Below are 57,671 nucleotides of genomic sequence, written 5' to 3' on the forward strand. Positions count from 1 at the left end.
CGGTGCGCACCCGGATCGACACCTCCCGGCTCGGCGTGATGGGCCACTCCATGGGCGGTGGCGGCACCCTGGAGGCCGCGAAGAGCCGCACCTCGCTGAAGGCGGCGATCCCGCTGACCGGCTGGAACCTCGACACCACCTGGCCCGAAGTCCGTACACCCACCCTGATCTTCGGCGCGGACGGTGACACGATCGCCCCGGTCGCCACCCACTCCGAGCCGTTCTACCAGTCGCTGCCCAGCACGCTGGACAAGGCGTACGTGGAGCTGCGCGGGGCCACGCACTTCACCCCGAACTCGTCCAACACCACGATCGCGAAGTACAGCATTTCGTGGCTGAAGCGCTTCATCGACAACGACACCCGCTACGAGCAGTTCCTCTGCCCGCTGCCGGCGGCGAGTCTGACGATCGCCGAGTCCCGGGGCAACTGCCCCCACACCTCGTAGTTCCTGACATCTGGTGAGGGCCGGACCGCGAACAGCGGTCCGGCCCTTGCTCATGGGCGGTGCGTCAGTCGTCCTCGGTGAGGAACCCGGCGACACAGGCGGCGAATCCCGGATCGCGGACGACGGTGAGATGGTCCCCGGGCAGCACTTTCAGGCGTGCCCCCGTGAGGGCGTCGGCCAGCACCTCGGGCCGCACGGCGAGAGGATCGTCCGCCCCGGCGAGCACCAGCGTGGGTATCCGGATCCGGTCCAGCGGCAGCGCGCCCCGGTGCACCGCGCGGATCTGTGCGGCCAGGGCCAGCCGGTCGGAGCCCGTGGTGTCGGCCAGGATCCGGAAGCCCCGGGTGCGTTCGGGGGCGTCGGCCGCGTCCTCGGCCGTCAGCGCGGCCGCCACCAGCTCCGGAGGCATGGCCCGGGTGTCCAGCCCGCCCACCTCCACCGCGCCCGCGCCGATCCCGCCGACCACCAGCCGGGTGATCCGCTCGTCGTCGGCGGCCGCGAGCAGCGCCACGACCGCCCCCATCGAGTAGCCCGCCAGATGCACTTCGCCGGCACCGGTGCGGTCGATCAGCTGCCGCACGTCCCGGGCCATCACCGGCTCGCCGTAGAGGGAGTCGTCGTGCGGCTTGTCCGACGAACCGTGCCCCCGCGCATCGAGCGCGAGGACGTGGCGGCCCCGCGCCACCAGGGCCTCGACCACGCCGGGGCCTTCCCAGTTCAGCCGGGCGTCGGCGGCGAAACCGTGCAGCAGAAGCACCGGCGGAAGTCCGGCCCGTGGGCCGCGGGACCAGGACCGGTAGCGCAGCGTCAGACCGTCGTCCGTACGGAATTCATCAGTCATGGCCCGACATTACGGGCGGCACGCGCGAGACCGGGTCCGCGCTGTGCGCGTGCACAGCCAACTCCGGCTCGCCTTGGGAGGGTGCCCCGCAACCGGCCGGGCGGGAACCGGGGCCGGACGCACATCTTCCGACACTGTTTACGCGGAAGTAACGTGCCGGTTGTGACTCCATCGACGACCGTGCACAGTCCGCTCCGGCTGTACGGCCGCAGCGGTGAACTCGCCATCCTCGAAACCCTGTTGGTACGCCTGCACAACGGCGACGGCGGCGCGCTGGTGCTGACCGCACTGCCCGGCATCGGCCGCACCGCGCTCCTGGACAAGGCCGTGGCCGCACACCAGGAACGGCGCACCGGCCCCGTCCTGACCGCCACCGCGACCCCCGCCGAGCAGCGGCTGCCCTACAGCGGGCTGCACGCCCTGCTCTGTTCCGCACCCGGCCCGCTTCCGCTGCCGCCCGACGCGGTGCTGCGCGACGGCATCACCCCCACGGCGCTGCTCGTCCTGCTGCGGCAACTCGGGGCCGAACAACCCCTGTTGGTGTGCGTGGACGACGCGCACGCCTGGGACCCCGATTCGCGCGCCGCCCTCGCCTTCGCGGCCCGCCGGCTCGGCGCGGGCAGCCGGGTCGCGGTGGTGATCGGTGCCGGTGACGAGACGAGCTTCGCGGGGCTGCCCGCGCTCCGGCTCGGCCCCCTCGGCGACGACGCGGCGGCGGCCCTCCTGGACCGGATCACCGACGCCGCGGACCAGGTCGACCCGGTGGTCCGCGGCGAACTCCTCCGGGAGGCGGCCGGGAACCCCCGGCTGCTCGCCGGACTGGCCGGCCGGCTCACCCCCGACCAGCTCGCCGGCCGTACCCCGCCGCCCTATCCGCTGCCCGGCGCCGAGGATGTCCTGGACGCGCACGCCGCCCGCCTCGACGGGCTGCCCCCGGACACCCGCACGCTGCTGCTCCTCGCGGCCGCGGCGCAGGAGCACGAGCCGGAGGGCGCCGGAGCGGACGTGACCCTCCTGCTCCGCGCGGCCGCCTCCACCGGCCTCGGTCCCGCGGCGCTCGACCTGGCCCTGCTCACCCCGGCCGGGACCGCCGGAGCCCTCCAACGAGCAGGCAACCGCCTCCACTTCAGCCACCCGCTGCTGCGCCGGGCGGTCCTGCACCGCACCTCCCCGCAGCGCCGCCGCGCGGTGCACGGCCTGCTCGCCACCTTGCTGGCGACGGTCCCGGCCGACGCCCGCGGACGCGCCCGCCGACCGGTGCGACGGGCCGCGGGGGCGGGGGCAATGGGGGCGATGGAGGCGGTGGGGAGAGCGGGCGGTGACACCTGCGCCGTGCCGGCCCTTCCCCCTCGACAGGGAGCTCCCCGTCCAGGGGCGGGGTACCTGGCCGCCGGGCCGTCCGCGCTTCCCGCGCTCGTCCAGCGCGCCTGTGCCGCCGGCGGGCCCGATGACGGACTGGCCGATGCGCTGGAGGCGGTGGCCGTGGCACCTCGGCCGTACGCCGAGCGGGCAGCCGCGCTCGCCCGTGCCGCGGCGCTCTCCACCGATGAGGCGGTGCGGGACGCCCGGTTCGCCGCCGCCGCCGAGCACACCCGGCTCGCGGGAGACGCCGGCCGGGCCCGCGCACTGCTGGCCCGGATCGGCGCACGACCCGCGCACGACGGAGCGCACCTGGTACGCGGACTGCTCGCCCTGCGCGACGGGCCGGCCGCCGACGCCCACGAGGCCCTCCTCACCGCTGAGGCGCTCCTCGCGCCGCACGACCCGCGCCGCGCCGTCGACGCCCGGCTCGGTGCCGCCGAGGCCGCCTGGGCGATGGGGGACGCGCTCGCGTATCTCGATGCCATGACCCGTATCCCGGTCTCCGTATCCGATCCGGCCCTCGCCCAGTACTGCGACGGCATGAGCGCGGTGCTCCGCGGACGCATCGCCGAGGGGCAGGCGCTGCTGCGCCGCTGCCTCGACTCGGCCGGCCGGGCGCACGACCCCGCCCCGCTGCTGCGCGGCGGGGCCTCGGCCCTGGTGCTGGGCGACATCGACGCCGCCTGCCGGTTCGGGACCCGCGCCCTGGCCGCCGTACGGTCGGTCGGCCCCGAGGCCCTGCTGCCGCAGGCCCTGGAGCACCTTGCGTACGCCGAGCTCAGGGCCGGCCGCCATGCCCCCGCCCGCGCCCACGCGCTGGAGGGGCTGCACGCCGCCCGGCGTACCGGGCAGCCCAACACCGCCTCCCACCTGCATGCCGTGCTCGCACTCGCCGCCTCCGTGGAGGGCGGCACGGAGTCCTGTGCCACCCATGCCGACGCGGCCCTCGCGGGGGCCGGACCGCACGGACTCGCCCAGGCCGCGACCCTCGCCACCTGGGCGCTCGCCCGCGCGGACCTGGCGGCGGGGCGCTCCGGCGAGGCCGCGGCCCGGCTCGACCCGCTCGTGAGGCCCGGACCCCGGCGCGGTCACTTCGCCACCCGGATGCTCGCCGTACCGTGCTACGTCGAGGCGTCCGTCCTGGCCGGGCGGGCGGACCGGGGCAGGGGAGCGGACCCGGTCGCCGACGCCGTGGCGGAGTTCGCCGTCTGGGTCACGCGCACCACCGACCCCCAGGCCCCCGCCCAACTGGCCCGCTGCCGTGCCCTGCTGGCGGCACCCGCCGATGCGGCAGGACGGTACGAGGAGGCGCTCGCCCACCACGACCGGGCGGGCGGTGACTTCGAACGCGCCCGCACCCAGCTGCTGTACGGGGCATGGCTGCGCCGGCGCCGCCGCACCCGGGAGGCCAGGGGCCCGCTACGGGACGCCCTGGTCGCCTTCGAGCGGTGCGGTGCGCGGGCCTGGACCGACCGGGCGAGCGGTGAACTGCGGGCTGCCGGCGAAGCCGTGGAGGGCCCGGCGACGACCGGGGGCAAGGATCCGCTGGCCGCGCTGACCCCGCAGCAGCAGCGCATCGCCCGGTGTGTCGCCGAGGGGGCCACCAACCGTGAGGTGGCGCTGCGGCTCTCGGTGAGCACCCGGACCGTCGACCACCATCTGCGCAATGTGTTCGCGGCGCTCGGCGTCCGGTCCAGGACCGAGCTGGCCAGGCTGCTGGATCGGTAGGGACTGTCCGCGGGGTCCCTGGGCGGGCCCCGCGGGTCCTGTCCCGGGGTGGCGGGCGGACGGGAGGTTGCAGGACCGTGATGAGAAGAATGCCGCAGACCCCTAGGTACCGACCGGGCGGTATGCCATTCTGCGGGCGTCAGGATGATTCGGTGTGCTCATGCCCAATGCCGGGCTGGGTGAACCGGAGCCGGCCGTATTCCGGAGCCGGCCGAATCCCGGTGGAGGCCGCCATGCCGCAGGTCGTACGTTCACGGGTCAGGGCATTGCACGGGCCGCCCCCCGTCGCGCCGATGCCACGCCGCTTCCGTTCGCTGGCCGATCGCGAGGCCGTCGCCGTACTGCACCGGGCTGCCCGGTCGCTGGTAGAGAAGCTGCCGGAGCTGACGGACCGGCTGGTCGAGGCGCTGCGCGAGCAGGAACCCGCCTACCGCTCGGCCATCGAGGCCGACGCGGCGGAGATCTGGCAGGAGGTGCACCACTCGCTGCGGCACAACGTCGGATCGCTGATCCAGCCCCGGGAGTTCCGGGACGCCGCCCACCGCACCTCGCGCCGGATCGGCGAGGTCCGGGCCGAGCAGGGGCTGCCGCTCGACGCGGTCCTGCACGCCTTCCGGATGGGCGGTGCGATGGTCTGGCAGGACCTGGTGGACGACACCGCCCGCCGCCACCCCGAGGACATCCGGCTGCTGGTCCATGTCGCGGCGGACGTCTGGAACTTCGTGGACGAGCACTGCGGTGTCGTCGCGGACGCCTACCGGCAGACCGAGCGCCGGCTGGCCTGGCGGCGGGAGAACCGTCAGCGCCTGATGACGGCGGCGCTGCTGGACGGCACCGCGCAGATCGCCGAACTGCCGGACGCCGCCGCGATGCTGGGACTGCCGGAGCACGGCAGATACGCGGTGCTCGCCGTCTCCACCGCCCGCCGCGCCCCGCACGGCACCGCGCAGCCGCCGCTGACGCTGCCCGCGGGGACGGACGCGCTCTGGCACCCGGGCCCGGACGCGGAGTTCGCGATCCTTCCGCTGACCTGGGGCGAGAGGGCGGCGGAACGCGTCACCCCGCTCACCGACCCGGCCGGACCGGCGGCCCCCGAAGGGGACGACGCACCCGCCGGGGACATGGAACTTGCCGCGCTGGCCGCCGGGTTGTGCGCCCCGCCCGGCGCCCGGGTGGGCATCAGCTCCGTCGTCGTCGGGCTGGCGGCGCTCGGGGACGCCCGGCGGCTCGCCGAGACCGCCCTGCGGGCCTGCCCGGCCGGGGGCGGGGTCGTCCTGCTCGACGAACAGCTGCCCGCCGCCCTCGTCGTCTCGTCCCCGGGACTCGGATCGGCGCTGGCCGCCCGGGTGCTGGGGCCACTGGACCGGCTGGACCCGGCCGACCGCGACGTGATCATCGAGACACTCACGGCATGGCTCGACTCGGACGGTTCCGCGCAGCGGGCGGGGGCCCGGCTCTACTGCCACCGCAACACGGTCCTGAACCGGCTCCGCCGCTTCGAGCAGCTGACCGGCCGCTGTCTCACCCGCCCGTCCGACGCGGTCGAGGTCTCCCTCGCCCTGACGGCACGCCGCCTGCTGGCCGGCTGACGGTCCGGCGAGCACATCGCGCCCGCGCCCACCGGGCGGCAGGCGCGATGTGCTCGCGCACAGACCTCCCCCGCACCCGCTGTACCCGCGCAGCGCCCCCGCCCCGCCCGCTGTACGCGGACCCGGCCGCCTGATGCCGTAACCGGCATGTCCTCAGCGCCCCCGACACCCCGCACGCCGCGCGCCCCCGCGAGCGCCTGCGCACCTGCCGTCACACCTGCCCCGGCTCCGGGACCGCGCCGGTGAGCGGCGGCATCGACGCCCGGTCGCTGGCCGTGGTCGTCTTCCTCGGATTCGTCGCCGTATCGCTGCTGCTGTGCGGGCTGGCCGCGGCGGACCAGGACGACCCGGAGCACTTCTACGCGGGCGGCGGCTCCGCCCTCGGTCCGGCCGGGAGCGGACTGGCGATCGCCGGTGACTACATCTCGGCCGCCACCCTGCTCTCCACCACCGGCTCCGTCGCCCTCGCCGGCTTCGACGGGATCCTCTTCGCCGTCGCCACGGTCGCCTCCCTGGTCCTGGTGATGCGGATCCTGGCCGAACCGATGCGCCGCAAGGGTGTGTTCACCCTCGGCGACTTCCTGGCGGACCGGCTCGGCGACCCGACCGTACGCCGCGCCCTGGGGATCACCACCCTGGTCGTCCTGGCCCCCCTGCTGCTGGTCCAGCTCGCCACCGCGGGCCGGGTCATGGCCTCCGTGTTCGGGCTGCCCGACGGAGCACTCACCAGCTGCACCGTCGCCAGCGGCGCCCTGATGGTCTGCTACTCCGCCGTCGGCGGCATGCGCGGCACCGGTTACATCCAGATCGTCAAGGTCGCGGTGGTGCTGGCCGCGGTGACCCTGCTCGCCGGCCTGGTGCTCGCCCGCTACGGCTGGAACCCCTTCGCCCTCTTCGACGCCGCCCGGCACGGCAGCGGTGCGGGCAGTTCCTACGCGCGCCCCGGACTGCAGTTCGGCCACACCTTCGCCGGCACCCTGGATCTCCTCGGCTTCCAGCTGACCCTGGTCCTCGGGGCCGCCTGCATGCCGCACATCATGATGCGGCTGCACCCCATGCGCGACAGCTGGACCGTGCGCCGCGCCACCGTCTGGGCGGCGGCGCCGGTGGCCTTCCTGTGCACCGGCATCGTGGTGGTCGGCCTCGGCGCGTCCGCCCTGCTCGGCCACAAGGTCATTCAGGCCGCGGACCCGGCGGGCGGCACCGCGCTGCTGCTGGTGACCGGCGCACTCGACCCGGGCGCCGACGGGCCGCGCGAGAGCCTGCTGTTCGCGTTCGTGGCCTGCGCGGTGTTCGCCACCACACTGGCCGCGGTGGCCGGCATCACGCTGGCCGCCGCCTCCTCCGTCGCCCGCGACTTCACGGCGAAGGCCCGGTCCCGTACGGCCGCCCGGTCCGACCGGTCCGCCGGGCGGGAGATCCTCCGCGCCCGTCTGGCCGTCGTCCTGACCGGCGCGCTCTCCGTCTACGTGTCGACGTACACCCACGACCGCAATCCGCAGGTGCTGCTCTCGCTGTCGTTCGCCGCCGCGGCCTCCGTACTGCCGCCGGTCCTGCTGTACGCACTGTTCCGGCCGGGCTTCAACGCGCGCGGGGTGCGCTGGACGGTCTACGGCACGCTGCCGCTGATCGCGGTCCTGATGGTGTTCTCGCCCGCGTTCTCCGGCACCCACATCGCGCTGTTCCCGTCCCGCGACTTCCACTGGTTCCCGCTCCAGACGCCGGGGCTGGTCACGATCCCGGCCGGATTCCTGCTGGGGTACCTGGGGTCCCGTGCCGGGCGCGGGGAGCACCCGGCGGCAGAAGGACCGACCCGTCGCGCAACTTTTATTGCGCAATAGATATTGCGCAAGTTTTCTTTCCTATCTACCGTGGAGGGCATGGCAAGCAACGAATCACGCCGGGTGTCCGACCTCGGCACGCTCAAGGCGTTCGGGCACCCCCTGCGGATGAAGCTCTACCGGGCGCTCTACATCGCCCGGCAGGCCACCGCCTCCCAGCTCGCCGAGCAGGTCGACGAGCAGGTCTCGCTCGTCAGCTACCACCTGCGCAAGCTCGCCGACCACGGCCTGATCGAGGAGGCCGACCGGGAGGGCAAGGACGGCCGCGAGCGCTGGTGGCAGCCCGCGTCGAAGGGGCTGCGCTTCCACGACGAGGACTTCAGCGACGCGCCCGAGAAGGCCGCCACCCACACCGCCGTCAGCCGGCTCTCGTTCGACCAGCACATCGAGATGTACCGCCGCTTCCTCGACGCGTACCGGAGCTGGTCGCCCCCGTGGCGCAAGGCGTCCTTCACCTCGGAGTACCTGGCCCGGCTGAACCCCGAGGAGCTCTCCGCGCTCGAACGCGAGCTGGACGGAGTCATCAGCCGGTACGAGGAACAGGGCCGCGCCCGCGACGAGGCCGGCGACACGGAGAACCGCGAGAACGTCGCACTTCATCTGTACGGCTTCCCGTTCCGGACCTGATCCGGCGAACCGAGAGGACGACCCCGTGACCGTCACCCTCAGCGCCACGGAAACCACCGGACGCCCCGCCCACCGTGACGGCAACGTCCTGCGCTGGCTCGGCGCCTACACGGCGTCCATGATCGGCGACAGCGTCTACTACATGGCCCTCGCCTGGGCCGCCGCCCGCACCGGGAGCGCCGCGCAGACCGGACTGGTGCTCGCCGTCGGCTCCATACCCCGGGCCGTGCTGCTGCTCGGCGGGGGAGTGCTCGCCGACCGGCTCGGACCGCGCCGCGTCGTGGTCGCCGGTGACACCGTCCGCTGTCTCGTCATCCTGGGCCTGGCCGGCACCCTGCTCCTCACCTCGCCCACCGTGTGGATGCTGGTCGTCGTCGCACTCGTCTTCGGTGCGGCCGACGCCCTCTTCCTGCCCGCCGTCGGAGCCCTCCCGCCCCGGATCACCGCCGCCTCCCAGCTCGCCCGCGTCCAGGGCATGCGCGGGCTCGCCACCCGTACCGCCACGGTCGTCGGCGCCCCGCTCGGCGGCGTCGCCGTGGCCCTCGGCGGCCCGGTCCTCGCCTTCGCCGCGGCGGGCGTGCTCTTCGCCGTCTCGCTGCCGCTGCTCCTTGCCGTACGGATGAGCCCGCTGCCCGTGACCGGCACGGCCGAGGCGAAACCCGCGGGCACCGCCTGGCGCGAACTGGCCGACGGGCTGCGCCACATCCGCCGCCATCCGCTGCTCGGACCGCTGATGCTCGTCGTCGCCGTCAGCGAACTCGGCTTCGTCGGACCGCTCAACCTCGGCCTGATCCTGCTCAGCGACGAACGCGGCTGGGGCGCCTCCGGCATGGGCTGGGTCGTCGCCGCCGTCGGCGTCGGCGCGGGCGCATCGGCCCTGCTGCTCACCGTGCGCGGACGCGTCCCCCGGGCCGGTCTCGTCATGTGCCTCACCGTGCTGACCGGCGCCGCGGCCATCGGAGCCCTGGCGTACGCCCCCTCCGTGCCGCTGGCCGCGTGCGTCGCGGTCTTCATCGGGCTCTTCGTCGGCCTCGGCGGCGCGCTGTGCGGCGCCCTCCTGCAGACCGCCGCCGACCCCGCCTACCTGGGCCGGGTCACCTCGGTCTCGACGCTCTTCACCCACGCCCTGTCGCCGCTCAGCTACCCCGTCACCGGCGCGGCCGTCGCGCTCTGGGGCACCGGCCCGGTCTTCGTCGCCAGCGCCGCCCTGTGCGCGGCGGGCGCGGCGACAGGCCTGTTCCTCGCCCCGCTGCGCCGCGCGGAACTCCCGCACTGAGCGTGCGGCGCGCCGCGCTACATACCGAGCTTCGCCGTCGTCATCCGGCCGATCGCCTCCGGCTCGCCCTCCAGCTCCACCCGCGCCGCCTCCTGCCGCCCGAACGCGAACATCAGCAGCTCACCCGGCTCACCCGTCGCCGTCACCACCGGGGTGCCCTTGTGCGCGACCACCGTCTGGCCGTCCGGGCGGCGCAGCACCAGCCCCACCGGAGCCTTCCGCCCCAGGACCCGCGCAGCCTTCTCCGTACGCGACCACAGGACATCGGCGAAGACCGGGTCCAGCTCCCGCGCCGACCAGTCCGGCTGCGCCCGGCGGACGTCCTCCGTGTGCACGTAGAACTCGACCGTGTTGGCCGCCTCGTCCAGTTGCTTCAGCCCGAACGGGGACATCCTCGGCGGACCCGTACGGATGAGCTGGATCAGCTCCTCGTACGGCTTCTCGGCGAATTCGCCCAGGACCCGGTCACGCCGGTTCTTCAGCGGGCCGATCACCGTCCCGGCCGCCGCGTCCGGGCGGCGCTCCCGCATCACCACATGGGCCGCCAGCTCCCGGGCCGTCCAGCCGTGGCACAGGGTCGGCGCCTCGGGGCCCACCGCCTCCAACAGGTCGGCAAGCAGAAGTCGTTCGCGCTTCGCATGGGTCGACATGTCCGCCAGCGTACGACCGGTGTCCAGCGTCCGCCCAGTGGACGCACGCCCGAAAGCCCTCCCGGCCCACGGCACAATGGGCACATGACCAGCACGCCCACGCCCGGCACCCCCCGGCCCGCCAGCGACCTCGACCCCGCCATCGCCGCCCGCCTCAAGCGCGGCGCCGACGGACTGGTCCCGGCCATCGCCCAGCAGTACGACACCGGCGAGGTGCTGATGCTCGGCTGGATGGACGACGAGGCACTGCACCGCACCCTGACCACCGGCCGCTGCACCTACTGGTCGCGCAGCCGCCAGGAGTACTGGGTCAAGGGCGACACCTCCGGCCACATCCAGCAGGTCAGGTCCGTCGCCCTGGACTGCGACGCCGACACCGTCCTCGTCAAGGTCGACCAGACGGGCGCCGCCTGCCACACGGGCGACCGCACCTGTTTCGACGCCGACGTCCTCACGCTCGGACAGTAGGGTCAGCCGCCATGGATCTCGACACGTTCCGCAAGCTGGCCGTCGACCGGCGCGTCATCCCCGTCACCCGCCGGCTCCTCGCGGACGGCGACACCCCGGTCGGCCTCTACCGCAAGCTCGCGGCCGAGCGCACCGGCACCTTCCTCCTGGAGTCCGCGGAGAACGGCCGCACCTGGTCGCGCTACTCCTTCATCGGCGTACGCAGCGCCGCCACGCTCACCACCCGCGACGGCGAGGCCCACTGGCTCGGCACCCCACCGGTCGGCGTCCCCGTCGACGGCGACCCGCTCCAGGCCCTGCGCGCCACCATCGAGACCCTGCACACCCCGCACGACCCGGAATCGGGACTCCCGCCCTTCACCGGTGGCATGGTCGGCTACCTCGGATACGACATCGTGCGCCGGCTGGAGAAGATCGGCGAGAGCGGCGGCGACGACCTGAAGCTCCCCGAGCTGACGATGCTGCTCACCTCCGACCTCGCCGTCCTCGACCACTGGGACGGCAGCGTCCTGCTGATCGCCAACGCGATCAACCACAACGACCTGGCCACCGGCGTCGACGAGGCGTACACCGACGCCGTCGCCCGGCTCGACGCCATGGAACAGGACCTGCGCCGCCCCGTAGAGAACGCCCCGGCCGCCCTGCCGCCCTCCGAACTCCCGCCGTACACCGCCCTGTGGGGCGGCAAGGCGTACCAGGACGCCGTCGAGGACGTGAAGGAGCGCATCCGGGCCGGCGAAGCCTTCCAGGTCGTCCCCTCCCAGCGCTTCGAAACCCCGTGCACGGCCAGCGCGTTGGACGTGTACCGGGTGCTGCGCGCCACCAACCCCTCGCCGTACATGTACCTCTTCCGCTTCGACGGCTTCGACGTCGCCGGCTCCAGCCCCGAGGCCCTCGTCAAGGTCGAGGACGGCCGTGCGATGGTGCACCCGATCGCCGGCACCCGGCACCGCGGCGCCACCCCGCAGGAGGACCAGGCGCTCGCCGACGAACTCCTCGCCGACCCGAAGGAACGCGCCGAGCACCTGATGCTCGTCGACCTCGGCCGCAACGACCTGGGGCGGGTCTGCGAGCCCGGCAGCGTCGAGGTCGTCGACTTCATGTCGATCGAGCGGTACTCGCACGTGATGCACATCGTGTCCACCGTCACCGGCCGCGTCGCCGAGGGCCGCACCGCCTTCGACGTCCTCACCGCGTGCTTCCCGGCGGGCACCCTCTCCGGCGCCCCGAAGCCGCGAGCCATGCAGATCATCGAGGAGCTCGAACCCACCCGCCGCGGACTGTACGGCGGCTGCGTCGGCTACCTCGACTTCGCAGGGGATTCCGACACCGCCATCGCGATCCGTACCGCGCTGCTGCGGGACGGCACGGCGTACGTCCAGGCCGGGGCCGGTGTCGTCGCCGACTCCGACCCCGTCGCCGAGGACACCGAATGCCGCAACAAGGCCGCGGCGGTGCTGCGCGCCGTCCACACCGCGAACCGGCTCCGCGGCAACTGAGACGGCCGGCACACGGGGGGCGGTCGGCCACCGCGGGGACGTAAGGGATAGTGGAGTACGTGAGCGCCGTCCCCGTACCCCAGCCCCGTGCCGAAGCCGCCGTCGCGCCCGACAGCGCGGGCAGCCGCCGAAGTCTGGCAGCCGGCCTGCTCCTCGGGGCGGCCGGAGCCACCGTCGTCCTGCTCGCCTCCGGGCAGAACTGGGCCGGCGGCAAGGCCGCGGTCGGCGGCGGCACCCTGGCGCTGAACGCCGACGGACAGGACGTCACCGGCCTTCCCGCGGCCCTCGCCATCGTCGGCCTGGCCGCCCTCGTCGCCGTCTTCGCCGTCCGCGGCGCCGGCCGGCTGGCCGTCGCGGGACTGCTGGCCCTCAGCGGCCTCGGCGCCGCACTGAGCGCCTACCTCGGCGCATCCGACAGCGCCGCACTCGACGAGAAGGCCGCGCAGACCACCGGCGACACCTCCGCCTCCATCGAGGCCCTCAGCCACACCGCCTGGCCCTACGTCACCGCGGCGGGCGGCCTGCTGATCCTGCTCGCCGGGCTCCTCGCCCTGCGCTTCGGCAGCCGCTGGCCCACGATGTCCGGACGGTACGAGCGCGACGGCACCCCGCGCCCCCGCAAGGCCCCCCGCGCCACTCCGGACCCCGACCGGCCCGAGGACCTGTGGAAGGCCCTGGACCGCGGCGAGGACCCGACGCGCGAGGCATGACCCCCAGCTCACGTCGCACCCGCGCGTACGGGACAATGACCATGAGCCCGCAGCACAGCGGCACGGTTGCGGCGACCCCCAGCGATACCAACAGCGCAACACCAACGAGGAGCAACTCATGGCGGGCAGCAGCCACGGACACACCCCGGCCGCCTGGACCGGTGTCATCATCGCCTTCATCGGCTTCTGCATCGCGGGCGTCTTCATGGTCGCGGCCAACCCCCTCGGCTTCTGGGCCGGAATCGTCGTCGTCTTCGTCGGCGGGATCGTCGGCCTCGCGATGAAGGCCGCCGGCCTCGGCATGCCCAAGGAATCGGCGGAGCTGGCAGCGGCCAGGGCCCGCGCCGGGCAGGCCCAGACCTCCTGAACCCCTTTCGAGGACGCACGCGCGCAAGGCGCAGCCCGGCCCGGGCTGCGCCTTTCCGTATCAGCGGCGACAATCACCGAGTGGACGCATCGCCTACTCCCGCCGCTCCGCCGGTGGCCGGCCCCCAGCCGGTGCCCGGCCCGCCACCGACGCCCGGCCACCCAGGGCCCCCGCCGGCCTTCCGGCCCGCTCCCGTCCCCGCCTCACGGCTGCGGCGGATCGCCACCCCGGCCGCCGTCCTGGCCGTAGTCGTCGGGGCCTTCGCCTACGTCGGCACCGTCGACCCGAACGAACCGGGGCACTACCCGGTCTGTCCGCTGCTCCGGTTCACCGGCATCTACTGCCCCGGCTGCGGCGGGCTGCGCAGCGCCCACGCCTTCGCGCACGGCGACATCGCGGCGGCGCTCGGCTCCAACGCCGCCGCCGTCATCGGCTACGCCGCCTTCGCCGTGCTCTGGGTCCTCTGGATGGTTCGCGCGGCCGCCGGGCGGCCGCTGCGGATCGACCTGAAACCGGTCCACTGGTGGGGGATCGGAGCCGTACTGCTGATCTTCTCCGTGGTCCGGAACCTGCCGTTCGGATCGGCGCTGGCGCCGTGAATGCCCAGGTAGTGGGACATCCACCGGCCGGATGCGGGCCCATCGGCCTCCTGCGGATACCATCGGCATGGCCAATCCTGTTCCCTTGTCAACGTCCCGGAAGGGGGCCTCTCGCGTGAGTGTGCTCGACGAGATCATCGACGGCGTTCGCGCCGACCTCGCGGAGCGGCAGGCGCGCGTCAGCCTCGACGAGCTCAAGGAACGCGCGGCCCGCGCTCCCCAGGCCAAGGACGGAGTCGCCGCCCTGCGCGGCGAGGGCGTGACCGTCATCTGCGAGGTCAAGCGCTCCAGCCCCTCCAAGGGCGCCCTGGCCGCCATCGCCGACCCTGCCGCGCTCGCCGCGGACTACGAGGCCGGCGGCGCGTCCGTCATTTCCGTCCTCACCGAGGAGCGCCGCTTCGGCGGATCGCTGGCCGACCTGGAGGCCGTCCGCGCCAAGGTCGACATCCCGATCCTGCGCAAGGACTTCATCGTCACCTCGTACCAGCTGTGGGAGGCACGCGCCTACGGCGCCGACCTCGCCCTGCTGATCGTCGCCGCCCTCGACCAGGAGGCCCTCGTCTCCCTGATCGAGCGCGCCGAGTCCATCGGCCTGACGCCGCTGGTCGAGGCGCACGACGAGGAGGAGGCGGAGCGCGCGGTGGACGCCGGCGCGAAGATCATCGGCGTCAACGCCCGCAACCTGAAGGACCTCAAGGTCGACCGCTCCACCTTCGAGCGCGTCGCACCCGAGATCCCCGACCACATCGTCAAGATCGCCGAGTCCGGCGTCCGCGGCCCGCACGACCTCATCGCCTACGCCAACGCCGGCGCCGACGGCGTGCTGGTCGGCGAGTCGCTGGTCACCGGCCGCGACCCGCGGGCGGCCGTCGCCGACCTGGTCGCCGCCGGCGCCCACCCGGCGCTCCGGCACGGACGGAGCTGACCCCACCCGTGTCCGCCGACCGTTCCGCGCTCCGACCCCGGGCAGGCCTCCGCCCCGCCCGGTCGACGGGACGCGACCCGCACGCGCCGCTGGCGCGCGGCTGCCGCCCCCGCGGCTGCCGCGCCCCCGCACGCCGCGTGCACGGCCGGCGGGTGCGGTACGTGATCGGCGACGAGCCCGGTCAGGTCAACGGCATGCGATGGCGCACGGGGCCCGCGCAGTAGAGCGAGCCCCGGCCGTCGCACCCGCCCCACCCGGCGGAACCGCACGACCGCACCGCCCGGCCACCGACGGCCGCGGCGGCGCTCCGCTCACGGCGCATACGGTGAACCCACCCACTGCCATGCCGAGGAGCACGTCGAGATGTCGTCCGACTTCTTCATTCCGGACCCGGAAGGTCTGATCCCCAGCGCCGAAGGCTACTTCGGTGCGTACGGCGGAAAGTTCATCCCGGAGGCGCTCGTCGCCGCCGTGGACGAGGTCGCCGTCGAGTACGACAAGGCCAAGGCGGACCCGGCCTTCGCCGCCGAGCTCAACGAGCTCATGGTGAACTACACGGGCCGGCCCAGCGCCCTGACCGAGGTCGCGCGCTTCGCCGAGCACGCCGGCGGTGCCCGGATCTTCCTCAAGCGCGAGGACCTCAACCACACCGGCTCACACAAGATCAACAACGTGCTGGGCCAGGCGCTCCTCACCAAGCGCATGGGCAAGACCCGCGTCATCGCCGAGACCGGAGCCGGTCAGCACGGCGTCGCCACCGCGACCGCCTGCGCGCTCTTCGGCCTCGAATGCACCATCTACATGGGCGAGATCGACACCGAACGGCAGGCGCTGAACGTGGCGCGCATGCGGATGCTCGGCGCCGAGGTCATCGCCGTGAAGTCCGGCTCCCGCACGCTCAAGGACGCCATCAACGAGGCGTTCCGCGACTGGGTCGCCAACGTGGACCGCACCCACTACCTCTTCGGTACGGTCGCGGGCCCGCACCCCTTCCCGGCGATGGTCCGCGACTTCCACCGCGTGATCGGCGTCGAGGCCCGGCGCCAGATCCTGGAACGGGCCGGCCGGCTGCCGGACGCCGCCATCGCCTGCGTCGGCGGCGGCTCCAACGCCATCGGCCTCTTCCACGCCCTCATCCCCGACGCGGGCGTCCGCCTCATCGGCTGCGAGCCCGCCGGGCACGGCGTGGAGACCGGCGAGCACGCGGCGACCCTGACCGCGGGCGAGCCCGGCATCCTGCACGGCTCGCGCAGTTACGTCCTCCAGGACGACGAGGGCCAGATCACCGAGCCGTACTCCATCTCGGCCGGTCTGGACTACCCGGGCATCGGCCCTGAGCACGCGTACCTGAAGGACATCGGCCGGGGCGAGTACCGCGCCGTCACCGACGACGCCGCCATGCAGGCGCTGCGCCTGCTCTCCCGCACCGAGGGGATCATCCCGGCGATCGAGAGCGCACACGCGCTGGCCGGTGCCCTGGAGGTCGGCAAGGAGCTCGGCAAGGACGGCCTGATCCTGGTCAACCTGTCCGGACGCGGCGACAAGGACATGGACACGGCAGCGCGCTACTTCGGCCTGTACGAAGCGGACGCGGCCGTCGAGGCCGACGCGGACAGCGAAGGCGCCGAGATCGAGGGGGACGTCAAGTGAGCGGCAACATCGAGCTGCTGAACACCACGCTCGCCACCGCGCGGGCCGAGGACCGGGCCGCGCTGATCGCGTACCTGCCCGCCGGCTTCCCGACCGTGGACGGCGCCATCGAGGCCATCAAGGCCGTGGCCGCAGGCGGCGCCGACGTCGTCGAGGTGGGGCTGCCGCACAGCGACCCCGTGCTCGACGGCCCCGTCATCCAGACCGCGGACGACATCGCGCTGCGCGGCGGCGTGCGGATCGCCGACGTGATGCGTACGGTCCGCGAGGCGCACGAGGCGACGGGCATCCCGATCCTCGTCATGACGTACTGGAACCCGATCGACCGGTACGGCGTCGAGCGCTTCACCGCCGAGCTCGCCGAGGCCGGCGGCGCCGGGTGCATCCTGCCCGACCTTCCGGTCCAGGAGTCCGCACTGTGGCGCGAGCACGCGGACAAGCACGGTCTCGCGACCGTGTTCGTCGTCGCGCCCAGCAGCAAGGACGAGCGCCTCGCGACCATCACGGCGGCCGGCTCCGGCTTCGTCTACGCGGCGTCGCTGATGGGGGTCACCGGCACCCGGGTCTCCGTCGGCGAGCAGGCCCAGGACCTGGTGGGGCGCACCCGTGCCACCACCGACCTCCCGGTCTGCGTCGGCCTCGGCGTGTCCAACGCCGACCAGGCCGCAGAGGTCGCGGGCTTCGCCGACGGCGTCATCGTCGGCTCCGCCTTCGTCAAGCGGATGCTGGACGCTCCCGACGAGGCGGCAGGCCTGGCCGCCGTCCGCTCACTGGCGGCCGATCTGGCCGAAGGTGTTCGAAAGCGCTGACACCCTTCCTCACCCGAATGGGTGGACCTGGGACCGGGGAGGCACGCGAGTGCCTCCCCGGTTCGTTGCTGCGGGTGTGAGCGAGAAGAACCAAGAGGGAAAAAGGGCCGCGCGAGACCGGCTGATCCAGCAGCGCGAGCAGGCGAAGGCGCACGACCGCCGACGCCGCACGCTGATCGTCTCCGCGGCCGTGGTGGGGGTGCTGGGACTGGCCGCCGTCGTCGGCGTGATCGCGGCGAACACCGGCGGCAAGGGCGACAAGGACAAGGCGTCCGGCCCCGCCGTCGCGCCGTCCGGCGCGACCGGCAAGGACAGCCTGACCATTCCGGTGGGAGCGGACGACGCCCCGTCCACGCTCACGGTCTGGGAGGACTTCCGCTGCCCGGTCTGCGCCCAGTTCGAGAACGCCTTCCGCGACACGATCCACCAGATGGAGCAGAGCGGGCAGCTCAAGGTCGAATACCACTTCGCCACCCTGATCGACGGCAATCTCGGCGGCAGCGGCTCGCTCAAGGCGGCCAACGCGGCGGCCTGCGCCCAGGACGCCGGCAAGTTCCCCGCGTACCACGACGTCCTGTACCGCAACCAGCCGCAGGAGTCCGACGACGCCTTCGGCGACAACAGCAAACTGATCGACCTGTCCAAGAAGGTCGAGGGGCTCGACACGCCCACGTTCCGCAGCTGCGTGGAGGACGGCGCGCACGACGCCTGGGTGGAGAAGTCCAACACCGCGTTCGAGAAGGGCGGATTCCAGGGCACACCGACGGCGCTGCTCAACGGAGAGTCGATCTTCCCGAAGAAGGGGGACGAGCCGATCACCGTGGCCAACCTGAAGAAGTGGGTCGCCGAGGCCAACAAGGGCAAGAAGCCGGGCACCGTCACACCGGCCCCCTCCGGCTCCTGAGAGCCGCGCAACCGGGGGAATCGATGACCGGCTCGTTACCCAGACGTTGTCGGGCGGGTTGCCGTACGTCCCGCCCGGCAGGGTAGCGTCGACGATGCCATGAATCTTGCCTACATTCCCAGCCCGTCGACCGGCGTGATCGATCTTGGACCGATCCCGCTCCGCGGCTACGCGTTCTGCATCATCATCGGTGTCTTCGTCGCCGTCTGGTTCGGCAACAAGCGCTGGGTCGCCCGAGGCGGCAGAGCCGGCACTGTTGCCGACATTGCCGTCTGGGCCGTGCCCTTCGGCCTGGTCGGAGGCAGGCTCTACCACGTCATCACCGACTATCAGCTGTACTTCAGTGACGGTGAGAACTGGGTCGACGCCTTCAAGATCTGGCAGGGCGGCCTCGGTATCTGGGGTGCCATCGCGCTCGGCGCGGTCGGTGCCTGGATCGGCTGCCGCCGCCGCGGGATCCCGCTGCCCGCCTGGGCCGACGCGCTCGCACCCGGCATCGCCCTGGCCCAGGCCTGCGGCCGCTGGGGCAACTGGTTCAACCAGGAGCTGTACGGCCGCGAGACCGACGTCCCGTGGGCGCTGAAGATCAGCGAGGGCCCGAACCGGGTCGCCGGCACCTACCACCCGACCTTCCTGTACGAGTCGCTGTGGTGCATCGGCGTGGCGCTCCTGGTGATCTGGGCGGACCGCCGCTTCAAGCTCGGACACGGGCGGGCGTTCGCGCTGTACGTCGCCTCGTACTGCGCGGGCCGCGCCTGGATCGAGTACATGCGTGTCGACGAGGCCCACCACATCCTGGGCCTGCGTCTGAACGTGTGGACCGCGCTGATCGTGTTCGTGCTGGCGGTGGTCTACATCGTGATCTCGGCGAAGGTACGGCCGGGGCGCGAGGAGATCGTCGAGCCGGGGGAGCCGGAGGCGGTTGACGCCAAGGGCGCCGAGGACGCGGAGTCCGGCGAGGCCGAGGGCGGCGACACGGAGTCCGCCGACTCGAAGCCGGTCGAGGCCGAGACCGCGGCCGACGCCGACGAGGACGCGCCGAAGACGAACGGTGAGGCGGAGACGGCCAAGGGCTGACGCCGACGCCGCGCACACGAGGCCGAGGGGCCGCCGAACGATTCGGCGGCCCCTCGTCATGTCCGTGCCTGCGGCACGGTGTCCTCAATCGCCGGACGGCTTGGTTCTGATGGGCCGGGCTGCCATCAAGCCCGTCCGGCGATTGAGGACAAGGCGGACCGTCGGGCGCCGCCCGCTCAGCGTTGCCCGGCACCGCTCACCGCCCCCGTCCCGCCAGGGCAAGCGTGCGGTGGGCCTGGGCCACCACCGCCGCGTCGACGAAGCGGCCGTCCGGCAGGGCCAGCGCGCCCGCCTGGACCCGGGCCGCCTCGACGATCTGCTGCGCGGCCTCGACCTCCTGCGGCGTCGGCCGGAACGCCCGCTCGATCACCGGAATCTGCCGGGGATGGATCGCCGCCCGGCCGAGGAATCCGAGCGCCCGTCCATGGGCGCAGGACGCCCACAGCCCGTCCAGGTCCCGGACGTCCGGGAACACCGACTGGATGGGCGGGGCAAGACCGGCCGCCCGGGCGGCGACCACCACCCGGCTGCGCGACCAGTCGAGCCCGGCATCGTCCCGTACCCCCAGATCCGCCCGGAGATCCGCCTCGCCGAGGGCGATGGAACGCACCTGCGGATGGGCGGAGGCCACCGTGTACGCGTGCTCGATGCCGAGGGCCGACTCCAGCAGCGGACAGAGTGCGACCCCCGGGGCCAGCGCCGCGATGTGATGGACGGACGCCGCGTGTGTGATCTTCGGCAGCCGCAGCCCGGCGAGGCCCGGCAGCCCGGCCAGGGCCAGCACGTCCGTCTCGTCGTTGACCCGGACATGGACCGGCGGCGCGGTGGGGGAGGAGGCCGGTTCGGAGAGCAGCTCGACCGTGGCCGACCGTGCGTACTCCTTGCGGTCGGGGGCGACCGCGTCCTCCAGGTCGACGATCACCACGTCCGCCCCCGCATCACGGGCCTTGCGCACCACATCGGGCCGGTCACCGGGGACGTACAGCCAGGTCAGCGGGGTCTCGGCGGTCATAGGACACGCTCCGACCGCAGTGCCGCGATCTCCTCGCCGCTCAGCCCGAGCCCGGTGAGGATCTCGTCGGTGTCCGCCCCGTGCGGCCGCCCCGCCCAGCGGATCCCCCCGGGGGTGCCGGAGAGCCGGAAGAGGACGTTCTGCATCCGCAGCGGGCCCAGCTCCGGGTCGTCGACCTCCGTGATGGAGTCCAGAGCCCGGTACTGCGGGTCCTCCATCACGTCACGGATGTCGTGGATCGGCGCGATGGCAGCCTCCGCCTTCTCGAACGCGGAGACCGCCTCGTCCCGGGTGCGCCGCGCGATCCAGTGGCCGACCGCCTCGTCGAGTTCGTCGCTGTGCTCGGCCCGGGTGGTGCCCGAGGCGAACCACGGCTCGTCGATCAGCTCCGCCCGGCCCACCAGGCGCATCACGCGTTCCGCGACGGACTGCGCCGAGGTGGAGACGGCCACCCACTGCCCGTCCGAGGTGCGGTAGGTGTTGCGCGGGGCGTTGTTGCGGGAACGGTTGCCGGTGCGCGGCTGGACGTATCCCAGCTGGTCGTACCAGAGCGGTTGCGGGCCGAGCACGGTGAGGATCGGTTCGATGATCGCCATGTCGACGACCTGGCCCACGCCCGTACGGTCCCGGCCGGCCAGCGCCGCCATCACGGCGAACGACGTGGCGAGCGCCGCGATCGAGTCGGCGAGACCGAACGGCGGCAGCGTCGGAGGACCGTCCGGCTCCCCGGTGATCGCCGCGAACCCGCTCATCGCCTCCGCGAGCGTGCCGAAGCCGGGCCGGTGGGCGTACGGGCCGAACTGGCCGAAGCCCGTGACCCGGACCAGCACCAGCCGTGGGTTGACGGCGTGCAGTTCCGCCGGTCCGAGCCCCCACCGCTCCAGGGTGCCCGGCCGGAAGTTCTCGATGATCACGTCGGTGTCCGCGGCGAGCCGCAGCAGGAGATCACGGCCGTCCGGGCAGGACAGGTCGAGGGTCAGATTCCGCTTGTTGCGGCCGAGCAGCTTCCACCACAGGCCGATCCCGTCCTTCGTCGGCCCGTGCCCCCGGGACGGATCGGGCCGGACCGGATGCTCGACCTTGATCACATCGGCGCCGAAGTCGCCCAGCATGGTGGCGCACAGGGGACCCGCGAACAGCGTGGCGAGATCGATGACCCGCAGCCCGGTCAGGGGCGGCGCTCCCGGCGCGCTCATGCGGCGTCGATTTCGCTGCGGTACGGCATGGAGACGGACGCGCCGGGCTTCTGCACGCAGAGCGCGGCGGCCGACGAGGCCCAGGCGATGGCCTGTGGCACCGGCCGCCCCTCGCCGAGCGCCACCGCGAGTGTGCCGACGAAGGTGTCCCCGGCCCCGGTGGTGTCGACTGCGGTCACCTCGGGGGCGGGGAAGTGGACGGTCTGGCTGCCCCGTGCCGCGTACAGGCAGCCCTTCGAGCCGAGCGTGATGACGAGGGCGGGCACCTGGCTGAGCAGGACCTCGGCCGCCGCGTGCGGTTCGGCGTGCCCCGACAGTTCGGCCGCCTCGTGCTCATTGGCGATCAGCAGGTCGACGCAGTCGAGGAGTTCGGCGGGCAGCTGCTGTACGGGGGACGGGGTGAGGACCGTCCGTACCCCCTGGGCGTGACCGGCCCGCGCCCCCTCGATCACGGCGGACAGCGGCAGTTCCAGCTGGAGCAGCAGCAGATCGGCCTCGGCGATCGTGGCGATCTCGCCCGGTCCGAGCGCGGTGACGGTGCCGTTGGCGCCGGGGATGACGACGATGGCGTTGGAGCCCTTGCCGTCGACCACGATGTGCGCGGTGCCGCTGGGTCCTTCGGCGGTGTGCAGCAGATCGGTGTCGACGCCCGATTGCTCCAGGTTCTCCCTCATCCGGAGGCCGTACTCGTCGTCGCCCACCGCGCCGATCATCATCACGTCGCCGCCCGCGCGGGCGGCGGCGACGGCCTGGTTGGCGCCCTTGCCGCCGGGAATGGTGCGGAACTCCCGCCCGGTGACGGTCTCCCCGCGCTCCGGGGCCCGGTCGACGTAGGCCACAAGATCCATATTGGTGCTGCCGAGCACCGCGACTTTGGTCATGGGCGGAGTGCCTCCTCGTGGGTGAGCCGGGTGATCCGGGTGAGCCGGTGGGTCAGGTCGGCGAGGGTGTCGAAGCCGACCGAGTCGAATCCGGTGACGGACGTGGCGAGCCGGTTCTTCAGCGGGGTGGTCCACCGGTCGGGCAGCGCGTCCGGCCGCCCGGCCAGCAGCCCGGCGAGCGAACCGGCGGTCGCCCCGTTGGAGTCGGTGTCCCAGCCGCCGGACACCGCACGGCAGATCGAGCCGGTGAAGTCGCCGTCGGCATGGGTGAGGGCGGCGGCGAGCAGAGCCGCGTTGGGCAGCACATGCACCCAGTGATACCTGCCGTACGCCTCGTGCAACCGGTCGACGACCGTATCGAAACGCTTCTCCTCGCGGGCCGTGGCGATGCCGTCCCGTACGGCGTGGGCGAACCGGGAGCGCGGGGGCACCACGCGCAGCCCGGCGGCGAGACACCCGTGCACATCGGCCTCGCCCCCGGCCGCCTCGGCGAGCGCCGCCGCGGTGAACATCGCGCCGTACACCCCGTTCCCGGTGTGGGTGAGGACCGCGTCGCGGTGGGCCTGTTCCGCCGCCGCGGCCGGGTCGCCGGGATGGGTCCAGCCGTGCACATCGGCGCGGATCTGCGCCCCGATCCACTCCCGGAACGGATTGTGGTGGCGGGCGGTGTCCGGCGGTTCGAGGCCGTCGAGCAGATTGCGGTACGCGATCCGTTCGGCGGTGAACGTCCGGCCCGCCGGAAGCTCCTCCAGCCAGAGCCTGGCCAGGTCGGCGGTGGTGAAGGCGCTGCCGTACCGCTGGAGCAACAGCACCGTGAGCAACGGGTGGTTGAGGTCGTCGTCCTCGGGCATCCCGTCGATGTTCTCGGCCAGCGAGGTGGGTGCGGAGCGCCGGTTCCAGGGATACGTGGCCGCGAGCGCAGGGGGCAGCCCCCTGGCGGTGAACCAGGTGCTCAGCGGCCAGTTGCCGGTGGCGCGGGCCAGGGCGCGGATGCCCTCCAGCGGCAGCTTCTCGACCGGTTTGCCCAGCAGGCAGCCGGCGGCGCGGCCCAGCCAGGCCGCGTGCAGCCGCTCGCGTTCCACGGTGCCCGGCTCCGTGCGTGGGCGCGGCCAGTGCGGGCAGGCATCCCGGACCGCGTCGAGAGCGGTGGGTTCGTCATCCGCCAACGGCGATTCCAGCAGGGCGAGTTCGTCCAGCAGATGCCCGGCGACCGCGCGCAGCCCAGGAGGCACCGGGGGTGCCGAGGCGCCCGCACGGTCCGGCGCGGGCGAGCCGCCGGCCTCGTACCACCGGCGCTCGATGTCCCGGACGTCCCGCCCGTCCTCGGCCGCCTGCCGCAGCTCGTGCCCGACCAGATCCTCGGGCTGGACCCAGGTGACCCGCACCGTCGCGGTCATGGCCGGTCCGCCAGCGTGGCGAAGGCGGCCTCGTGGGCGCGGCGGCGGGCCGTGTCGTGCGCGAACACCTCGCGGGCGACCTCGGCCAGGGCGCGGGCCGGGGCGTGCAGATCGAGCCGGCTGGCCTCGCCGACCGTCGCCGCCCAGTCTGCCGGGATCGCCCGCTCGCCGTGCAGTGCGCCCGCGATCGCTCCGCTCATCGTGGCGATCGAGTCGCAGTCCCGCCCGTAGTTGACCGAACCGAGGACCGCCTGCCGGTAGTCCCCGTCCGCGACCAGCAGCATCCCGAGCGCGACGGGAAGTTCCTCGATGGCGTGCAGCCGGGACGGGCGGCGGGCGCCGAGCGAGGGGGCACGGTAGTCGGGGCCGACCGTGTCGAAGGGGGCGACGGCCTCCCGCAGCGGGGCGATCGCCGACTCGAAGTCCCGGTACCGGCCGGCCGTTGCGCAGACCGCCTCGATCGCGGCCCGGGTCCCGTCCTTGGCCAGCGACAGACAGGTCTCGACGACGCTCGCGGGCGTCGCGCCCGGGGCGCAGGCTGCGGCGACGGCAGCCGCGAAGACTCCGGCCGCCTCCCTCCCGTACGACGACTGATGGGCGCCCGCGACATCCAGAGCCTCGGCGTACGCGGCCTGCGGATGGGCCGCGTTCACCAGGCCCACCGGCGCCATGTACATCGCAGCCCCGCAGTTGACGATGTTCCCCGAGCCCGCCTCGCGCGGGTCGACGTGGCCGTAGTGCAGCCGGGCGACGATCCACTTCTCGGCGAGGAAGATCCGCTGGAGCGGCAGCGCCTCGGCCTCCAGCTCCGGAATCCAGCGGGGATTCGAGATGAGTTCCGGTACGAGGTGGTCGGCGACGGAGTACGCGTCGAGATGCCCGCGGACCTTTCCGTACACCCGGATCAGCGCATGGGTCATCAAGGTGTCGTCGGTGACGTGACCGTCGCCCTTGTGGTACGGGGCGACGGGGCGGGCGGTGCGCCAGTCGTCGCCGGCCCAGGGACCGACGACGCCGGCGACCCGCCCGCCGTGGCGCGCCACGATCTGCTCAGGGGAGTAGCCCTCGACCGGACCGCCGAGCGCGTCGCCGACGGCTGCGCCGACGAGCGCGCCGGCGATCCGTTCATCCAGGGTGGGCGCCGCGGGCGTCGTGGGGGGTGCGGACCTCGTGGGCGCCGGGGGCGCGGTGGATGTCATGTCCGAATTGTCCACCCAGGGGTACCGGTTCCGTGTCTGCCAGCAGCCCGGCGAGTTCGATCAGATCCGTGCCCGCGAAACGGGGCAGCGCGCACCCCGCCAGGGTGCGGCACGCCTCGCGCCAGCCGGCGGGCACGGTGGTGATCGATCCCAGCGCCCCGGTGAGCGCGCCGGCCAGTGCGGGCGCCGAGTCGGCGACCCGGGACAGGCAGGCCGCCGACGGCACCGCCTGTGCGATGTCTCCGCGGGCCGCGGTGGCCAGGGCGAGGGCGACGGGGACCGTTTCGGCCGCGGCGATCCCGTAGCTGTAGACGTGGTCGACGATCTGATGCTCCAGCACCGGTACGAGGGCGAACGCACCGGCCCGCTCACCGGCGAAGTCGCGGGCGATGCGGACCGCGTGGGCGGCGTTGCGGGCGATCTCGGTGCCCTCGGGGAGCTGGGCGAGCGCGGCGTTCACCGTGGTGTCCACGTCCGCACCGCCGAGCGCCTCGGCGATCGCCGCGGCCATCGCCCGCGCCCCGTGCACCCCGTCGCCGTCCTGGGTGTAGCGCGCGTCGAACTCCGCGAGGTCGGCCGCCGCCTCGGGGTCACCGGGGTGCACGACGGCCAGCACGGCGGCGCGCACACACGCCGCGTCGTCGAAGTAGTGCGGGTTGTCGTGGCCGGTGGCGGGCGGGCGGAGACCGGCGGCGAGGTTGCCGAGCCCGGCCCGGACCGAGATCCGCGCCCGCAGCGGCAGCACCGCCGACTCGACCTCGGGCGCCCGGGCGGCGGCCGCGGCGACCTCGGCGGCCAGCGCGTTCCACGCGGCGTCCACGGCGGCCCGCATCCGGCGTCCGGGGCTCAGCCCCTGCAGCGCACCCGCCGCCGAGGTGAGCACGGTCCCGGCGGCGAACGCCGCCCATTCGGCGTCGTCGGACGGGCCGAGCCGCAGGGGCTCGGGCGGCTGGTTGAGCGCGATGGGGACGGGCAGTGTGGTCGTCGCGTTCTGCTCGGCGAAGGTGTCGAGCTCGCGGGTCAGGCGCCGGGTCCACTCCGGCATCCGGGCCGCCCGGTGTCGCGCGGCCGGCCACCCGGCCGCGTCCCCGGCGGCCAGCCCGAGCAGCAGTCCCTCGATCCGGGCCCGGCGCGCTGTGACTGCGGCCGGGCGGGCGGGGGAGACCTCGCCGCGGTGTGCGCTCCCGTCGTCCGGATACGTGGCGACGCCGGAGTGCGCGGTACAGGAGGCGTCCCTGGCCGTGGTCATCGCCCCACCACCGTTGCGGGGACGTCGTCCCGGCGGGCCCCGGCGGCGGGAGGACCGTCCCCGCCCCGCTCCTCCGGCTCGTCCGGGGTGAGCAGTTCCGCGATGTCCAGGACGTGGTAGCCGCGCATCGACGGGAGGCAGCTGCCGCGGACCGGGCCGATCGCGTCCGCCCAGTTGCGCGGGATGGCGGACGCCCCGTGCAGCGCACCGGCCAGGGCGCCCGCCACCGCGGCGGTCGTGTCGGCGTCGCGGCCCATGTTGACCGCCATCAGCACCGCCGTACGGAAGTCCCCGCGCGCCGCCGCGAACGCGCCGAAGGCCAGGCCCACCGCCTCCGGCGCCAGGTCCGTCCACGGGTATCCGCCGATGACGACGGCCGAGCGCACCGCCCGTTCCCTCGTGAGGCGGTCGGGATACGGGTGCTGCGCGGCCGTGACCGCCCGGCGCAGCGAGCGTGCCGTCCAGGAGTCCATGGGGACGACGGAGAGCGCGGCGGCGATCACGGAGGTGACCCCGGACCCCGTCATCGCGGCCGCGACCCCGGCCGCCACCGCCTGGCCGCCGTAGATGCCCTCGCCCTCGTGGCTGACCCGGCCGTCCACCGCGACCAGCCGTGCCGCCTCTGCGGGCCGGCCGGCCGCGAAGACGCCGAAGGGGGCCGCCCGCATCGCCAGGCCGTCGCTCCAGGCGTGCCGGTGCTGGGCGGAGATCGGGGCGGCCAGGCCGCGGCGCAGGTTCTCCAGCGTGCCCCGCTCGCTGAAACCGGCGCCGCGGAACGGACCCTCGTCCAGATCGGCGATCCACAGGTGCCAGGCCCGCTCGACATGGGTGACGGTCAGCGCGGAGCCGTGCCGGGCCAGCAGCAGCCCGGAGAAGATCGCGTACTCCGTGTCGTCCGTGCCCGCCGGATCGTCGCTCACGAAGCCCTCGATCCGGCCCCAGCGGCGGCGGATCTCCGAGGGCCGCATGTTCTCCGCGGGAGCGCCCAGCGCGTCGCCGACCGCGAGGCCCAGCAGCGCGCCCCTGGCCCGGTCGCCGAGGCTGCCCCGGGCCTGACCGGCCGGGTCCGGAGCCCCGCGCACCGCCTCCCGTGCGCCGCTCGTCCGCGGCCCTGCCGGATTTCCTGCGGTCAGCTCCATCGCGTCGACCCTTCGCTCGCAGCGAGCCAGTACTCGTCCCTGTGGGATCTGTGCCACGCGAAGCCACGACAAAGGCCGGTTATCACTACAAAAGGGCCACTCGGATGACGGCCTTCGGACAGCAAGGCAAGGCGTACCTATGCGATTACGGAGGGTGGTAAGTACGGCCTGCCTTGCTGGCGGGAGCCATTTTTCGTGCGTACTTTCGATGATGTCGAGCGGGGCGGAGCGCACCAGGTCCGCTGCCGGAGAAGGGGAGAGCTGTGTCCATCATCGAGACCGACGCCGTACTGCACGAGGCGCACCGGGACAACCACACCCACCGTGATGTCAACGGTGGCTGGCTGCGTCCGGCGGTGTTCGGTGCCATGGACGGGCTCGTCTCGAACCTCGCCCTGATGACCGGTGTCGCGGGCGGTGCGGTCTCGCACCGCACCATCGTGATCACCGGACTGGCCGGGCTGGCCGCGGGCGCCTTCTCGATGGCGGCAGGCGAGTACACCTCCGTCGCCTCGCAGCGCGAGCTCGTCGAGGCCGAACTCGATGTCGAGCGGCGGGAGCTGCGCAAGCACCCCAAGGACGAGGAGCGGGAGCTCGCCGAGCTCTACGAGTCCCGCGGAGTCGAGCGGCACCTGGCCCGCGAGGTCGCCCGTCAGCTGTCGCGCGACCCCGAACAGGCCCTGGAGATCCACGCCCGCGAGGAGCTCGGCATCGACCCGGGCGACCTGCCGTCACCCCTCGTCGCCGCCGTGTCCTCGTTCGGCGCCTTCGCCCTGGGCGCGCTCCTGCCCGTACTGCCGTTCCTGCTCGGCGCGGACGCGATGTGGCCCGCCGTGCTGCTCGCCCTGGTCGGACTCTTCGGCTGCGGCGCGGTCGTGGCCCGGGTGACGGCCCGCAGCTGGTGGTTCAGCGGGCTGCGCCAGCTGCTGCTCGGCGGCGCGGCGGCCGCGATCACCTATGGCCTGGGCGCACTGTTCGGGGTCGCCGTCGGAGGCTGAGCCTTCGCCCGGCACCATCCACGGCCACGTACACCGCCCGGTGCACGTGGCCGTAACGTATGCGCCATCCGTGTGACGTACGTCCTGATCACCGCCACTGGGCGGATCGGCCGTACGCGACGTAAAATGAGACTCTATGCAGGGCTACACATAAGTAGTCGTTACCTGGCGGTTTCGTTTCCTTTGCCGCCGGGCATGAGCCGTAGACACCGCAGGCAACGACGCCTGCTCTCTGCGGTCTCCCCGGGCGCCGATCCTCCGACTGCGACCCCCTTCACCGTCACGACGGTGTCCGTATGTTGGAACGATCTATCCGCTTTTTGAGAAGCGTCCCATCATGTAATCTGCACGAAATTTCGCAGAGGGCCAACGTCGTCCCTCGGCACTGAAAATGCCACGACGACGACGGGAGAGCCGATGCGCACCGACGCCTGGTCGCCCATGGACGGTCGCCCCGCCCAGCAGGGGATGTACGACCCCCGCAACGAGCACGACGCCTGCGGTGTCGGGTTCGTAGCCACTCTGACCGGTGTGGCCGGCCACGAGCTGGTCGAGCAGGCGCTGACCGTACTGCGCAACCTCGAACACCGAGGCGCCACCGGATCCGAGCCCGACTCCGGTGACGGTGCCGGAATCCTGCTCCAGGTCCCGGACACCTTCCTCCGCGAAGAGGTCCCCTTCGACCTCCCCGAGGCCGGCGCGTACGCCGTCGGCATCGCGTTCCTGCCCGCGGACGACTCCACCGAGGCCGTCCGCAACCTCGAGAAGATCGCCGCCGAAGAAGGCCTCAAGGTCCTCGGCTGGCGCGAGGTCCCGGTCACCCCCGACATCCTCGGCAACGGCGCCCGCGCCACCATGCCCGAGTTCCGCCAGCTCTTCGTCGCGGACGGCGAGAGCACCGGCATCGTCCTGGACCGCAAGGCCTTCGTGCTGCGCAAGCGCGCCGAGCGTGAGACCGGGGTCTACTTCCCGTCGCTCTCCGCCCGCACGATCGTCTACAAGGGGATGCTCACCACCGGGCAGCTGGAGCCGTTCTTCCCGGACCTCTCCGACCGCCGCTTCGCCACCACGGTCGCGCTGGTCCACTCCCGCTTCTCCACCAACACCTTCCCCAGCTGGCCGCTCGCCCACCCGTACCGCTTCGTCGCGCACAACGGCGAGATCAACACGGTCAAGGGCAACCGCAACTGGATGAAGGCCCGCGAGTCCCAGCTCGCCTCCAGCCTCTTCGGCGAGGCGCAGCTCGACCGGATCTTCCCCGTCTGCACCCCGGACGCCTCCGACTCGGCCTCCTTCGACGAGGTCCTGGAGCTGCTCCACCTCGGCGGCCGTTCGCTGCCGCACTCGGTCCTGATGATGGTCCCCGAGGCGTGGGAGAACCACGACTCCATGGACCCGGCCCGGCGCGCCTTCTACCAGTACCACTCCACGATGATGGAGCCCTGGGACGGCCCGGCCTGCGTCACCTTCACCGACGGCGTCCAGGTCGGCGCGGTCCTCGACCGCAACGGTCTGCGCCCCGGCCGCTACTGGGTCACCGACGACGGCCTCGTCGTGCTCTCCTCCGAGGTCGGCGTCCTGGACATCGACCCCGCCAAGGTCGTCCGCAAGGGCCGCCTCCAGCCCGGCAAGATGTTCCTCGTCGACACCGCCGAGCACCGCATCATCGAGGACGACGAGATCAAGGCGTCCCTCGCCGCCGAGAAGCCGTACCAGGATTGGCTGGAGACCGGCGAGATCGAGCTGGAGGACCTCCCCGAGCGGGAGCACATCGTCCACACCCACGCCTCGGTCACCCGCCGCCAGCAGACCTTCGGCTACACCGAGGAAGAGCTCCGCGTCCTCCTCGCCCCGATGGCCCGCACCGCCGGTGAACCGCTGGGCTCCATGGGCACGGACTCGCCGATCGCCGCGCTCTCCGAGCGCCCCCGGCTGCTCTTCGACTACTTCACCCAGCTGTTCGCCCAGGTCACCAACCCGCCGCTGGACGCCATCCGCGAGGAGCTCGTCACCTCGCTGCGCTCCACGCTGGGCCCCGCGGGCAACCTCCTGGAGCCGACCGCCGCGGCATGTCGCAGCGTCACGCTGCCCTTCCCGGTGATCGACAACGACGAGCTGGCCAAGCTCATACACATCAACGCCGACGGCGACATGCCGGGCATGAAGGCCGCCACGCTCTCCGGCCTCTACCGGGTCGGCGGCGGCGGCGAGGCACTGGCCGCGCGGATCGAGGAGATCTGCACCGAGGTCGACGCCGCCATAGAGGACGGCGCCCGCCTGATCGTCCTGTCCGACCGGCACTCCGACGCCGAGCACGCGCCGATCCCGTCGCTGCTGCTCACCTCGGCCGTCCACCACCACCTCATCCGCACCAAGCAGCGCACCCAGGTGGGCCTGCTGGTCGAGGCCGGTGACGTCCGCGAGGTCCACCACGTCGCGCTGCTGATCGGCTACGGCGCCGCCGCGGTCAACCCGTACCTGGCCATGGAGTCCGTCGAGGACCTCGTCCGGGCCGGCACCTTCATCGAGGGCATCGAGGCCGAACAGGCCATCCGCAACCTCATCTACGCCCTGGGCAAGGGCGTCCTGAAGGTCATGTCCAAGATGGGCATCTCCACCGTCGCCTCCTACCGCGGCGCCCAGGTCTTCGAGGCCGTCGGCCTCGACCAGTCCTTCGTCGACCGGTACTTCAACGGCACCGCCACCAAGATCGGCGGCGCCGGACTCGACGTCGTCGCCAAGGAGGTCGCCGCCCGGCACGCCAAGGGCTACCCCGCCACCGGCATCTCCGCCTCGCACCGCGCGCTGGAGATCGGCGGCGAGTACCAGTGGCGCCGCGAGGGCGAGCCGCACCTGTTCGACCCGGAGACGGTCTTCCGCCTCCAGCACGCCACCCGCAACCGCCGGTACGACATCTTCAAGAAGTACACGGACCGGGTGAACGAGCAGTCCGAGCGCCTCATGACGCTCCGCGGCCTCTTCGGCTTCGCGTCGGACCGCGAGGCGATCGACATCGACGAGGTCGAGTCCGTCTCCGACATCGTTAAGCGCTTCTCCACCGGCGCCATGTCGTACGGCTCGATCTCCCGCGAGGCGCACGAGACCCTCGCCATCGCCATGAACCAGCTGGGCGGCAAGTCCAACACCGGCGAGGGCGGCGAGGACGCCGACCGGCTCTACGACCCGGCACGCCGCTCCTCCATCAAGCAGGTCGCCTCCGGCCGCTTCGGTGTGACCAGCGAGTACCTCGTCAACGCGGACGACATCCAGATCAAGATGGCGCAGGGTGCCAAGCCCGGCGAGGGCGGCCAGCTGCCCGGCCACAAGGTCTACCCGTGGGTCGCCAAGACCCGGCACTCCACCCCGGGTGTCGGTCTGATCTCCCCGCCGCCGCACCACGACATCTACTCCATCGAGGACCTGGCTCAGCTGATCCACGACCTCAAGAACGCCAACCCGGCGGCCCGCATCCACGTGAAGCTGGTCTCCGAGGTCGGTGTGGGCACGGTCGCCGCCGGTGTCTCCAAGGCGCACGCGGACGTCGTCCTCATCTCCGGCCACGACGGCGGAACGGGCGCATCCCCGCTCACCTCCCTGAAGCACGCGGGCGGCCCCTGGGAGCTCGGCCTCGCCGAGACCCAGCAGACCCTGCTGCTCAACGGGCTGCGCGACCGCATCGTCGTGCAGACCGACGGCCAGCTCAAGACCGGCCGCGACGTCGTCATCGCCGCACTGCTGGGCGCCGAGGAGTTCGGTTTCGCGACCGCTCCGCTCGTCGTCTCCGGCTGCGTCATGATGCGCGTCTGCCACCTCGACACCTGCCCGGTCGGCATCGCCACCCAGAACCCGGTCCTGCGCGACCGCTTCTCCGGCAAGGCCGAGTACATCGTCAACTTCTTCGAGTTCATCGCACAGGAAGTCCGCGAGATCCTCGCCGAGCTCGGCTTCCGTACGATCGAAGAGGCCGTCGGGCACGCCGAGTTCCTGGACACCGACCGTGCCATCACGCACTGGAAGGCACAGGGCCTCGACCTCAAGCCCCTGTTCTACGTCCCCGAGCTGGCCGAAGGCGCCGTCCGTCACCAGGTCGCCGAGCAGGACCACGGTCTGGCCAAGGCCCTCGACAACGAGCTGATCAAGCTCGCCGCCGACGCCCTGAACGCCGACAGCGCCGAGTCCGCCCTGCCGGTCCGCGCACAGGTCGCGATCCGCAACATCAACCGGACCGTCGGCACCATGCTCGGTCACGAGGTCACGAAGAAGTTCGGCGGTGCGGGCCTGCCCGAGGACACCATCGACATCACCTTCACCGGCTCCGCGGGCCAGTCCTTCGGCGCCTTCCTCCCCAGCGGTGTGACGCTGCGTCTGGAGGGCGACGCCAACGACTACGTCGGCAAGGGCCTCTCCGGCGGCCGCGTCGTCGTCCGCCCCGACCGCGGCGCCGACCACCTCGCCGAGTACTCCACCATCGCGGGCAACACCATCGCCTACGGCGCCACCGGCGGCGAACTGTTCCTGCGCGGCCGCACCGGTGAGCGCTTCTGCGTCCGCAACTCCGGCGCCACGGTCGTCTCGGAAGGCGTGGGCGACCACGGCTGCGAGTACATGACCGGCGGACACGCCGTCGTCCTCGGCGAGACCGGACGCAACTTCGCGGCCGGCATGTCGGGCGGTGTCGCGTACGTCATCGACCTGAACCGCGACAACGTCAACGTCGGGAACCTCGGCGCGGTCGAGGAGCTCTCCGACACCGACAGGCAGTGGCTGCACGACGTCGTGCGCCGCCACCAGGAGGAGACCGGATCCACGGTCGCCGAAAAGCTTCTCGCCGAATGGGACGCCTCGGTGGCCCGCTTCAGCAAGATCATCCCGTCCACCTACAAGGCAGTGCTCGCCGCCAAGGACGCCGCTGAGCTCGCCGGTCTCTCCGAGCAGGAGACCACCGAGAAGATGATGGAGGCGGCGACCAATGGCTGACCCCAAGGGCTTCCTGACCACCGGACGCGAGGTCGCCAAGACCCGCCCCGTCGGCGAGCGCGTCAAGGACTGGAACGAGGTCTACGTTCCGGGCTCGCTGCTCCCGATCATCAGCAAGCAGGCCGGCCGCTGCATGGACTGCGGCATCCCGTTCTGCCACAACGGCTGTCCGCTCGGAAACCTCATCCCCGAGTGGAACGACTACGCCTACCGCGAGGACTGGACCGCCGCGTCCGAGCGCCTGCACGCCACGAACAACTTCCCGGAGTTCACCGGGCGGCTCTGCCCGGCCCCGTGCGAGTCGGCGTGTGTGCTCGGCATCAACCAGCCGGCCGTCACCATCAAGAACGTCGAAGTCTCCATCATCGACCAGGCGTGGGACCGCGGAGACGTCACCCCGCAGCCGCCCGAGCGCCTCTCCGGCAAGACCGTGGCCGTCATCGGCTCCGGCCCGGCCGGACTCGCCGCCGCCCAGCAGCTGACCCGGGCCGGCCACACCGTCGCCGTCTACGAGCGCGCGGACCGCATCGGGGGACTCCTCCGGTACGGCATCCCCGAGTTCAAGATGGAGAAGTCGCACATCAACCGCCGCATCGAGCAGATGCGCGCGGAGGGCACCAAGTTCCGCACCGAGGTCGAGGTCGGCAAGGACGTCGACGCCGCGAAGCTGCGGCGCCGCTACGACGCCGTCGTCATCGCCGCCGGCGCCACCGTCTCCCGCGACCTGCCCGTCCCGGGCCGTGAGCTGAACGGCGTGCACTTCGCGATGGAGTACCTGCCGCTCGCCAACAAGGTGCAGGAGGGCGACCTGACGGTCTCCCCGATCACCGCCGAGGGCAAGCACGTCGTCGTCATCGGCGGCGGCGACACCGGCGCCGACTGCGTCGGCACCGCCCACCGCCAGGGCGCGCTCTCCGTCACGCAGCTGGAGATCATGCCCCAGCCGGGCGAGGACCGGAACGCCAACCAGCCCTGGCCGACCTTCCCCATGCTCTACAAGGTCACCTCCGCGCACGAGGAGGGCGGCGAGCGGGTGTACTCCGTCTCCACCACCCACTTCGAGGGCGACGAGGACGGCAACGTCCAGGCCCTCCACCTCGTCGAGGTGGAGTTCAAGGACGGTAAGCTGGAGCAGAAGCCCGGCACCGAGCGGCAGATCCCCGCACAGCTGGTCACCCTCGCGATGGGCTTCACCGGCACGGACCAGGCCAACGGCCTGGTCCAGCAGTTCGGTCTGGAGCTCGACGCGCGGGGCAACGTCGCCCGTGACGACGACTACGCCACCAACGTCGGCGGCGTGTTCGTCGCCGGTGACGCAGGCCGCGGCCAGTCCCTCATCGTGTGGGCCATCGCCGAGGGCCGCTCCGCGGCACGCGGCGTGGACCGCTTCCTGACCGGAGCCAGCGCACTGCCGGCCCCGATCCGCCCGACGGACCGTTCCCTGACGGTCTGATCACGGCACACAGACGTCCCGTACAACGGCGTACGGAACTGAACGCGGCGCCTGCCCGTCCCCGACCGGACGATTCGGCAGGCGCCGTGGCGCATCCCGGGGCAGGTCGCCGCCCCGCTCCTCAGGTGACCAGAGCCAGCGCGCAGGTGGCGGCGGACACCGCCGTCACCGACAGCACCAGACCGGTCAGGACGAAGCGCCGCACATCGATCCGCGTCCCCTGCCAACGGCACCGCTCGAACCACAGCAGGGTCGCCAGCGAACCCCACGGCGTGACGACGGACCCCACGTTGACCCCGATCAGCAGGGCGAGCAGCTGGTCGTGGTTGTCCGCCGGGATGACCGCCTCGCCCGCCACGTACGCCGGCAGGTTGTTCAGCACATTGGACAGCCCCGCGCCCACCCCGGCCGACCGCAGCATGCCCACGAAGCCGTTGTCCGAGCCGAGCGCCCGCACCAGCAGCTCGTGCAGCCCGTGCGCGCCGACGGTCTCCACGACCAGGAACATCCCGGGGACCAGCACCAGCAGCCGCCACGGGACCAGCGAGAGGCTCAGCTCCTCACGGCGCCGCACCGCATAGGCCGCCACCACGACCACCATCGCGACCAGCGAGGCGGACCACAGCGGCACGTTCAGCAGCAGGATCGCCAGCAGGAAACCGCCGCACGCCACCGCACAGATCCGCAGCAGCACCGGGTCACCGGGCACGGGCAGCGCGGGCGGGGTGTAGCGGTCCGCACCGCGACGGCCGCGGCGCCAGTAGAACACCCACAGACACCCGGCCGTCACCCCGATCGCCGCCAGCTGGGGCAGCCACATCACCCCGGCCAGACCGGCCGGTGACAGCGCCACCCGGTCCGCCGCCAGCAGGTTCGTCAGGTTCGACACCGGCAGCAGCAGGCTCGCCGTGTTGGCCAGCCACACCGTCGTCATCGCCAACGGCAGGGCCGCGATCCCCACCCGGGTGCCGAGCGCCAGCATCACGGGGGTGAGCAGGACCGCGGTCGTATCCAGGTTCAGCGTGATCGTGGTCAGCGAGGCGAAGGCCACACACAGCCCGAAGAGCAGCGGATATCGGCCCCGGCCCGCCCGCGCCACCCACGCCGCCACCACATCGAAGACCTGCGCCCGGCCCGCCAGTTCCGCCAGCACGATCACGGTGGCCAGAAACGCCAGCAGCGGCCCGATACGCCGCATCTGGTCGGCCGCCGGGCCGGCGGGCAGCAGCCCGGTCGCCGCGGCGACCAGGCCCAGGACGAGCAACCCGCCCGCCAGCCAGTCCAGGGGGTGCAGCCGCCGCACCAGGGAGACCGCACCGGAACGCACGGCCCCCGGCACGGAGTGATCATTCCGCATGCCGTCATCGTGTCAGACCGGGCACCCGGCCCCGCTCAGCCCGCCAGCGCCGAGCTCTTGAGGACCACCAGCAGCACCAGCACAGCGAGCACCACCACACACAAGGCCGCCTGTACGGGCGCACGCCGCTGCGCCGGGGCGTACGCGTACACGACCGTGACCACCGCACCGGTGAGCAACCCGCCCAGATGCCCCTCCCACGAGGTGAAGCCCGCCGAGATCACCATCCAGAGCAGGAACCCGGCCAGGAACCGGTTCACCGCCTGCATGTCCCGGCCCAGCCGCCGGTTGATGACGTAGAACGACGCCGCAAGACCGAAGACCGCCCCCGAGGCGCCCACCACGGAGTCGAACGGTGCGATCAGGTAGACCAGTACCGAACCGCCCAGCGCGGACAGCAGATACAGCGCGAGATACCGGACCCGCCCCAGCTGCTCCTCGACGACCCGGCCCAGATTCCACAGCGCGTACAGGTTGAAGCCGATGTGCAGCACCCCGAACGGCAGCGAACCGAAGGTGGATTCGCCCGGCGGCATGTGCAGGAAGGCCCCGGTCAGCAGCCGGTACCACTCACCGTCCACCACGCCGATCACGTCGAGGCCGGGGATGCCCCCGCTCACGTAGACGTACGGGATGCCGTCCGGGCCGGTCAGCCCGGCACCCGTCATCGCGAACCGGTCGACGATCCCCGGACGGACCAGCTCACCCAGGTAGGCCAGGATGTTGAGGCCCATCAGCACATAGGTGACGATCGGCACCGCACTGCGGGGCACCGCACCGCCGAACACCGTCCGCGCCTGCCGTATCGAGCGCTGCCCCTCCTTCACGCACTCCACGCAGTGATGGCCGACGGCCGCCTCGCGCATGCAGTTCGGGCAGATGAAGCGCTCGCAGCGGGTGCAGCTCACATACGTCTCGTACGAGGGATGGCGATAGCACGTGGTGACGGCGGCCTCCATGGCCGGCTCCTTCATCTGTGTACGGACAAGAGGCCGGTGGGGGGCGGCGGCGATCAAGATAGCGAACCCGGGGGAGTGGGCGGCACCCGGGTTTAGGCTCAGGTTTCCTCATTCCCGACGATCGGAGCCCCCTGATGACCGCCGAGGCGTTCAGGATCCTGCGTGCGGCGGGCCGCACACCGGTGGCGTGGAAGAACGGCGGGGGCACCACACGCGAGATCGCCGCGTCCCCCGGCGCCACGACCGAGGCCTTCGACTGGCGGGTCAGCCTGGCCGATGTGGCCGAGGACGGGCCGTTCTCCGTGTTCCCCGGCGTCGACCGGACCCTGACCGTGGTGGAGGGGGCCGGGATGGACCTGATGGTGGGCGGTGAGCACCACATCGTCGACGAGCCGTACTGGCCGCACGACTTCCCGGGCGACCTGGAGACCGACGGCCGGCTGCTGGCGGGCCCGGTCATGAACCTCAACGTGATGTACCGACGCGACCGCGTCCGGGCGGAGACGGCGGTGGTACGCGGCACCCTCCGGCTGATGGCGCCGGAGGGCGGGGCGGTGCTGGCCGTGGCGCTGGAGGACGGTGCCGTCATCGACGGCACGGACACCGGGCTCGGCCGCTACGACGCGGTGTCGGTGCGGAGCAGGGCGTCGTGCGTGCTGCGGACGCAGGGATACGCGGCGCTGGTCACGCTGTCGGGTTACGAGCCCGGCAGCCAGTAGCGGTGCACCTGCGAGACCGTCGGGCGCTCACTCGCGGCGGGCAGTCCCTGCTTCTCGGCGACGGGCATCATCACCGCGCCGAACTTGTCCATGGCCTCCTCGGACTCCCAGAGGTCGTACACCTCGATGCCCGAATCGGTGGTGACGCAGACGTGTGACAGGCAGCCCGCGAAGGTGTCGCCGGGCAGTGCCTGAAGTTCCGCGTTGAGCGCTTCGTACTGGTCCGTCGTCATGCCCGGCAGCTTTGCCTTCATGAAGATCGCCATGTGAACTCACCTCGGAGGCGGGAGCGGTCCTCCCCGCCGCCCGGACGGCGGCCTCTACCCTCCTCCAGCACACCACGCCGGGACCCGGTCGGCATCTGTCCGGACGGTCCGCGACCGTCCTTGGGAATCCGGACGGGGGATGGCGGCAGGGGAAACGACGACGGCTCGGCGGCCACCGCACCCTGACCGCTCCGGGAGGCGGGTGACGCGGTGTCCGCGGCGTTGCCTGCCGGGCGGAGAATGGGCGGGTGCCTACCAAGAAGAAGCCCCAGGTGACCCCCTCGCCCGAGCGCCGTGGCGAACTGCTCGCCACCGCCGCCGAGGTGTTCGCCGCCCAGGGATACAACGCCACGACCGTCCGCAGGATCGCGGACGAGGCCGGCATGCTCGCGGGCAGCCTCTACTACCACTTCGATTCCAAGGAATCGATGCTCGACGAGATCCTCTCCACCTTCCTGGGCGAGCTCTGGGAGGGGTACGACGCCGTCCTCGACGCCGGGCTCGGGCCCAGGGAGACCATCGAGGCACTCGTCACCGAGTCCTTCCGTGAGATCGACCGGCACCGCGCCGCCGTCGCCATCTACCAGAAGGAGGCCCGGCACCTGGCCGCCCAGCCGCGGTTCCAGTACCTCGTCGAGTCCCAGGAGAAGTTCGAGAAGGCCTGGCTCGGCACCCTGGAGCGCGGCGTCGCCGACCGGACCTTCCGCGCCGATCTCGACATCCGGCTCACCTACCGGTTCGTCCGCGACACCGTCTGGGTCGCCGCGTCCTGGTACCGGCCGGGCGGTCGGCACAGCCCCGAGGAGATCGCCCGCCAGTACCTCTCGATGGTCCTGGACGGCATCGCCCTGCGTGACTGAACCCGGTCGGCGGGAACAGGTTCGAACAGTTTCGGGACGGCTTCGGACGGCTGCAGGCCGGACGCCCCAAGGGTTCGGCCGAAGATCCGCCGGTCGACTGCGCGGCGTGTCCCACCGCTGGTCGGCAGATCGTGCTACGGTGATCCGGTTGCAGTTTTGGTACCCATGAACTTTATGTGCGCCTGACGGGAATGCTTCCTCAGGCGCTTTAATGTTTTCCGGCTTTCTCCGGGTGGGGCTCAATGCGGCGACTTGGAATTCGTAAAGTGCGGATTTCCGGCACTGCACCTGTTTTAGGAGAATGACATGGCTACTGGAACCGTGAAGTGGTTCAACTCGGAAAAGGGCTTCGGCTTCATCGAGCAGGACGGCGGCGGCGCTGACGTCTTCGCCCACTACTCCAACATTGCCACCCAGGGCTTCCGTGAGCTCCAGGAGGGCCAGAAGGTCTCCTTCGACGTCACGCAGGGCCAGAAGGGCCCGCAGGCGGAGAACATCGTCCCGGCCTAATTGCCGGACGCGTACCTCGCAGCCGGGGCCCGCACCGTGACGGTGCGGGTCCCGGCTTGTGCTGTCCCTGGGAAGTAACGCAAAGACCGGGCGCCGTTCGGCGCCCAAGCACCGGGTGCGACGAAGCACCCCGGGGTGTCCCGAGAGTTCCGCGCGCCGCGTACAGCGGTCCGTCCGTATGCCCACGCACGCATCCCCGGAACTCTCCCTCAGTCCCAGCAGTCCCACGTAGTTCCCCAGGAATCCCCAGGAGGGCAATTCCGTATGACCCGCTCCGAACGTCAGGACCGTCCCGCCCGCAATCGCCCGTCGAGGGGGCGTGGCACGGCCCAGGCACAGGCAACCGCACAGGGTTCCGGCAAGGGATCCGGCAAGGCGTCACCCCGTCGCAGGGCCACGCCGCCGCAGGGTGAGTTCGCCCTGCCCGAAACCATGACCCCCGCGCTGCCCGCCGTCGAGGCGTTCGCCGAGCTGGACATGCCCGCCGCCCTGCTGAAAACCCTTGGCGCGCAGGGCGTCACCGACCCGTTCCCGATCCAGGGCGCCACCCTGCCGAACTCGCTCGCCGGCCGGGACATCCTCGGCCGCGGCCGCACCGGCTCCGGCAAGACCCTCGCCTTCGGCCTCGCACTGCTGGCCCGCACCGCCGGACGCCGCTCCGAGCCGAAGGCGCCGCTGGCGCTCGTCCTCGTCCCGACCCGCGAGCTCGCCCAGCAGGTCACCGACGCGCTGACGCCGTACGCCACCGCCGTCAACCTGCGAATGGCCACCGTCGTCGGCGGCATGTCGATCAGCAAGCAGTCCGGCACCCTGCGCCGCGGCGCCGAGGTGCTCGTCGCCACGCCGGGCCGCCTCAAGGACCTCATCGAGCGCGGCGACTGCCGCCTGGACGACGTCGCGATCACGGTCCTCGACGAGGCCGACCAGATGGCCGACATGGGGTTCATGCCCCAGGTCGTCGCCCTGCTCAAGCAGGTCGAGGACGACGGACAGCGGATGCTGTTCTCCGCGACGCTCGACAAGAACATCGACCGCCTGGTCAAGATGTTCCTGACCGACCCCGTCGTGCACTCGGTCGACCCGTCCGCCGGTGCCGTCACCACCATGGAGCACCACGTGCTCCACGTGCTCGACGAGACCGACAAGAAGGCCGTCGCCACGAAGATCGCCGCCCGCGAGGGCCGGGTGATCATGTTCGTCGACACCAAGCGTGCCGCCGACCGCTTCGCCAAGCGGCTGCTCGCCAGCGGTGTACGGGCCTCCGCGTTGCATGGCGGGCGTTCCCAGCCGCAGCGCAACCGGACCCTGGACCAGTTCAAGACCGGTGAGGTCACCGTGCTCGTCGCGACGAACGTGGCGGCCCGCGGCATCCACGTCGACGACCTCGACCTGGTCGTCAACGTGGACCCGCCCACCGACCACAAGGACTACCTCCACCGCGGCGGACGCACGGCGCGCGCCGGGGAGTCCGGCAGCGTCGTCACGCTGGTGCTGCCCGAGGAGAAGCGGGAGATGACCCGGCTGATGCAGGACGCGGGCATCGCGCCCCGCACCACCCGGATCAAGTCCAGCGACGAGGAGCTCACCCGGATCACCGGGGCACGCGAACCGTCCGGTATCGCGATCGTGATCGAGGTCCCGCAGCCGACCCAGCCGAAGCCGCGCACGCGGTCCGGCGGCGGCACGGGCACGGGTACCGGCTCCGCGGGCGGCTTCCGCTCGGGCAGCCGTGGCCGTGGCCGACGCGGTGGTGCCGGTGGCGCCGGCGCTGCCGGTGGCAGCGGTGCGCAGGGTACGGGCGGCGCGGGTCGCTCCGGTGGCGCGGGTGGTGCGGGTCGCTCCGGCGGTGCGGGTGGTGCGGCTCGCTCCGGCGGTGCGGGCGGTGCCGGTCGCTCCGGGGGCGCGGGTCGCGCCGGTGGCGCCGGCCGCGGTGGCGCGCCTGCACGGGGTCGTCGCGCGGCGTAGCAGTCACATTTCAGCCCGTCCGGCGTTTGAGGACGGAGCGGCAGCCGGGTTCGCCCGCAGCACCGCTTCCGTCCTCAAGCGCCGGACGGGCTTGTTTTTTCGCCCGGACGGGTTTGTTCAGTCGCCCCCAGCCGCGCCAGCACCTCCGCACCGAACGCCCGCCGCAACGGATCATCCGCCGCACACCATGCGGCGGCCACCTGGCGGGTCTCCTCCCCGCCGCGCTCGCACAGCGCCTCGGCCGACGCCCGCCAGTTCTCCAGCTCCGGACCACCGGACCGCAGAGCCCGCCGCGCCAGTTCCTCGAAAGGTGCGGAGAGGCCCAGCTCCCTCTCCAGCACCGTGGCGATCGCGCCGTGCCCCGTCTGCTGGTCCCGGCCCGCGGACGGCCGCCCGTCGCGGACCAGTTCGACGGTCAGCGTCTCCCCGCCGTCGACGACGGTCCGGTCCACCACGACCTCGTACGCGTCCCCGTCCCCGTACAACTCCCGCAGACCCGCCCGCATCTCCTGCTCCAGGTCGGTGTCCAGCATGCGCCTCGCCTCGCCGAGCGCCTCCTCGACCGCGCCCTCCGCCGCCCCCGCACCGTGCCGCAGCAGCACGCGGACCGTCGGCAGAGAGCCCCGACGGGCGGCGAGCAGCAGCGGCGACTCGCCCTCCGGACCCGGCAGACACGCGTCGGCGCCGTACGCCAGCAGCACCTCGGCGGTCCGCGCGTGACCGAGCCCCACCGCCCACCGCAGCGCCGTGAACCCGAACTGCTCGCGCAGATCCGGCCGCGCCCCGGCCGCCAGCAGCGTCTCGACCACCTCCGTGTGCCCGCCGCACGCCGCCCCGCACAGCGGCAGATCGCCCGACTCGGGACCGCACGCCCGGTCGGGATCGGCGCCCGCCGCGAGAAGCAGCCGCACCACCCCCGGCCGGTCCGACACCGCCGCGAGATAGAGCGCGCTCGCACCGTCCTCATCCACCGACTCGGCGGGCACACCGGCGCGGAGCAGCCGTACGACGGCGTTCTCACCCTCGTACAACGCATCGAACAGGCTCGGCCCGCCCCCTGCCGCCGCCATCGGAACTTCTGTCATATTTCGACTGTAATACGCCGCGCGCCAGGGCCTCTTGCCCGTGCCGGACCCTCTCAGGTGGTGCAGTCCAGCACGGTCCGGCACAGGGCGCACCGCGCCCGCACCCGGCCGCGTACCGGAACCCTGTTGCGCTGATGGCAGGTCGGGCACGGGAACGCGACCCGCAGTCCGTCCCCGCCGGCTTCGAAGGCGTACGGAACCCCGGGACCCGGGGCCGCAGCCGCTCCGGGATGGTCCTGGGCGTACCGCCGGTCCTTGGCGTACCGGCGCCGGCCCGCCCAGCCCGCGGCCGTCAGCGGTGGCTGCGCACTCTCGCGCAGGGCCTGCGCCCGGCCCTTGGTGTACGCGGTGTACGCCTGCGGGCTGGTGAACCACGGCGAGGGATCCTCGTCGAAGGCGAGCGCGCGCTTGGCCAGCACGTACCCGAACTCCTCCGGGGTGAGATAGCCGAGCTTCTGGCTGGACGTGGCGTCCTCCCGGAACGCGTCCAGCAACAGCCACCCCGCTCCCAGATAGGCCGCCGCGGTGTCGGTGAGGATCTCGTTGTCACGCGTCCCCGGGAACTCCAGGCCGAGCCGGTGCAGCAGCACATGCATGACCTCGTGCGACAACGCGGCACCGATGTCCCGGCGATGGGTACGGAAGCGGTCGTTCAGCTCGATGAAGTACTCCGGCCCCGCCGCGAGTTCGACACTTCCCGCATGCTCCATCGCACGGAACGCCACGACCATCCGGGCATCGGGCAGCCGCAGATGCTGCACCATCGCCCGCGCCACCCGCTGCGCACCGAGATGCAGGTCGTCCGCGTCGGCGAACGCCGCATCGGCGGGGGCGAGACTCGGGGCGAAGCGGTGGACACCGTCGTACGACAGACGGCGGTACAGCGCGGTGATCGCCGAGCGGACGGTGGCCAGATGCGGGAAACCGTGCACCACCGGGCTTCCTCGGGGGCTGTCCGGCACGTCCCCACCCCCACTTCGCGACGCTCAACTCCTCACCACTGTAGACCGCGGCGGGCGCGACCCGTCAGGCCTCGGCGTCCGCCGGGCCGCCCGCCCGTACAGGCACACCCGGCCCCAGCAGCGCGTACGGTGCCGCCGCGCCCTCCACCTCCAGCACCCACACCTCGTTCACGCCGTCCCGCAGCACCGGACCCGGCACGTACAGCGTCCGCTGCGGGCCCGCCGACCAGTAGCGCCCGAGGCAGAAGCCGTTGACCCAGACGAACCCACGCGTCCAGCCCGGCAGTTCGAGCCCCGCATGCCCGGCGCCGGACACATCGGCGACCTCGAACGTGCCCCGGTACAGACCCGTCCCCCCGGACCCGTCGACCGGCACGAACGGGACGCCCGCCACCCCGGCCGGCTCGTCGAACGCGTCGAGCCGCAGCGCCCGCGCCCGCACCCCGTGCAGGAACTGGCGCTCGTGCAGCACGCCCCCGGTGATCCCCTTCGGCTCGCCGAGGCGCGGCCCGTAATTGACCCGGCCCAGCGACTCCACCCACAGCTCCACCTCGGCCGGCCCGGCCACCGGCTCCGCCAGGGTGCCGTTCTCCTCGCTCAGGACGCCCCTGCGGACCCCGTCCACGTACACCAGCGCCCGGTCCGCCAGGCCCGAGACGCCCAGGGTGTACGGGCGGCGCGGACCCGGGACCGCGACCCGGTAGCGCACCAGACCGCGGTCGACCCCCAGCTCCTCGAACGTGGGCGGCACACCGGACGCCGCCCGCTCCTCGTCGCCCAGCGCGTCCATCACATCGGACAGGGGCGCCCACTCGGTCAGCTCGGCCCGCACCGGCGCCAGGCCGGCGGGCTCCGGCGGCAGCGGGGGCAGCGGCCCGTCCGCGTACGGGGCGAGGAGCTCCCGGAACAGGCGGAACTTCTCCGTGGCCCGCCCGTACTCGTCGATCGGCGCGTCGTAGTCGTACGACGTCACCGTCGGCTGCAGGTCCTGGTCCTGGAGCGGCCCCGAGCGGTTGGCACCCGCCCAGCCGGCGAAGTTCGTCCCCCCGTGCGCCATGTAGATGTTCACCGACGCCCCGCACTCCAGGATCTCCCGCAGCGCGTCGGCGGCCCGCGCCGGATCCCGTACGACGGGCGGCGCACCCCAGTGCTCGAACCAGCCGCACCAGAACTCCATGCACATCAACGGACCCGCGCTCTGATGACGACGCAGCACCCGGAACGCCTCACGCGCACCCGAACCGAAGTTCGCCGTGGCGAGCAGGCCCGGCACCGAACCGCCCGTGAGCATGTGGTCCTCCGGCCCGTCGGAGGTGAACAGCGGAACACTCACGCCGAACCCACCGAGCATCGCCGTGACCCGGCTCAGGTAGACCGCGTCGGTGCCGTAACTGCCGTACTCGTTCTCCGCCTGCACCATGATCACCGGGCCGCCGCGGTCGATCTGCCGCTCCACCACCTGCGGCATCAGTTCGGCGAACCACCGCTCCACCGCGTCCAGATAGCCCGCGTCCCGGGTCCGCACCCGCCGGCCGAACCGCCCGGTCACCCACACGGGCAGCCCGCCGTTCTCCCACTCCGCACAGATGTACGGCCCCGGGCGGACGATCGCCCACAGACCGGCCCGCTGCGCCGCGTCCAGGAAACGGCCGAGCGCCCCGACGTCCCGGAACTCGCCCGGCCGCGGCTCGTGGAGGTTCCACGGCACATACGTCTCGACACAGTTCAGGCCCATCGCCCGCAGCATCGACAGCCGGTGCTCCCACTGCGCCTCGTGCACCCGGAAATAGTGCAGGGCCCCCGACAGCAGCCGTACGGGCTTCCCGTCGAGCCGGAAGTGGTCGTCCCCCACGGTGAAGTCAGCCATCGTGCTCGTTCTCTCCTGTGCGCGCGGTCCCGTGAACGCCGCGCTGCGCGGCCCGGTACGAGCGGAACGCGGCGTGTGACGGAGCGGGCGAACCCGGGAGGAATGTCACGGCCCAGCCTCACCCCTGGCGTGCGGCCGGTCCATGGACAAAGATCACTGCTGATTGGACGCAGCACACGACGCAACACACGACGCAGCACACGACGCCGCACGTCACATGGCCGCGAACGGAGGAGCGAAGGCCGATGTACCACACCTGGATGCGCTTCTTCACCCCGAGCCCGCTCCACCACCGCCTCGGCCTGGTCTGCCTGGGGGTCGGACTGCAGCACGGCACGCTGCCGACCGTCGGCCCCCGCACCCTGGACCACCACGTGGCCGTCGTCATCAGCGCGGGCAGCGGATGGTTCACGGGGCCGGACGGGCGCCGGGTGCCCGTCACCGCGCCCAGCCTGATCTGGCTGACCCCCGGCACCCCGCACCACTACGGCGCCGACCCGGTCACCGGCTGGGACGAGAGCTTCGTCGACTTCAGCGGGCCCGCCACCGCCACGTACACCGAGCTCGGCTACATCGAACCGGACCGCCCCCTCGTCCCCCTCGCCGACACCGCGGCCCCGCGAGCCGCCGTCGGCCGGATGGTGCGGGCGGCCCGGCGCGGTAATCCGCTGCTGGAGGTGGAGACGGGGGCGGCCGTACACGAACTCCTCGTCGCGCTCCGCCGGGCGCGCGCCGACGTCAGCCCCGACGGCGACCCGGTGCTGCAGGCCCTGGCCCGTGACGCCTTCCAGTCGCTCTCCGTCGCCGAGCACGCCGCCCGGCACGGCATGACACCCGCCGAACTGCGCACGGCGGTGCGGCGGGGGGCCGGCTGCAGCCCGAAGGACTACCTCCTCACCATCCGGCTCGGCCGCGCCAAGGAGCTCCTGGCCACCGGCGACCTGCCTGTCGCGGCCGTCGCCCGCCGCGTGGGGTACGACGACCCGGCGTACTTCTCCCGTCTGTTCGCCCGTCGCGTCGGCATGGCACCGGTGCGTTTCCGCGAACAGCAGGGCCGCAGTGTGCCGGGCGGCTGGAGCGACCGGGTCCCGGACCCGGAACACCCTCCGACGATCACGCCGTAGCCGGCTCCCTCTAAGCTCACTGACCATGACCACGAGCGACATCGACGATTCCGTAGGCGCCGAGCTGAACCGGCTGCGCGAGAGCATCGACAACATCGACGCGGCTGTTGTCCATATGCTCGCCGAGCGCTTCAAGTGCACCCAGCAGGTCGGCCACCTCAAGGCCGCCCATCACCTTCCCCCGGCCGACCCGGCCCGCGAGTCCCGCCAGATCACGCGGCTGCGCCAGCTGGCGGAGAGCGCCCATCTGGACCCGGCGTTCGCCGAGAAGCTGCTGAACTTCGTCGTGGCCGAGGTCATCCGCCATCACGAGCGGATCGCGGAGGAGTCGGCGGCGAACGGGGCGGGCGGCGCGGGGGCGTGAGGGGAGGCGAGGACGGCCGCATCCATCCCTGGCGCGACCTGCTCCAGCGGTGGAGTGACGAGTGGCTGGACCCGGTCCTGCACGAGCAGGAGCGGCATGAGCCGTTTCCGGCGGAGGTGCGGGCGGCTCGCTGGCTGGGAGGGCCGGGAGCGACCCCGGGGGAGCTGGCCGGGCTTGAGGAGCGTCTGGGGGCCGGGCTGCCGCCCAGCTATCGCCAGTTTCTGCAGACCAGTAACGGGTGGCTCGACACGACGAACGAGATCGCACGGCTGCTGCCCGCCCGGGAGGTCGGCCGGGTCGGGGATGTCGATCCGGAGCTTGTCGGGGGCTGGGGTGATGACCGGGGCCGGATCGAGGTGCCCGACGAGGAGTACTTCGTCTACGGCGACGAGCAGGACTGCTGTGCCATCCGGACCGAGTATCTGAGTGACATGCTCAAGATCAGCGATACGCCCGAGGCGGGGGACGTCTACCTGCTCAACCCGCACGTCGTCACGCCCGAAGGCGAGTGGGAGGCCTGGTATCTCGCCCACTGGCTGCCGGGAGCCGTACGGTACCGGTCGTTCTGGGAGCTCATGAACGACGAGTACCGGAGTTTCCGCGGCGACTGAGGGCGAGACCCCTCACGGCGAGATCTCCTCCAGCGGCCGGTTCGCCGTCTCCTCCGCCAGCGTTCCCGCCACCACCGCACCCACCACGGCCACCGCCCCCAGCATCACGAACACCGCGGTGACACTGTCGCCGGCCGCGTAGACCACGCCCACCAGGATCGGGCCGAGGATCACGCCGAGGCGGTTGACCGCGCCGCCGACGCTGCAGCCCAGGGCGCGCATCCGGGTCGGGTAGAGCTCGGGCGTGTACAGGTACAGGCAGATGTTGGAGCCGAAGAAGCCGACTGCCGAGAGCGAGGTCCAGATCAGGACCTGGGCGGGGGTGCCGGCGCCGAGCGCGGCCAGGGTCAGCAGGAGCGCGGCCGAGGCGCCGAGGCAGATCGCGAAGATCCGGCGGCGGCCCAGGACGTCCACCGTGAGGGCGACGATCAGGCAGCCGAGCAGACCGGCGACCGAGGTCACCGTGGAGTAGAGGAGGGCGTCGGAGAGGGTGAGGCCGTACTCGTCCTTGTAGATGCTCGGCAGCCAGGACGTCACGCCGTAGTTGACGAAGTAGCCGGTGAACCAGATCACGCCGACCACGAGCGTGCGGCGCCGGTACCGGCCGGTGAACAGGCCGCGGATTCCGCTTGCGGCGCGTTCCGCCGGGGTGGCGGCCGTTGCGGCGGGCGCCGGGGCGGTGGAGGCGGAGGCGACCGGGCGGGGGAGTGGTTCGCCCGTTGCCGCCGATACCTTGGCCTCGATCCCGGTCATGACCGCATCGGCTTCTTCCAGCCGCCCGCGCTCCGCCAGCCAGCGCGGCGACTCCGGGACCTTGCGCTGGACGAGGAAGGCCAGCAGGCCGGGCACGGCGGCGATCGCGAACATCACGCGCCAGCCCGCCGCCGGGACCACCCAGGCCGCGACCAGGGCGCCGATGGTGAGGCCGGCCGGGAAGACGAGTTCGTACAGCAGGACGAAGCGGCCCCGTTTGAAGCTCCGGGTGATCTCGCTGATGAAGGCCGCCGCCACCGGCACCTCGCCCCCGATGGCCAGCCCCTGGAGGAAGCGCAGGGCCAGGAACGGGGTGAGTGAGGTGCAGGCGGTCAGCGCCAGGCTCGCGACGCCGGATGCGGCCACGCAGTACGCGATCACCTTCACCCGGCCGTAGCGGTCGGCGAGCCGTCCCGACAGCAGGGCGCCGACGAGCATGCCGGCCGAGCCGACCGTGAGGACCGCGGTGGCGTCGCCCGTGGACAGCTGCCACTCGTCGCGGAGCTCCGGCAGCGCGTAGGCGATCAGCAGCTGGTCGAAGGCTTCGAAGAAGGTGACGACACCCACGATCAGGCGGACGGTGACGTGCCAGCGGGAGAGCGGCAGGCGCTCGAAGCGGGCGGCGATGGTGGCGCGGGTGGTGCCGGCCGGCGAGGAGCCGGGGGCGGCGGCGTCCTTCGAGGTGTCGGTGCTCATCCAGGGGTTCCTCCTGCTCCGCGTGGGGCCGGAGCGGTTGGGGAGCCAGGTGTACGGGGTGGCAGAGGGGACGGGGATGAGCTGAGCGTACGGGTGGGAACGGCCGCACGGCGCTCGTGAGCTTGTGAAGTCACCCACTGGACTCTGTAAGTGCCTAGCTTTTAAGTGCTTAAGTTTTACCGGTCCGAGGGTGGCGTCCGTCAAGCCCCTCGGAGGCAAAGGGAGATTTTGCCGAGGGGGCTTGCGGACAATTACTTAAGCGCTTAGATTTTTAGCCCTGAGGTAACCGATTCGATTGCAGGAGGCCAACTGATGCTTGCCGACGAGGTGTTGGTCGCGGGGCAGTGGCGACAGGGCCGTGGCGCCCTCATCGAGACGGTCGACCCGGCCACCGGCCAGGTCATCGCCACCGTGCACGCCGCATCCCTCGACGACGTCGAGGAGGCCGCCACCGCAGCCGCCCGCGCCGCACACGACCCCGCCTGGCGCGAGCTCCCCGCCCACCTCCGCGCCCGGCTGCTCCACCGCATCGCCGACCTCGTCGAGGAGAGCGCCGACCGGCTCTCCGCCCTGCAGACCGCCGACACCGGCAAATGCCGCACCGAGACCCGCGCCCTCGTCCTCAGCGCCGCCGGTACGTTCCGCTACACCGCCGCCGCACTGGAGACCGCCGAGGACACCCTCACCCCCTCCCGCGGCCCGTACGTCACGATGAGCGTCCACGAACCCATCGGCGTCGTCGGCGCGATCACCCCCTGGAACTCGCCGATCGCCAGCGACGCCCAGAAACTCGCCCCCGCACTCGCCGCCGGCAACGCCGTCCTCCTCAAGCCCGCCGAGTGGACCCCCCTCGTCGCCCTCGCGCTCGGCCGCCTCGTCCACCAGGCACTCACCGAGGCCGGGCTGCCCACCGCCCTGCTCTCCGTCCTGCCCGGCCGCGGCAGCGTCATCGGCGACGCGATCGTCCGCCACAAGGCCGTGGAGAAGATCACCTTCACCGGCGGCACCGCCACCGGCCGCACCCTCGCCCACGTCGCCGCCGACAAACTGATCCCCGTCTCACTGGAGCTCGGCGGCAAGTCCCCGACGATCGTGCTGGAGGACGCCGACCTGGAGCAGGCCCTCGCCGGCGTCATGTACGGCGTCTTCTCCTCCAGCGGACAGAGCTGCATCGCCGGCTCCCGCCTCTTCGTCGCCCGCGCCCGCTACGAGGAGTTCCTCGGCGAACTCGTCTCCCGTACCGAGAAGTTGCGCGTCGGACCCGGCACCGACCCCGACACCCAGGTCGCCCCGCTCGTCCACCACCGCCACCGCGACAGCGTCGCCGCCTACGTCGATCTGGCCCGCGAGGAAGGCGCCACCGTCCGGTGCGGGGGAGCGGCCCCCGACGGCGAGCAGTACCGCGACGGCGCCTACTACCTCCCCACCGTCCTGGACGGCCTGCCCAACACCGCCCGCGTCTGCCAGGAAGAGATCTTCGGACCCGTAGTCGTCGCCCTGCCCTTCGACGACGAGGACGACCTCGTCGCCCAGGCCAACGACAGCGTCTACGGACTGGCCTGCGGCATCTGGACCCGCGACCACGCCAGAGCCTGGCGCCTCGCCCGCCGCATCGACGCGGGCACCGTCTGGATCAACACGTACAAGCAGTTCAGCATCTCCACCCCGTTCGGCGGGCTGAAGGACAGCGGCATCGGCACCGAGAAGGGCCGCGACCTCATCCGCGGCTACCAGCGGCAGAAGTCCCTCTACTGGGCCACCGACACCACCCCCCTGCCCTGGGCCGCCCAGTGAAGCCGAGCGAGAAGAACACGGAGCCCCCCATGCCGTACGAGAACACCCCGCGCCCCCTGCCGGCACCCGTCGCCCGGCTCCGCGCCCTGCGCTCCGTCGAGCTCCGCACCCCCGCCTTCACCGAGTCCGCAGACTTCTACCGCGAGGTCTGGGGCCTGGAACCCGTCGAACAGGAAACGGACGCCACCTGGCTGCGCGGCACCGGCGAGGAACACCACGTCCTCCACCTCGCCCGCGGCGAAACCAACGGCCTCGGCCGCATCACGTTCGCCGTCGCCACCCCCGCCGAGATCGACGAGGCCGCCCGCCGGCTCCTCGCCCGCTCCATCGTCCCCGTCGCCGGGCCCGGCCCCCTCGACCAGGTCGGCGGCGGATACGGACTCCGCTTCACCGACCCCGAGGGCCGGCTGATCGAACTCAGCGCCCAGACCCACGCCGTCACCCCGCGCGGCCGGGACGCCGCCGTCCCCGTCGGCGTCACCCACACCGTCCTCAACACCACGGACATCGACGCCGCCGTCGCCTTCTACACCTCGGTCCTCGGCCTGCGCGTCTCCGACTGGTCCGAGCACCGGATGGCGTTCCTGCGCTGCAACGCCGACCACCACTGCATCGCCTTCAACCAGGCCGAGTGGACCTCCCTCAACCACGTCGCCTACGAGATGACGTCCATCGACCACTTCATGCGCGGCCTCGGCCGCCTCCGCCACCACGGCATCAACCCGCAGTGGGGGCCCGGCCGGCACGGCCCCGGCAACAACACCTTCTCGTACTTCACCGACCCCGCCGGACTCGTCTGCGAGTACACCTCCGAAGTCGCCCAGATCGTCGAGGACGCCTGGATCGCCAAGGTCTGGCGACGCACCCCCGACCTCTCCGACCTGTGGGGCACCGCCGGACCGCCCTCACCCGGTATCCGCAGCCACATGGCCGGCACCCCCGACCCCGGACCCCTCGCCACCCCCACCGACGCACCAGAAGAGGTGACCGCATGACCGCCACCCTCACCCCCCGCCCGGACACCACCACCCGGCCCGCCCGCCCCGTGCGCCGCATCGGCCTCGTCGGCTGGGGAGCCATCGGACGCGTCGTCGGCACCGCACTCGCCGAAGGCCGCATCCCCGGCGCCGAACTCACCTGCATCATCGACAACCGCCCCCTCGTCGACGCCCCCGCACCCCAGCTCTCCTTCGAGGACGCCCTCACCGTCTGCGACCTCATCGTCGAAGCAGCGGGCCAGGCCGTCGTGCGGGAATGGGCCGAACGCGTCCTCGACAGCGGCGCCGACCTGCTGATCGCCTCCACCGGCGCCCTCGTCGACCCCGAACTCACCGACCGGCTGCGCGCCGCCGGACCCGGACGCGTCTACTTCACCGGCGGAGCCGTCGGCGGACTCGACCTCCTCCAGGCCGTCCGCGGACTCGGCCCCCTCACCTCCGTCACCCTCACCACCACCAAGCTTCCCGCCACCCTCCACCAGCCCTGGATGGACGCGGAACTGACCGAACGGCTGCGGACCACCACCGAACCCGTCGAGGTGATGCGCGGCACCGCCGTCGACGTCCCGGTGAAGTTCCCCAAGTCGACGAACGTCGCCGCATCCGTCGCCCTCGCCACCGGCGACCCCTCCCTCGTCCAGGTCGTCGTCGTCGCCGACCCGGCCGCCACCCTCACCCGGCACGTCATCGAAGCGGCCGGCCCGCACGGCACCTACCGCTTCGAGGTCGCCCACCGGCCCGACGAAACCAACCCCGCCACCAGCCAGGTCGTCCCGCACGCCGTGCTCCGCAGCCTCGGCGCCGTCGTCGGCCGCGCAGGACAGATCCTGTGACCGCCGCCGCCGTCGCCACCGTCGCCGGGGTTCACACGCGGGAAGCCGGCGACCCGGACGCCCCGCTGCTCCTCTGCCTCCACGGCATCGGCTCCTCCTCCGCCGCCTTCGCCCCCCAACTCGACGGGCTCGCCGACCAGGTACGGGTCGTGGCCTGGGACGCACCCGGCTACGCGGACTCCGCCGACCCCGCCCACGCCCCCGGCCTCGACGGCTACGCCGACACCGCCGCGACCCTCATCCGCGCACACGGCGGCCCCGCCCACGTCCTCGGCGTCTCCTGGGGCGGCGTCATCGCACTGCGCCTCGCCACCCGCCACCCGGAACTGGTGGCCTCCCTGATCGTCGCCGACTCCAGCCGGGGCTCCGGCACCGACCCGGGCAAGGCCGCGGCCATGCGCGGACGCGCCGCACAACTCGCCGACCAGGGACCCGAAGCCTTCGCCGCCACCCGCGGACCACGCCTCGTCTCCGCCGGCGCACCCCCCGAACTCGTCGCACGCGTCGTCGCCACCATGGCCGCCTCCATCCGCACCCCCGGCTACGGATACGCCGCCGCATCCATGGCCGAAGCCGACCTCACCGACGACCTCCCCACCATCACCGCACCGGCCCTCGTCCTCTGCGGCGAACAGGACACCATCACCGGCACCGACGAATCACAGGCCATCGCAGGCGGGCTGAGCACATCCGTCTACGTCACCCTCTCCGGCGCCGGACACCTCTCCAACCAGGAACGCCCCGAGGCCTTCAACGCCTGGGTCCGCGCCCACCTCCACGTCGTCGCCCGCACACCCGCGTAACGACGCAGCCCCCAACCCCCGCCACCGAACCGAGGAGCAACCCGTGCCCATCGACAACAACCCCTACGAGACCGACGGCGACCTCGCGAAGTTCACCGACTCCCTCATCGCCACCAAGGACTCCCGCGAACCCGACTGGAACACCCTCTCCTTCCAGGAGAAGGCCGGCGCCCAGTACCGCCGCGCCCAGATCCGCTACGTCGGCTCCGGCGCCACCGGCAACCACGAGAACGACAACCGCATCCTGCCCTCCGGCGGCTTCACCCTCTCCAACATGCTGCTCCCGCCGGGCGCCGAAGGCCCCGAGCACACCCACCACGACGTCGAGGAGGCCTTCTTCGTCCTGGAGGGCCAGGTCAAGGTCGGCATCCACCGCGGCGCCGACGAGGCCGAATACCGCACCCTCGGCTACCGCGACATGATCGTCGTCCCCGCCGGAGTGGCCCGCTCGCTGAAGAACGAGGGCGACACCGACGCCCTGTTCTGCGTGATCATCGGCACGCAGAAGCCGCAGGTCCCCACCTACCCCGCGCACTCCCCGATGCACGGCATCACCCGCGACTGATGGCCACCGACGACACCCCCCGTACGGTCGTCGTCACCGGCGCCGGCCGCGGCCTGGGACTGGCCGCGGCCCGCCGGATCGGCAGGGACGGCCACCGCGTCGTCATCGCCGAACTCGACGAGACCACCGGCCGGCAGGCCGCCCACGACCTGCGCGCCGAGGGCATCACCGCCGACTTCCACCCGCTCGACGTCGCCGACCCGGAATCCGTCACCGCACTCGCCACCACCCTCGCCGGAGACGGCACCCGGCTCCACGGACTCGTCAACAACGCCGCACTCGCCAACGCGGTCGGCGGCAAACCCTTCCACGAGATCGACGTCGAAGCCTGGGACCGCATCATGACGGTCAACGCCCGCGGCCCCTGGCTCGTCGCCCGCGCCCTCCTCCCGCTCATGCGGAACCACGGCAGCGGACGCATCGTCAACCTCGCCTCCGACGCCGCCCTGTACGGCTCACCCCGGCTCGCCCACTACATCGCCTCCAAGGGCGCCGTCATCTCCCTCACCCGGGCCATGGCCCGCGAGACCGGCGACTTCGGCATCACCGTCAACGCCGTCGCCCCCGGCCTCACCGAAGGGGAGTCCGCCGTGGACATCCCCGCCGAACGCCACGAGCTGTACCGCCTCAACCGGGCGATCTCCCGCCCCCAGCAACCGGCCGACCTGGTCGGCCTGATCGCCTTCCTCATCGGCGACGAGTCCGGCTACATCACCGGCCAGACCTTCGCGGTCAACGGCGGCTTCACGATGCAGTGAGCCACCTGGGCCTGCCCTGCAAGCCCGTCCGGACAAATCAAGCCCGTCCGGCGATTGAGGACACCCGCACCGGGGTCCCGGTGCCCCCGCGGAGCGCCCCGCCCCCCCAACCCGCAAGGAACCCCCATGGACCTCCGCCTGAAAGGCCACCGCATCCTCGTCACCGGCGGCAGCTCCGGCGTCGGCCTCGCCACCATCCGCACGCTGCTCGAAGAAGGCGCCCGCGTCGCCACCTGCGGCCGCCGCGCCGACGCCCTCACCGCCGCCCTCGACGGCCTCGCCGGACCCGAAACGCTCTACCACGCACCCTGCGACGTACGCGACGAAGCCGCCGTGCAGGCCTTCACCGCGAACGCCGCCGAACACCTCGGCGGCCTCGACGGACTCGTCAACAACGCCGGCGCCTCCCGGATGAAACCCTTCGCCGAGACCACCGCCGACGACTGGCGCGACGAACTCGAACTCAAGTTCTTCGGCGTCCTCAACCCCCTCAACGCCGCCCTGCCCCACCTCCGCGCCTCCGGCAACGCCTCCGTCGTCAACATCAACGCCGTCCTCGCCAAACAGCCCGAGACCGCGCTGATGACCACCAGCGCCGCCCGCGCCGGGATCCTCAACCTCTCCACCTCCCTGTCCAAGGAACTCGCCCCCGACGGCATCCGCGTCAACTCCGTCTGCCTCGGCCTCGTCGACACCGGACAGTGGGAACGCCGCTACGCCGCCTCCGGCAGCCCCCTCGACTACCCCGCCTGGCAGGCCGAACTCGCCGCCGACCGCGGCATCGCGCTGGGCCGCCTCGGCACCGCCGACGAAGTCGCGTACGCCGTCACCGCCCTCCTCTCACCCAGGGCCTCGTACATCACCGGCACCACCGTCGACGTCTGCGGCGGCGTCAACCGCGCCGTCGCGTAACCCCTCACCCCCACCACCCCTCAGGAGCACCCGACATGACCCGACCCAACGGCGGCGACCTGCTCGTCGAGACGCTGCGCGGACTCGGCGTCGACACGGTGTTCGGCATCGTCAGCGTGCACAACCTGCCGCTCGTCGAAGCCGTCGACCGCGACCTCCGCTTCGTCCCCGTCCGCCACGAAGCCGCAGCCGTCAACGCCGCCGACGGCTACGCGCGCGCCACCGGCAACCTCGGCTGCGCCCTCACCAGCACCGGCACGGGAGCGGGCAACGCCGCCGGATCCCTCATCGAATCCCTCAGCTCCGGCACCCCCGTCCTCCACATCACCGGACAGATCGACAGCGAGTACCTCGGCTCCGGACGCGGCTTCATCCACGAGACCAAGGACCAGCTCGGCATGCTCCGCGCGGTCTCCACCCACGCCGTCACCGTCACCGACGCCGCCGACGCCGGCGACATCCTCCGCGACGCCGCAGCCCGCGCACTGACCGCCCCGCACGGCCCCGTCAGCGTCGAATGGCCCATCGACCTGCAGTTCGCCCCCCAGCAGCTCACCGGCACCCCCGTACCGAAACCGGCCACCCCCGCCCTGCCCGACCCGGCACTCCTCGACGAAGCGGCCGCCCTGCTCTCCGCCGCCCGCCGCCCCCTCGTCTGGGCCGGCGGCGGAGCCAACACCGCCCGCCCCGAACTCGCCGCACTCCTCGACGCCCTGAACGCCGGACTCGTCACCTCCAACTCCGGCCGCGGCTCCGTCCCCGAGTCCGACGACCGCGTCCTCGGCAACTACGCCACCGCACCCGCCGGCCGCGCCCTCCTCGCCGAAGCCGACGTCCTGCTCTCCATCGGCACCCACTTCCGCTCCAACGAAACCGCCGACTACAGCCTCGGACTCCCGCCCGTCCACATCCAGCTGGACCTGGACCCGGCAGCCCCCGGCCGCGTCCACCCCGCCACCGTCGCCCTCCACGGCGACGCCGCCACCGTCCTCGCCGCACTCCTGGGACGTGTCACCAGCGGTGGTACGGAGACGAGCTGGCCGGACCGCGTACGCAAGGCCCGCACCGACGCCCGCACCGCACAACGCCACGCCATCGGACCCCAGGCCGCCATCAACGACGCCGTCCGCGACGCCTGCCCGCCCGGATCCGTCATCGCCCGCGACGTCACCATCCCCTCCTCCACCTGGGGAAACCGGCTCCTGGAGATCACCGACCCGGCCACCAACGTCTTCCCGCGCGGCGGCGGCATCGGACAGGGCCTCGCCATGGGCATCGGCGCCGCACTCGGCCGCCCCGACACCCCCACCGTCGTCATCGCCGGCGACGGAGGCCTCGCCGTCCACCTCGGCGAACTCCTCACCCTCGCCCAGGAGAAGCCCGACCTCACCCTCCTCGTCTTCAACGACGGCGGCTACGGCGTCCTGCGCAACATGCAGGACAACCACTTCCCCCGCCGCTCCGGAGTCGACCTCACCACCCCCGACTTCGCCCTCCTCGCCGCCGCCGTCGGCCTCCCGTACGCACGGATCGCCGCCGAAGCCGACGCCGGACCCGTCATCAAGGAGGCCATCGCCTCCCCGGGCCCCACCCTCGTCGAGATCGACCTCGTAGCACTCGGCCCGATGAACACCCCGTTCACCCCGCCCGTCAAGCTCCCCGCCACCGCAACCGATACCTCTGGACAGGGAGGCAACCCGTCATGACAACCGCCGAGGAACCCCGGCTCGACCTGCTCGTCCACCGCATGACCTGGGAGGCCGACGGAGTCCTGAGCATCGAACTCACCCACCCCGACGGGGAGCCCCTCCCCGCCTGGCAGCCCGGCGCCCACATCGACGTACACACCGGCGGACACATCCGCCAGTACTCCCTGTGCTCCGACCCCGCCGACACCACCCACTGGCGCATCGGCATCCTCCGCGAACCCGCCTCCCGCGGCGGCTCCGCCCACCTCCACACCCAGCTCCGCCCCGGCCAGACCCTCCACGTCCAGGGCCCCCGCAACCACTTCGAGCTCGACCCCACGGGCGACGCCACC

General features: G+C 72.5%; 52 protein-coding genes (2 of these 52 only partly in view). 36 read left to right on the top strand and 16 right to left on the bottom strand.

Translation table 11 applies throughout. From position 1 onward, the window contains the following. Positions 1–446, top strand: partial view of a bis(hydroxyethyl) terephthalate hydrolase gene (gene bdeA / locus OG912_RS26710; RefSeq protein ID WP_443061025.1) — the final stretch only. Its footprint begins 478 nt before the window's first position; only the last 446 of its 924 coding nucleotides appear in the window; its start codon lies beyond the left edge, outside the window; the stop codon is at positions 444–446. A 64-nt stretch (positions 447–510) separates the two neighbouring features. Here bdeA and OG912_RS26715 read toward each other — a convergent pair whose 3' ends face one another. Next, entirely contained in the window at positions 511–1,287 is a 777-nt protein-coding gene (locus tag OG912_RS26715) for an alpha/beta fold hydrolase (RefSeq protein WP_327711576.1), read from the bottom strand. A 162-nt stretch (positions 1,288–1,449) separates the two neighbouring features. On the opposite strand from OG912_RS26715, the gene OG912_RS26720 reads away from it, so the two are divergent. The 5 genes from OG912_RS26720 to OG912_RS26740 all read left to right on the top strand — a co-directional run bounded on the left by OG912_RS26720 (position 1,450) and on the right by OG912_RS26740 (position 9,710). Then, positions 1,450–4,377 carry a helix-turn-helix transcriptional regulator gene (locus tag OG912_RS26720; RefSeq protein ID WP_327711577.1) on the top strand — a complete coding sequence of 976 codons (2,928 nt, stop codon included), beginning with the start codon at positions 1,450–1,452 and terminating at the stop codon, positions 4,375–4,377. Between the two features lie 233 nt (positions 4,378–4,610). Further along, positions 4,611–5,966: a PucR family transcriptional regulator gene (locus OG912_RS26725; protein ID WP_327711578.1), complete on the top strand. Its 1,356-nt coding sequence runs from the start codon at positions 4,611–4,613 to the stop codon at positions 5,964–5,966. Positions 5,967–6,208: 242 nt separating this feature from the next. Continuing rightward, a complete protein-coding gene (locus tag OG912_RS26730; protein WP_327711579.1) occupies positions 6,209–7,807 on the top strand; it encodes a sodium/solute symporter in 1,599 nt (532 codons plus the stop codon). Positions 7,808–7,846: 39 nt separating this feature from the next. Then, on the top strand, positions 7,847–8,434 hold the full coding sequence (locus OG912_RS26735; protein ID WP_327711580.1) for an ArsR/SmtB family transcription factor: 588 nt from the start codon (positions 7,847–7,849) through the stop codon (positions 8,432–8,434). Positions 8,435–8,459: 25 nt separating this feature from the next. After that, a complete protein-coding gene (locus OG912_RS26740) occupies positions 8,460–9,710 on the top strand; it encodes an MFS transporter (RefSeq protein WP_327711581.1) in 1,251 nt (416 codons plus the stop codon). Positions 9,711–9,727: 17 nt separating this feature from the next. Here the strand turns inward: OG912_RS26740 and OG912_RS26745 are convergent, their stop codons facing one another. After that, complete coding sequence (locus tag OG912_RS26745) at positions 9,728–10,360, bottom strand: TIGR03085 family metal-binding protein (protein WP_327711582.1); 633 nt, start codon at positions 10,358–10,360, stop codon at positions 9,728–9,730. An 84-nt stretch (positions 10,361–10,444) separates the two neighbouring features. Here OG912_RS26745 and hisI point away from each other — a divergent pair, with 84 nt between their 5' ends. The 11 genes from hisI (at position 10,445) to lgt (ending at position 19,368) form a co-directional block, all read left to right on the top strand. Continuing rightward, positions 10,445–10,828 carry a phosphoribosyl-AMP cyclohydrolase gene (gene hisI / locus OG912_RS26750; protein WP_327711583.1) on the top strand — a complete coding sequence of 128 codons (384 nt, stop codon included), beginning with the start codon at positions 10,445–10,447 and terminating at the stop codon, positions 10,826–10,828. 11 nt (positions 10,829–10,839) lie between these two features. Next, positions 10,840–12,327: an anthranilate synthase component I gene (locus OG912_RS26755; protein ID WP_327711584.1), complete on the top strand. Its 1,488-nt coding sequence runs from the start codon at positions 10,840–10,842 to the stop codon at positions 12,325–12,327. A 50-nt stretch (positions 12,328–12,377) separates the two neighbouring features. After that, positions 12,378–13,037, top strand: a complete 660-nt coding sequence (locus OG912_RS26760; RefSeq protein ID WP_327711585.1) for a TIGR02234 family membrane protein — start codon at positions 12,378–12,380, stop codon at positions 13,035–13,037. Between the two features lie 118 nt (positions 13,038–13,155). Continuing rightward, complete coding sequence (locus OG912_RS26765) at positions 13,156–13,404, top strand: HGxxPAAW family protein (RefSeq protein WP_148022565.1); 249 nt, start codon at positions 13,156–13,158, stop codon at positions 13,402–13,404. Positions 13,405–13,484: 80 nt separating this feature from the next. Further along, the gene (locus OG912_RS26770) at positions 13,485–14,003 is read left to right on the top strand and encodes a DUF2752 domain-containing protein (protein ID WP_443061026.1); all 519 of its coding nucleotides are present in this window, start codon (positions 13,485–13,487) and stop codon (positions 14,001–14,003) included. Positions 14,004–14,118: 115 nt separating this feature from the next. Continuing rightward, entirely contained in the window at positions 14,119–14,928 is an 810-nt protein-coding gene (trpC, locus tag OG912_RS26775; RefSeq protein WP_326735670.1) for an indole-3-glycerol phosphate synthase TrpC, read from the top strand. Between the two features lie 8 nt (positions 14,929–14,936). Next, a complete protein-coding gene (gene trpM, locus OG912_RS26780; protein WP_327711586.1) occupies positions 14,937–15,152 on the top strand; it encodes a tryptophan biosynthesis modulator TrpM in 216 nt (71 codons plus the stop codon). Between the two features lie 139 nt (positions 15,153–15,291). Continuing rightward, complete coding sequence (trpB, locus tag OG912_RS26785) at positions 15,292–16,578, top strand: tryptophan synthase subunit beta (protein WP_326735669.1); 1,287 nt, start codon at positions 15,292–15,294, stop codon at positions 16,576–16,578. After that, positions 16,575–17,387, top strand: coding sequence for a tryptophan synthase subunit alpha (gene trpA / locus OG912_RS26790; RefSeq protein WP_327711587.1), 813 nt, complete (start codon positions 16,575–16,577; stop codon positions 17,385–17,387). The genes trpB and trpA overlap by 4 nt, the downstream gene beginning before the upstream one ends. Positions 17,388–17,463: 76 nt before the next feature. Beyond that, the gene (locus OG912_RS26795; RefSeq protein WP_327711588.1) at positions 17,464–18,291 is read left to right on the top strand and encodes a thioredoxin domain-containing protein; all 828 of its coding nucleotides are present in this window, start codon (positions 17,464–17,466) and stop codon (positions 18,289–18,291) included. A 99-nt stretch (positions 18,292–18,390) separates the two neighbouring features. Beyond that, the gene (gene lgt, locus OG912_RS26800) at positions 18,391–19,368 is read left to right on the top strand and encodes a prolipoprotein diacylglyceryl transferase (protein WP_327711589.1); all 978 of its coding nucleotides are present in this window, start codon (positions 18,391–18,393) and stop codon (positions 19,366–19,368) included. A 196-nt stretch (positions 19,369–19,564) separates the two neighbouring features. Here lgt and OG912_RS26805 read toward each other — a convergent pair whose 3' ends face one another. The 7 genes from OG912_RS26805 to OG912_RS26835 are packed head-to-tail and all read right to left on the bottom strand — an operon-like array spanning position 19,565 to position 27,441. Then, positions 19,565–20,380 (bottom strand): HpcH/HpaI aldolase/citrate lyase family protein, encoded by an 816-nt coding sequence (locus tag OG912_RS26805; protein WP_326735665.1) that lies wholly within the window; start codon positions 20,378–20,380, stop codon positions 19,565–19,567. Continuing rightward, a complete protein-coding gene (locus OG912_RS26810) occupies positions 20,377–21,576 on the bottom strand; it encodes a CaiB/BaiF CoA transferase family protein (protein ID WP_326735664.1) in 1,200 nt (399 codons plus the stop codon). The genes OG912_RS26805 and OG912_RS26810 overlap by 4 nt, the downstream gene beginning before the upstream one ends. After that, complete coding sequence (gene rbsK, locus OG912_RS26815; RefSeq protein WP_327711590.1) at positions 21,573–22,457, bottom strand: ribokinase; 885 nt, start codon at positions 22,455–22,457, stop codon at positions 21,573–21,575. Before rbsK ends, OG912_RS26810 begins: the two co-directional genes overlap by 4 nt. Beyond that, on the bottom strand, positions 22,454–23,854 hold the full coding sequence (locus tag OG912_RS26820; RefSeq protein ID WP_327711591.1) for an ADP-ribosylglycohydrolase family protein: 1,401 nt from the start codon (positions 23,852–23,854) through the stop codon (positions 22,454–22,456). The genes rbsK and OG912_RS26820 overlap by 4 nt, the downstream gene beginning before the upstream one ends. Continuing rightward, entirely contained in the window at positions 23,851–25,053 is a 1,203-nt protein-coding gene (locus tag OG912_RS26825; protein ID WP_327711592.1) for an ADP-ribosylglycohydrolase family protein, read from the bottom strand. The genes OG912_RS26820 and OG912_RS26825 overlap by 4 nt, the downstream gene beginning before the upstream one ends. Then, on the bottom strand, positions 24,980–26,302 hold the full coding sequence (locus OG912_RS26830; protein WP_327711593.1) for an ADP-ribosylglycohydrolase family protein: 1,323 nt from the start codon (positions 26,300–26,302) through the stop codon (positions 24,980–24,982). The genes OG912_RS26825 and OG912_RS26830 overlap by 74 nt, the downstream gene beginning before the upstream one ends. Then, positions 26,299–27,441, bottom strand: a complete 1,143-nt coding sequence (locus OG912_RS26835; RefSeq protein ID WP_327713553.1) for an ADP-ribosylglycohydrolase family protein — start codon at positions 27,439–27,441, stop codon at positions 26,299–26,301. Before OG912_RS26835 ends, OG912_RS26830 begins: the two co-directional genes overlap by 4 nt. A gap of 263 nt (positions 27,442–27,704) precedes the next feature. On the opposite strand from OG912_RS26835, the gene OG912_RS26840 reads away from it, so the two are divergent. The 3 genes from OG912_RS26840 (at position 27,705) to OG912_RS26850 (ending at position 34,869) form a co-directional block, all read left to right on the top strand. Continuing rightward, positions 27,705–28,439: a VIT1/CCC1 transporter family protein gene (locus OG912_RS26840; protein ID WP_326735658.1), complete on the top strand. Its 735-nt coding sequence runs from the start codon at positions 27,705–27,707 to the stop codon at positions 28,437–28,439. 417 nt (positions 28,440–28,856) lie between these two features. After that, on the top strand, positions 28,857–33,416 hold the full coding sequence (gltB, locus tag OG912_RS26845) for a glutamate synthase large subunit (protein ID WP_327711594.1): 4,560 nt from the start codon (positions 28,857–28,859) through the stop codon (positions 33,414–33,416). Then, a complete protein-coding gene (locus OG912_RS26850; protein WP_327711595.1) occupies positions 33,409–34,869 on the top strand; it encodes a glutamate synthase subunit beta in 1,461 nt (486 codons plus the stop codon). Before gltB ends, OG912_RS26850 begins: the two co-directional genes overlap by 8 nt. Positions 34,870–34,990: 121 nt before the next feature. Here OG912_RS26850 and OG912_RS26855 read toward each other — a convergent pair whose 3' ends face one another. Further along, on the bottom strand, positions 34,991–36,226 hold the full coding sequence (locus tag OG912_RS26855) for an SLC13 family permease (RefSeq protein ID WP_327711596.1): 1,236 nt from the start codon (positions 36,224–36,226) through the stop codon (positions 34,991–34,993). A 35-nt stretch (positions 36,227–36,261) separates the two neighbouring features. Beyond that, on the bottom strand, positions 36,262–37,185 hold the full coding sequence (locus tag OG912_RS26860) for a rhomboid family intramembrane serine protease (protein ID WP_327711597.1): 924 nt from the start codon (positions 37,183–37,185) through the stop codon (positions 36,262–36,264). 134 nt (positions 37,186–37,319) lie between these two features. Between OG912_RS26860 and OG912_RS26865 the strand changes: the two genes are divergently transcribed. Then, positions 37,320–37,904, top strand: coding sequence for a HutD/Ves family protein (locus OG912_RS26865; protein ID WP_327711598.1), 585 nt, complete (start codon positions 37,320–37,322; stop codon positions 37,902–37,904). Here OG912_RS26865 and OG912_RS26870 read toward each other — a convergent pair. After that, entirely contained in the window at positions 37,883–38,170 is a 288-nt protein-coding gene (locus OG912_RS26870; protein WP_327711599.1) for a hypothetical protein, read from the bottom strand. The two genes, OG912_RS26865 and OG912_RS26870, sit on opposite strands and share 22 nt — an antisense overlap. Before the next feature lie 248 nt (positions 38,171–38,418). Between OG912_RS26870 and OG912_RS26875 the strand changes: the two genes are divergently transcribed. The 3 genes from OG912_RS26875 (at position 38,419) to OG912_RS26885 (ending at position 41,505) form a co-directional block, all read left to right on the top strand. After that, positions 38,419–39,030 carry a TetR/AcrR family transcriptional regulator gene (locus OG912_RS26875; RefSeq protein ID WP_326735651.1) on the top strand — a complete coding sequence of 204 codons (612 nt, stop codon included), beginning with the start codon at positions 38,419–38,421 and terminating at the stop codon, positions 39,028–39,030. 306 nt (positions 39,031–39,336) lie between these two features. Then, complete coding sequence (locus OG912_RS26880) at positions 39,337–39,540, top strand: cold-shock protein (protein ID WP_015607926.1); 204 nt, start codon at positions 39,337–39,339, stop codon at positions 39,538–39,540. A gap of 264 nt (positions 39,541–39,804) precedes the next feature. Continuing rightward, positions 39,805–41,505, top strand: coding sequence for a DEAD/DEAH box helicase (locus tag OG912_RS26885; RefSeq protein ID WP_327711600.1), 1,701 nt, complete (start codon positions 39,805–39,807; stop codon positions 41,503–41,505). Positions 41,506–41,579: 74 nt separating this feature from the next. Here OG912_RS26885 and OG912_RS26890 read toward each other — a convergent pair whose 3' ends face one another. The 3 genes from OG912_RS26890 to OG912_RS26900 form a co-directional block, all read right to left on the bottom strand. Then, positions 41,580–42,590 (bottom strand): ankyrin repeat domain-containing protein, encoded by a 1,011-nt coding sequence (locus OG912_RS26890; RefSeq protein ID WP_327711601.1) that lies wholly within the window; start codon positions 42,588–42,590, stop codon positions 41,580–41,582. Positions 42,591–42,643: 53 nt separating this feature from the next. Further along, positions 42,644–43,552, bottom strand: coding sequence for a hypothetical protein (locus OG912_RS26895; RefSeq protein WP_327711602.1), 909 nt, complete (start codon positions 43,550–43,552; stop codon positions 42,644–42,646). Positions 43,553–43,616: 64 nt separating this feature from the next. Further along, positions 43,617–45,419, bottom strand: a complete 1,803-nt coding sequence (locus tag OG912_RS26900; RefSeq protein WP_327711603.1) for a glycoside hydrolase family 35 protein — start codon at positions 45,417–45,419, stop codon at positions 43,617–43,619. A gap of 245 nt (positions 45,420–45,664) precedes the next feature. Here OG912_RS26900 and OG912_RS26905 point away from each other — a divergent pair, with 245 nt between their 5' ends. The 3 genes from OG912_RS26905 to OG912_RS26915 are packed head-to-tail and all read left to right on the top strand — an operon-like array spanning position 45,665 to position 47,518. After that, entirely contained in the window at positions 45,665–46,543 is an 879-nt protein-coding gene (locus OG912_RS26905) for a helix-turn-helix domain-containing protein (RefSeq protein ID WP_327711604.1), read from the top strand. Positions 46,544–46,568: 25 nt separating this feature from the next. Beyond that, complete coding sequence (locus OG912_RS26910) at positions 46,569–46,907, top strand: chorismate mutase (RefSeq protein ID WP_326735645.1); 339 nt, start codon at positions 46,569–46,571, stop codon at positions 46,905–46,907. Then, a complete protein-coding gene (locus tag OG912_RS26915) occupies positions 46,904–47,518 on the top strand; it encodes an SMI1/KNR4 family protein (protein ID WP_327711605.1) in 615 nt (204 codons plus the stop codon). Before OG912_RS26910 ends, OG912_RS26915 begins: the two co-directional genes overlap by 4 nt. A gap of 12 nt (positions 47,519–47,530) precedes the next feature. Here OG912_RS26915 and OG912_RS26920 read toward each other — a convergent pair whose 3' ends face one another. Continuing rightward, positions 47,531–48,967, bottom strand: coding sequence for an MFS transporter (locus OG912_RS26920; RefSeq protein WP_327711606.1), 1,437 nt, complete (start codon positions 48,965–48,967; stop codon positions 47,531–47,533). 312 nt (positions 48,968–49,279) lie between these two features. Between OG912_RS26920 and OG912_RS26925 the strand changes: the two genes are divergently transcribed. From OG912_RS26925 to OG912_RS26965, 9 genes are all read left to right on the top strand, one after another. Then, positions 49,280–50,761 (top strand): aldehyde dehydrogenase, encoded by a 1,482-nt coding sequence (locus tag OG912_RS26925; protein WP_327711607.1) that lies wholly within the window; start codon positions 49,280–49,282, stop codon positions 50,759–50,761. Between the two features lie 29 nt (positions 50,762–50,790). After that, the gene (locus OG912_RS26930) at positions 50,791–51,756 is read left to right on the top strand and encodes a VOC family protein (RefSeq protein WP_327711608.1); all 966 of its coding nucleotides are present in this window, start codon (positions 50,791–50,793) and stop codon (positions 51,754–51,756) included. Continuing rightward, positions 51,753–52,592, top strand: a complete 840-nt coding sequence (locus OG912_RS26935) for an aspartate dehydrogenase domain-containing protein (protein ID WP_327711609.1) — start codon at positions 51,753–51,755, stop codon at positions 52,590–52,592. The genes OG912_RS26930 and OG912_RS26935 overlap by 4 nt, the downstream gene beginning before the upstream one ends. Further along, the gene (locus tag OG912_RS26940; protein ID WP_327711610.1) at positions 52,589–53,395 is read left to right on the top strand and encodes an alpha/beta fold hydrolase; all 807 of its coding nucleotides are present in this window, start codon (positions 52,589–52,591) and stop codon (positions 53,393–53,395) included. The genes OG912_RS26935 and OG912_RS26940 overlap by 4 nt, the downstream gene beginning before the upstream one ends. A 43-nt stretch (positions 53,396–53,438) precedes the next feature. Then, entirely contained in the window at positions 53,439–53,960 is a 522-nt protein-coding gene (locus OG912_RS26945) for a cupin domain-containing protein (RefSeq protein ID WP_327711611.1), read from the top strand. Then, on the top strand, positions 53,960–54,718 hold the full coding sequence (locus OG912_RS26950) for an SDR family oxidoreductase (RefSeq protein WP_327711612.1): 759 nt from the start codon (positions 53,960–53,962) through the stop codon (positions 54,716–54,718). Before OG912_RS26945 ends, OG912_RS26950 begins: the two co-directional genes overlap by 1 nt. Before the next feature lie 126 nt (positions 54,719–54,844). Next, positions 54,845–55,630 carry an SDR family oxidoreductase gene (locus OG912_RS26955; protein WP_327711613.1) on the top strand — a complete coding sequence of 262 codons (786 nt, stop codon included), beginning with the start codon at positions 54,845–54,847 and terminating at the stop codon, positions 55,628–55,630. A gap of 35 nt (positions 55,631–55,665) precedes the next feature. Continuing rightward, positions 55,666–57,336 (top strand): thiamine pyrophosphate-binding protein, encoded by a 1,671-nt coding sequence (locus OG912_RS26960; RefSeq protein ID WP_327711614.1) that lies wholly within the window; start codon positions 55,666–55,668, stop codon positions 57,334–57,336. Next, a protein-coding gene (locus OG912_RS26965) for a PDR/VanB family oxidoreductase (protein WP_327711615.1) crosses the window boundary here: on the top strand, positions 57,333–57,671 show its 5' end (the start). The gene runs 624 nt beyond the window's last position; the window shows 339 of its 963 coding nt (coding positions 1–339); the start codon lies at positions 57,333–57,335; the stop codon falls past the right edge of the window. Before OG912_RS26960 ends, OG912_RS26965 begins: the two co-directional genes overlap by 4 nt.

It is taken from the genome of Streptomyces sp. NBC_00464 (genome assembly GCF_036013915.1).
Taxonomy (GTDB): Bacteria; Actinomycetota; Actinomycetes; order Streptomycetales; family Streptomycetaceae; genus Streptomyces.

Bases quoted from the DNA above. Each gene is read 5' to 3' on its own strand.
- OG912_RS26715 (WP_327711576.1), bottom strand. From the start codon at position 1,287: ATGACTGATGAATTCCGTACGGACGACGGTCTGACGCTGCGCTACCGG.
- OG912_RS26725 (WP_327711578.1), top strand. From the start codon at position 4,611: ATGCCGCAGGTCGTACGTTCACGGGTCAGGGCATTGCACGGGCCGCCC.
- OG912_RS26735 (WP_327711580.1), top strand. From the start codon at position 7,847: ATGGCAAGCAACGAATCACGCCGGGTGTCCGACCTCGGCACGCTCAAG.
- OG912_RS26745 (WP_327711582.1), bottom strand. From the start codon at position 10,360: ATGTCGACCCATGCGAAGCGCGAACGACTTCTGCTTGCCGACCTGTTG.
- hisI (WP_327711583.1), top strand. From the start codon at position 10,445: ATGACCAGCACGCCCACGCCCGGCACCCCCCGGCCCGCCAGCGACCTC.
- OG912_RS26755 (WP_327711584.1), top strand. From the start codon at position 10,840: ATGGATCTCGACACGTTCCGCAAGCTGGCCGTCGACCGGCGCGTCATC.
- OG912_RS26765 (WP_148022565.1), top strand. From the start codon at position 13,156: ATGGCGGGCAGCAGCCACGGACACACCCCGGCCGCCTGGACCGGTGTC.
- trpB (WP_326735669.1), top strand. From the start codon at position 15,292: ATGTCGTCCGACTTCTTCATTCCGGACCCGGAAGGTCTGATCCCCAGC.
- lgt (WP_327711589.1), top strand. From the start codon at position 18,391: ATGAATCTTGCCTACATTCCCAGCCCGTCGACCGGCGTGATCGATCTT.
- OG912_RS26805 (WP_326735665.1), bottom strand. From the start codon at position 20,380: ATGACCGCCGAGACCCCGCTGACCTGGCTGTACGTCCCCGGTGACCGG.
- OG912_RS26810 (WP_326735664.1), bottom strand. From the start codon at position 21,576: ATGAGCGCGCCGGGAGCGCCGCCCCTGACCGGGCTGCGGGTCATCGAT.
- rbsK (WP_327711590.1), bottom strand. From the start codon at position 22,457: ATGACCAAAGTCGCGGTGCTCGGCAGCACCAATATGGATCTTGTGGCC.
- OG912_RS26820 (WP_327711591.1), bottom strand. From the start codon at position 23,854: ATGACCGCGACGGTGCGGGTCACCTGGGTCCAGCCCGAGGATCTGGTC.
- OG912_RS26825 (WP_327711592.1), bottom strand. From the start codon at position 25,053: ATGACATCCACCGCGCCCCCGGCGCCCACGAGGTCCGCACCCCCCACG.
- OG912_RS26830 (WP_327711593.1), bottom strand. From the start codon at position 26,302: ATGACCACGGCCAGGGACGCCTCCTGTACCGCGCACTCCGGCGTCGCC.
- OG912_RS26835 (WP_327713553.1), bottom strand. From the start codon at position 27,441: ATGGAGCTGACCGCAGGAAATCCGGCAGGGCCGCGGACGAGCGGCGCA.
- gltB (WP_327711594.1), top strand. From the start codon at position 28,857: ATGCGCACCGACGCCTGGTCGCCCATGGACGGTCGCCCCGCCCAGCAG.
- OG912_RS26850 (WP_327711595.1), top strand. From the start codon at position 33,409: ATGGCTGACCCCAAGGGCTTCCTGACCACCGGACGCGAGGTCGCCAAG.
- OG912_RS26855 (WP_327711596.1), bottom strand. From the start codon at position 36,226: ATGCGGAATGATCACTCCGTGCCGGGGGCCGTGCGTTCCGGTGCGGTC.
- OG912_RS26860 (WP_327711597.1), bottom strand. From the start codon at position 37,185: ATGGAGGCCGCCGTCACCACGTGCTATCGCCATCCCTCGTACGAGACG.
- OG912_RS26865 (WP_327711598.1), top strand. From the start codon at position 37,320: ATGACCGCCGAGGCGTTCAGGATCCTGCGTGCGGCGGGCCGCACACCG.
- OG912_RS26870 (WP_327711599.1), bottom strand. From the start codon at position 38,170: ATGGCGATCTTCATGAAGGCAAAGCTGCCGGGCATGACGACGGACCAG.
- OG912_RS26880 (WP_015607926.1), top strand. From the start codon at position 39,337: ATGGCTACTGGAACCGTGAAGTGGTTCAACTCGGAAAAGGGCTTCGGC.
- OG912_RS26885 (WP_327711600.1), top strand. From the start codon at position 39,805: ATGACCCGCTCCGAACGTCAGGACCGTCCCGCCCGCAATCGCCCGTCG.
- OG912_RS26890 (WP_327711601.1), bottom strand. From the start codon at position 42,590: ATGACAGAAGTTCCGATGGCGGCGGCAGGGGGCGGGCCGAGCCTGTTC.
- OG912_RS26900 (WP_327711603.1), bottom strand. From the start codon at position 45,419: ATGGCTGACTTCACCGTGGGGGACGACCACTTCCGGCTCGACGGGAAG.
- OG912_RS26905 (WP_327711604.1), top strand. From the start codon at position 45,665: ATGTACCACACCTGGATGCGCTTCTTCACCCCGAGCCCGCTCCACCAC.
- OG912_RS26910 (WP_326735645.1), top strand. From the start codon at position 46,569: ATGACCACGAGCGACATCGACGATTCCGTAGGCGCCGAGCTGAACCGG.
- OG912_RS26920 (WP_327711606.1), bottom strand. From the start codon at position 48,967: ATGAGCACCGACACCTCGAAGGACGCCGCCGCCCCCGGCTCCTCGCCG.
- OG912_RS26925 (WP_327711607.1), top strand. From the start codon at position 49,280: ATGCTTGCCGACGAGGTGTTGGTCGCGGGGCAGTGGCGACAGGGCCGT.
- OG912_RS26930 (WP_327711608.1), top strand. From the start codon at position 50,791: ATGCCGTACGAGAACACCCCGCGCCCCCTGCCGGCACCCGTCGCCCGG.
- OG912_RS26935 (WP_327711609.1), top strand. From the start codon at position 51,753: ATGACCGCCACCCTCACCCCCCGCCCGGACACCACCACCCGGCCCGCC.
- OG912_RS26950 (WP_327711612.1), top strand. From the start codon at position 53,960: ATGGCCACCGACGACACCCCCCGTACGGTCGTCGTCACCGGCGCCGGC.
- OG912_RS26955 (WP_327711613.1), top strand. From the start codon at position 54,845: ATGGACCTCCGCCTGAAAGGCCACCGCATCCTCGTCACCGGCGGCAGC.
- OG912_RS26960 (WP_327711614.1), top strand. From the start codon at position 55,666: ATGACCCGACCCAACGGCGGCGACCTGCTCGTCGAGACGCTGCGCGGA.